Origin of the sequence: Microbacterium canaveralium, from assembly GCF_047238045.1 — a bacterium.
Lineage (GTDB): Bacteria > Actinomycetota > Actinomycetes > Actinomycetales > Microbacteriaceae > Microbacterium.
The window spans coordinates 452,460-510,130 of sequence record NZ_JBDFMA010000003.1; the positions used below are offsets into that span (position 1 = coordinate 452,460).

General features: G+C 70.5%; 47 protein-coding genes (2 of these 47 cut by a window edge). 36 read left to right on the top strand and 11 right to left on the bottom strand.

The annotated features are described in order from the left end of the window. The 4 genes from ABC271_RS03085 to ABC271_RS03100 all read left to right on the top strand — a co-directional run. Window positions 1-1,896, top strand: partial view of a primary-amine oxidase gene (locus ABC271_RS03085; protein ID WP_412923452.1) — the 3' portion only. It extends 159 nt beyond the left edge of the window; the window shows 1,896 of its 2,055 coding nt (coding positions 160-2,055); the start codon falls outside the window, past its left edge; the stop codon is at window positions 1,894-1,896. Further along, complete coding sequence (locus tag ABC271_RS03090; RefSeq protein ID WP_412923453.1) at window positions 1,896-2,408, top strand: hypothetical protein; 513 nt, start codon at window positions 1,896-1,898, stop codon at window positions 2,406-2,408. Before ABC271_RS03085 ends, ABC271_RS03090 begins: the two co-directional genes overlap by 1 nt. Before the next feature lie 301 nt (window positions 2,409-2,709). Further along, a complete protein-coding gene (locus ABC271_RS03095; protein WP_412926093.1) occupies window positions 2,710-4,128 on the top strand; it encodes a DUF4407 domain-containing protein in 1,419 nt (472 codons plus the stop codon). Between the two features lie 9 nt (window positions 4,129-4,137). Beyond that, a complete protein-coding gene (locus tag ABC271_RS03100; RefSeq protein ID WP_412923454.1) occupies window positions 4,138-5,481 on the top strand; it encodes a hypothetical protein in 1,344 nt (447 codons plus the stop codon). Here ABC271_RS03100 and ABC271_RS03105 read toward each other — a convergent pair. The 4 genes from ABC271_RS03105 to ABC271_RS03120 all read right to left on the bottom strand — a co-directional run bounded on the left by ABC271_RS03105 (window position 5,463) and on the right by ABC271_RS03120 (window position 9,664). Next, on the bottom strand, window positions 5,463-7,076 hold the full coding sequence (locus ABC271_RS03105) for a serine/threonine-protein kinase (protein ID WP_412923455.1): 1,614 nt from the start codon (window positions 7,074-7,076) through the stop codon (window positions 5,463-5,465). The two genes, ABC271_RS03100 and ABC271_RS03105, sit on opposite strands and share 19 nt — an antisense overlap. Beyond that, entirely contained in the window at window positions 7,073-7,942 is an 870-nt protein-coding gene (locus tag ABC271_RS03110; RefSeq protein ID WP_412923456.1) for a protein phosphatase 2C domain-containing protein, read from the bottom strand. The genes ABC271_RS03105 and ABC271_RS03110 overlap by 4 nt, the downstream gene beginning before the upstream one ends. Before the next feature lie 10 nt (window positions 7,943-7,952). Then, window positions 7,953-8,705, bottom strand: coding sequence for a vWA domain-containing protein (locus ABC271_RS03115; protein WP_412923457.1), 753 nt, complete (start codon window positions 8,703-8,705; stop codon window positions 7,953-7,955). A gap of 236 nt (window positions 8,706-8,941) precedes the next feature. After that, window positions 8,942-9,664 carry a GntR family transcriptional regulator gene (locus ABC271_RS03120; protein WP_412923458.1) on the bottom strand — a complete coding sequence of 241 codons (723 nt, stop codon included), beginning with the start codon at window positions 9,662-9,664 and terminating at the stop codon, window positions 8,942-8,944. Between the two features lie 142 nt (window positions 9,665-9,806). On the opposite strand from ABC271_RS03120, the gene ABC271_RS03125 reads away from it, so the two are divergent. From ABC271_RS03125 to ABC271_RS03210, 18 genes are all read left to right on the top strand, one after another. Next, window positions 9,807-10,754, top strand: a complete 948-nt coding sequence (locus ABC271_RS03125) for a PDR/VanB family oxidoreductase (RefSeq protein WP_412923459.1) — start codon at window positions 9,807-9,809, stop codon at window positions 10,752-10,754. Window positions 10,755-10,797: 43 nt separating this feature from the next. Next, window positions 10,798-12,135, top strand: coding sequence for a Rieske 2Fe-2S domain-containing protein (locus ABC271_RS03130; protein WP_412923460.1), 1,338 nt, complete (start codon window positions 10,798-10,800; stop codon window positions 12,133-12,135). Next, window positions 12,128-13,657: a glutamine synthetase family protein gene (locus tag ABC271_RS03135; protein WP_412923461.1), complete on the top strand. Its 1,530-nt coding sequence runs from the start codon at window positions 12,128-12,130 to the stop codon at window positions 13,655-13,657. The genes ABC271_RS03130 and ABC271_RS03135 overlap by 8 nt, the downstream gene beginning before the upstream one ends. Before the next feature lie 8 nt (window positions 13,658-13,665). Then, window positions 13,666-15,132, top strand: a complete 1,467-nt coding sequence (locus ABC271_RS03140; RefSeq protein ID WP_412923462.1) for an aldehyde dehydrogenase family protein — start codon at window positions 13,666-13,668, stop codon at window positions 15,130-15,132. 4 nt (window positions 15,133-15,136) lie between these two features. Next, the gene (locus tag ABC271_RS03145; RefSeq protein WP_412923463.1) at window positions 15,137-16,147 is read left to right on the top strand and encodes a phosphotriesterase family protein; all 1,011 of its coding nucleotides are present in this window, start codon (window positions 15,137-15,139) and stop codon (window positions 16,145-16,147) included. 3 nt (window positions 16,148-16,150) lie between these two features. Then, complete coding sequence (locus ABC271_RS03150; RefSeq protein WP_412923464.1) at window positions 16,151-17,185, top strand: phosphotriesterase family protein; 1,035 nt, start codon at window positions 16,151-16,153, stop codon at window positions 17,183-17,185. Beyond that, window positions 17,182-17,817, top strand: a complete 636-nt coding sequence (locus ABC271_RS03155) for a cysteine hydrolase family protein (protein WP_412923465.1) — start codon at window positions 17,182-17,184, stop codon at window positions 17,815-17,817. Before ABC271_RS03150 ends, ABC271_RS03155 begins: the two co-directional genes overlap by 4 nt. After that, entirely contained in the window at window positions 17,814-19,331 is a 1,518-nt protein-coding gene (locus ABC271_RS03160) for a GMC family oxidoreductase (protein WP_412923466.1), read from the top strand. Before ABC271_RS03155 ends, ABC271_RS03160 begins: the two co-directional genes overlap by 4 nt. After that, entirely contained in the window at window positions 19,328-20,743 is a 1,416-nt protein-coding gene (locus tag ABC271_RS03165) for an amidase (RefSeq protein ID WP_412923467.1), read from the top strand. The genes ABC271_RS03160 and ABC271_RS03165 overlap by 4 nt, the downstream gene beginning before the upstream one ends. A 27-nt stretch (window positions 20,744-20,770) precedes the next feature. Next, window positions 20,771-22,129 carry an amidohydrolase gene (locus tag ABC271_RS03170; RefSeq protein WP_412923468.1) on the top strand — a complete coding sequence of 453 codons (1,359 nt, stop codon included), beginning with the start codon at window positions 20,771-20,773 and terminating at the stop codon, window positions 22,127-22,129. Beyond that, entirely contained in the window at window positions 22,126-23,145 is a 1,020-nt protein-coding gene (locus ABC271_RS03175; protein ID WP_412923469.1) for a phosphotriesterase family protein, read from the top strand. The genes ABC271_RS03170 and ABC271_RS03175 overlap by 4 nt, the downstream gene beginning before the upstream one ends. Beyond that, complete coding sequence (locus ABC271_RS03180) at window positions 23,142-24,563, top strand: amidase (RefSeq protein WP_412923470.1); 1,422 nt, start codon at window positions 23,142-23,144, stop codon at window positions 24,561-24,563. Before ABC271_RS03175 ends, ABC271_RS03180 begins: the two co-directional genes overlap by 4 nt. 181 nt (window positions 24,564-24,744) lie before the next feature. Next, entirely contained in the window at window positions 24,745-25,821 is a 1,077-nt protein-coding gene (locus ABC271_RS03185) for an extracellular solute-binding protein (protein ID WP_412923471.1), read from the top strand. Between the two features lie 240 nt (window positions 25,822-26,061). After that, entirely contained in the window at window positions 26,062-26,904 is an 843-nt protein-coding gene (locus ABC271_RS03190; RefSeq protein WP_412923472.1) for an ABC transporter permease, read from the top strand. A 1-nt stretch (window position 26,905) separates the two neighbouring features. Further along, window positions 26,906-27,778 carry an ABC transporter permease gene (locus ABC271_RS03195; protein ID WP_412923473.1) on the top strand — a complete coding sequence of 291 codons (873 nt, stop codon included), beginning with the start codon at window positions 26,906-26,908 and terminating at the stop codon, window positions 27,776-27,778. After that, window positions 27,775-28,833, top strand: coding sequence for an ABC transporter ATP-binding protein (locus tag ABC271_RS03200; protein WP_412923474.1), 1,059 nt, complete (start codon window positions 27,775-27,777; stop codon window positions 28,831-28,833). Before ABC271_RS03195 ends, ABC271_RS03200 begins: the two co-directional genes overlap by 4 nt. 61 nt (window positions 28,834-28,894) lie before the next feature. After that, the gene (locus ABC271_RS03205) at window positions 28,895-29,665 is read left to right on the top strand and encodes an amidohydrolase family protein (RefSeq protein ID WP_022879890.1); all 771 of its coding nucleotides are present in this window, start codon (window positions 28,895-28,897) and stop codon (window positions 29,663-29,665) included. Further along, a complete protein-coding gene (locus ABC271_RS03210; protein WP_412923475.1) occupies window positions 29,662-30,093 on the top strand; it encodes a cytidine/deoxycytidylate deaminase family protein in 432 nt (143 codons plus the stop codon). The genes ABC271_RS03205 and ABC271_RS03210 overlap by 4 nt, the downstream gene beginning before the upstream one ends. Before the next feature lie 15 nt (window positions 30,094-30,108). Here the strand turns inward: ABC271_RS03210 and ABC271_RS03215 are convergent, their stop codons facing one another. Together ABC271_RS03215 and ABC271_RS03220 are read right to left on the bottom strand one after the other, a co-directional pair. Next, window positions 30,109-31,341 (bottom strand): MFS transporter, encoded by a 1,233-nt coding sequence (locus ABC271_RS03215; RefSeq protein WP_412923476.1) that lies wholly within the window; start codon window positions 31,339-31,341, stop codon window positions 30,109-30,111. Continuing rightward, the gene (locus ABC271_RS03220) at window positions 31,338-31,838 is read right to left on the bottom strand and encodes a RidA family protein (RefSeq protein ID WP_412923477.1); all 501 of its coding nucleotides are present in this window, start codon (window positions 31,836-31,838) and stop codon (window positions 31,338-31,340) included. The genes ABC271_RS03215 and ABC271_RS03220 overlap by 4 nt, the downstream gene beginning before the upstream one ends. 64 nt (window positions 31,839-31,902) lie before the next feature. On the opposite strand from ABC271_RS03220, the gene ABC271_RS03225 reads away from it, so the two are divergent. After that, complete coding sequence (locus ABC271_RS03225) at window positions 31,903-32,418, top strand: RidA family protein (protein ID WP_412923478.1); 516 nt, start codon at window positions 31,903-31,905, stop codon at window positions 32,416-32,418. Beyond that, entirely contained in the window at window positions 32,408-33,319 is a 912-nt protein-coding gene (locus tag ABC271_RS03230) for an amidohydrolase family protein (protein WP_412923479.1), read from the top strand. Before ABC271_RS03225 ends, ABC271_RS03230 begins: the two co-directional genes overlap by 11 nt. An 18-nt stretch (window positions 33,320-33,337) precedes the next feature. Here ABC271_RS03230 and ABC271_RS03235 read toward each other — a convergent pair whose 3' ends face one another. Beyond that, window positions 33,338-33,706 (bottom strand): cupin domain-containing protein, encoded by a 369-nt coding sequence (locus ABC271_RS03235; protein ID WP_412923480.1) that lies wholly within the window; start codon window positions 33,704-33,706, stop codon window positions 33,338-33,340. Between the two features lie 49 nt (window positions 33,707-33,755). Here ABC271_RS03235 and ABC271_RS03240 point away from each other — a divergent pair, with 49 nt between their 5' ends. After that, entirely contained in the window at window positions 33,756-34,781 is a 1,026-nt protein-coding gene (locus tag ABC271_RS03240) for a phosphotriesterase family protein (RefSeq protein WP_412923481.1), read from the top strand. Between the two features lie 26 nt (window positions 34,782-34,807). Here the strand turns inward: ABC271_RS03240 and ABC271_RS03245 are convergent, their stop codons facing one another. The 3 genes from ABC271_RS03245 to ABC271_RS03255 all read right to left on the bottom strand — a co-directional run bounded on the left by ABC271_RS03245 (window position 34,808) and on the right by ABC271_RS03255 (window position 38,012). After that, window positions 34,808-35,455, bottom strand: coding sequence for a cyclase family protein (locus ABC271_RS03245; RefSeq protein ID WP_412923482.1), 648 nt, complete (start codon window positions 35,453-35,455; stop codon window positions 34,808-34,810). Window positions 35,456-35,506: 51 nt separating this feature from the next. Then, on the bottom strand, window positions 35,507-37,021 hold the full coding sequence (locus tag ABC271_RS03250; protein ID WP_412923483.1) for a high affinity choline transporter 1: 1,515 nt from the start codon (window positions 37,019-37,021) through the stop codon (window positions 35,507-35,509). Between the two features lie 334 nt (window positions 37,022-37,355). Then, complete coding sequence (locus ABC271_RS03255) at window positions 37,356-38,012, bottom strand: TetR/AcrR family transcriptional regulator (RefSeq protein ID WP_412923484.1); 657 nt, start codon at window positions 38,010-38,012, stop codon at window positions 37,356-37,358. A gap of 85 nt (window positions 38,013-38,097) precedes the next feature. On the opposite strand from ABC271_RS03255, the gene ABC271_RS03260 reads away from it, so the two are divergent. The 10 genes from ABC271_RS03260 to ABC271_RS03305 all read left to right on the top strand — a co-directional run bounded on the left by ABC271_RS03260 (window position 38,098) and on the right by ABC271_RS03305 (window position 56,620). Next, window positions 38,098-38,937: an urea amidolyase associated protein UAAP1 gene (locus ABC271_RS03260; protein ID WP_412923485.1), complete on the top strand. Its 840-nt coding sequence runs from the start codon at window positions 38,098-38,100 to the stop codon at window positions 38,935-38,937. A gap of 12 nt (window positions 38,938-38,949) precedes the next feature. Further along, window positions 38,950-39,630, top strand: a complete 681-nt coding sequence (locus ABC271_RS03265) for an urea amidolyase associated protein UAAP2 (protein WP_412923486.1) — start codon at window positions 38,950-38,952, stop codon at window positions 39,628-39,630. Beyond that, window positions 39,627-43,229, top strand: coding sequence for an urea carboxylase (gene uca, locus ABC271_RS03270; RefSeq protein WP_412926094.1), 3,603 nt, complete (start codon window positions 39,627-39,629; stop codon window positions 43,227-43,229). The genes ABC271_RS03265 and uca overlap by 4 nt, the downstream gene beginning before the upstream one ends. After that, window positions 43,226-44,896 carry an allophanate hydrolase gene (locus ABC271_RS03275; protein WP_412923487.1) on the top strand — a complete coding sequence of 557 codons (1,671 nt, stop codon included), beginning with the start codon at window positions 43,226-43,228 and terminating at the stop codon, window positions 44,894-44,896. Before uca ends, ABC271_RS03275 begins: the two co-directional genes overlap by 4 nt. Continuing rightward, the gene (locus tag ABC271_RS03280; RefSeq protein WP_412923488.1) at window positions 44,893-45,729 is read left to right on the top strand and encodes an MBL fold metallo-hydrolase; all 837 of its coding nucleotides are present in this window, start codon (window positions 44,893-44,895) and stop codon (window positions 45,727-45,729) included. The genes ABC271_RS03275 and ABC271_RS03280 overlap by 4 nt, the downstream gene beginning before the upstream one ends. A 96-nt stretch (window positions 45,730-45,825) precedes the next feature. Continuing rightward, the gene (locus ABC271_RS03285; RefSeq protein ID WP_412923489.1) at window positions 45,826-46,581 is read left to right on the top strand and encodes a 5-oxoprolinase subunit PxpA; all 756 of its coding nucleotides are present in this window, start codon (window positions 45,826-45,828) and stop codon (window positions 46,579-46,581) included. Next, entirely contained in the window at window positions 46,575-48,164 is a 1,590-nt protein-coding gene (locus ABC271_RS03290) for a 5-oxoprolinase subunit B/C family protein (RefSeq protein WP_412923490.1), read from the top strand. The genes ABC271_RS03285 and ABC271_RS03290 overlap by 7 nt, the downstream gene beginning before the upstream one ends. 272 nt (window positions 48,165-48,436) lie before the next feature. Beyond that, window positions 48,437-51,931 (top strand): DNA-directed RNA polymerase subunit beta, encoded by a 3,495-nt coding sequence (gene rpoB / locus ABC271_RS03295; RefSeq protein WP_412923491.1) that lies wholly within the window; start codon window positions 48,437-48,439, stop codon window positions 51,929-51,931. A 41-nt stretch (window positions 51,932-51,972) separates the two neighbouring features. Further along, window positions 51,973-55,848, top strand: coding sequence for a DNA-directed RNA polymerase subunit beta' (rpoC, locus tag ABC271_RS03300; protein WP_412923492.1), 3,876 nt, complete (start codon window positions 51,973-51,975; stop codon window positions 55,846-55,848). A gap of 172 nt (window positions 55,849-56,020) precedes the next feature. Continuing rightward, on the top strand, window positions 56,021-56,620 hold the full coding sequence (locus ABC271_RS03305) for a hypothetical protein (RefSeq protein WP_412923493.1): 600 nt from the start codon (window positions 56,021-56,023) through the stop codon (window positions 56,618-56,620). A 7-nt stretch (window positions 56,621-56,627) separates the two neighbouring features. On the opposite strand, the gene ABC271_RS03310 is transcribed toward ABC271_RS03305, so the two are convergent. After that, window positions 56,628-57,221 (bottom strand): hypothetical protein, encoded by a 594-nt coding sequence (locus ABC271_RS03310; RefSeq protein WP_412923495.1) that lies wholly within the window; start codon window positions 57,219-57,221, stop codon window positions 56,628-56,630. A gap of 127 nt (window positions 57,222-57,348) precedes the next feature. Between ABC271_RS03310 and ABC271_RS03315 the strand changes: the two genes are divergently transcribed. Continuing rightward, window positions 57,349-57,671 carry the start of an ABC transporter gene (locus ABC271_RS03315; RefSeq protein ID WP_412923497.1) on the top strand. It continues 763 nt past the right edge of the window, so only the first 323 of its 1,086 coding nucleotides appear in the window; its start codon is at window positions 57,349-57,351; the stop codon falls past the right edge of the window.

Below are 57,671 nucleotides of genomic sequence, written 5' to 3' on the forward strand. Positions count from 1 at the left end.
CGTCCCGTGCGTCTGGTCGTGATGAACCCGGCGGCGCACGCCGCGTGGGAGGTCACCGGCTGGACCTCGGGCACCGATCGCGCCGAGGCGTCGCTGGCATCCTGGAGTCCGGTGGATGCCAAGCGCCCCGGCGTCTCGAGCGACGAGGCGCGCGCGATCGCCCGCGCCGCCCGCGAGCACCCGCTGCTGAAGGAGGCCCTCGCCAAGCGCGGGATCACCGACACGACGCACGTGTGGGTGGACCCCGAGTCGATCACCGGCTTCGAGCCGGAGGACCTCATGGACCGCCGTCTGTCGTGGGGCACCGTCTGGTACCGCGAGAGCGCCGACGACAACGGCTACGCGCGTCCGGTCGCCGGCCTCGTGCCGATCCTCGACCTCGAGACGCTCGACATCATCCGCATCGAGGACCACGGCGTCATCCCGATGGCCAGCGAGGGCGGCAACTACCGTTCGGGCACGTGGGGACCCGACCGCACCGTCGCGCCGCTGGAGATCACCCAGCCCGAGGGCCCCGGCTTCACCGTCGAGGGCCACAAGGTCACGTGGCAGAACTGGTCGTTCCGCATCGGCTTCACGCACCGCGAGGGGCTCGTGCTGCACGACATCGCGTACCGCGACGGCGATGTGGAGCGCCCCGTCCTCCGCCGTGCCGCCGTCAACGAGATGTACGTGCCGTACCTCGACTCCGACCCGACGGCGTACCGCAAGAACTTCTTCGACTGGGGCGAGTACGGCGCGGGCCCCCTGACGGCATCCCTCGAACTCGGATGCGACTGCCTCGGCGAGATCCACTACTTCGACGCCCACGTGCTCGACGGGCTCGGCGAGGCGCAGACGATCACGAACGGTGTCTGCCTGCACGAGGAGGACTCCTCCATCCTGTGGAAGCACGTCAACACCCGCACGGGTGAGGCGGACGTCCGCCGCTCGCGGCGCCTCGTGATCTCGTTCTTCGCCACCGTCGCCAACTACGACTACGGCTTCTACTGGTCGCTGTACCAGGACGGCTCGATCGAGCTGGAGATCAAGCTCACCGGCATCCTGTCGGTGTCGGGGATCGACGACGGGAAGATGCCGGCCTTCGGTCGCATGGTCAGCCCGAACGTCCAGGCACCCACGCACCAGCACTACTTCGCCGTGCGCATGGACACCGCGATCGACGGACCGAAGAACCGCCTCGTCGAGGTGCACGCCGAGGTCGAGGAGGACGAAGAGCTCAACCCGTGGGGGAACGCCGTCAAGATGGTCTCGGAGGTCATCGCGTCCGAGAAGGATGCCGGACGCATGGCGGATGCCTCCCGCGCGGTGCACTGGCGAGTGGAGAACACCGAGCGCACGAACCGCTTCGGTGAGAGTACCGCCTACCGCCTGTCCGCGATGCACACGACGCGCCTGTTCGCCAAGCCCGGCAGCATCGTCGCGCGCAAGGCGCCGTTCGTCTCGAAGCACCTGTGGGCCACGGCGTACGACCCGAACGAGCGCTTTATCACCGGCGACTACCCCAACCAGGCGCCGCTCGAGGCCGAGGGCATCACGGCGTGGCAGCAGGCCGACCGTCCGCTCGACGGCGCCGAACTGGTGCTGTGGCCGATCGTCGGCGTGCACCACTACCCGAAGCCCGAGGAATGGCCGATCATGCCGGTGCACCGCATCGGCCTGCGGTTCGAGCCGGACGGCTTCTTCACCCGCAACCCCTCGCTCGACCTGCCGCCGTCCTCGGGCGGCGACCACTGCCACGCGCCGACCGCGGGTTCCGGTGGGGCCGTGGCCGAGGGGCACGCGTTCCACGGGCACGACGTCGGCGGGCACGAGCACCACGGGCACGACCACGCCGCCGGGGGCCACGACCACTCGGCGCACGGGCACCACGGGCACGACCACCACGGGCACTGATGGGGGAGGTCCTGCACGTCGGCGCGCTGGTGACGACGGCGGCGGGCGCGTGCTGCGTCGCCGCCGACCGTCCGGCCGCGCGCGTGCGTGAACTGCTCATCGCGACGCTCATGCTGCTGGCGATGGCCGACATGGTCGTCGGCGGCGGGCGTGTGCCGGCGGTGTTCTGGGCGGCGGCGTTGCTGGCCGCGGCGCTGGTCGCGGTGGCTCCGGGTTCCGCGCGGCGCGGGGGCGACCGTCGTATGCGCGCCTTCGATGCGCTCGGCGCCGTGCTGATGGCGGCGCTTCTGCTCGCGGCGCACGTCCCGGCATCCGTCGGTACGTCTCACCACGGGTCGGGGGCGATGCCGCTCGTGGCGCTCACGCTCGTCGGGGTGGCGGCGTACGCCGTGGGCGGTGTGGTGCTGTTCGTCGCCGCGCACCGTGATCGACCGCTCGTCACGCGGCTGCCGCCGTTGGCGATGGGGGCGTCGGCGGTGCTGATGGCGGCGCCGCTGCTGCTGGGGGGATGAGGGCACCCGATCGACCCCGGGCACCGGGATCGGATAAACGACCGATCGTATTCAGGTACCCGGCGGTGATTCCGCCACCCTAGGATGAGGCATCCGGGGTGCGCGGGGGGCGCGCATCCGGGCTGGCGCCTGATTCTGGAATGGGGGGGATCTGGGCATGGTGACGGGAAATTTCTTCGTACCGCCATCGGGCTCGGGTGGTGGATCGGGCACGCCCGGTCGGAAGGCCACGAGCTCACGGCAAGGGGACGCGAGGGGTGTCCGGGGCAGGGCGATCTTGACGAACCCCGCGACGCGTCTGATGGCGATTCTCGGCGGTGCGGACCCTCGTGTTCTCGAACGGGCGCCATCGGAGGCCGGTCGTTTCGTGACCATGTTCCTCGTTCTGCTGGGCACCGCATTGCTGTCCGGGATCTCCATCTGCGTCGCCCTCATCACTGCGATGGAGGTGTGGTGGTGGGTGGCTGCGCCGCTCGCGCTGATCTGGATGGCGCTGATCTTCAACCTGGACCGTTTTCTGACATCGTCCATCAAGTCGACGAGGAACGTATCCGTTCTCGTCATCGCTGCTCTGCCACGCGTCGCCATGGCAGCCGTGATCGGCGTCATCGTCGCTGAACCGCTGGTTCTCCAACTCTTCAACGACGAGATCACTCGTGAGATGAACGCGATCAATCAGGTCGAGGAGACGACGCAGCTCCAGGCGCTGGAAACCGGCATTCTCGCAAAGGCCCGCGACGATACGCGACAGCGCTACCTCGATCTCGCGGAGCAGGAACGGACAGGTGTGATCGCCGGAACGGGGGATTCCGAGACGTACTCGGTGTCGGAGGCGAGGGCTCAGGTCGCTCGCCTCACCGATCAGCTCGCTCAGGCCAGCACCGACCTTCAGAGTGCGCGCGCGTTGTACCAGTGCGAGCTGAACGGTGGAAACGTCGCGGGTTGTTCGGGCACACCGGGCGACGGAACCAACGCCCGCTCAGCGCAGCAGCAGATCGATGAGGCCAACCAGCGTTGGTCCTCCCTCTCGCAGCAGCTTCAGAGCGCTGAGGCGGCACTCTCCGAAGCCGAGGCGGCCTCCGCCGGTGCGAACGAGTCGTCGGAAGCGGCGAACCGCCAGCAGGCGGCCACGCAGGTCGAGGCGGCACGCCTCGCCGAAGAGCAGGCGCTCGCCGCCTATGACGCCGAGCGCACGCGTATCCAGACGGACGTGGCCAACTCGACGGGCCTCATCGCCCGGATGAACGCGCTGGAGACACTCACTTTCGGAGACCGGATGGTCGATGCCCAGGGCAACGTCCTGAGGGAGACCGAGGGCAGCCCGATCATCGGCTGGGCGCATTTCGCTCTCGCGACCCTCTTCTTCATGTTCGAGATCCTGCCCGTGGTCTCGAAATCCGTGATGGCCTACGGGGACAAATCCCTCTACGAGCAGGTCGAAGCCATGGACAAGGCCTCGATGGTCGAACGGGAGAAGATCGAGCGCAACGACAGCCGGTGGGAGGCCCAGCAGCGTTCGGGTAATCGTCGCAAGCAGATCGAGCACATGCTCGAACTGGAAGCCGATCAGGCGCGGAAAGCGAATGTGCACGTCGCGCGAGAGATGGAGAAAGTCCTGGATCTTGCTCTCGCCACGTGGAGCTCTCACCTCCCTCACGCCGACCCGCGGCAGGACGGCCCTCCACCGCGGCCGACCACGCACGACGCCGCTCACCCCTAAGGCCACGACGTGACGTATCCGATCTCGGAAAGCTGGATCCACACGGCGATCATCGTCGCCTCCCCCTCGGGCGAGATCCCCACGACGTCGTGGGCCGTCCTGAACGCCGCCGCCGCGACCGTGCTCGCCTCGCCCGAATTCGACGAGGTCAGCTTCCATGTCCTGGTCCGATCGCCCGGCGACGCGGGGGGCCTTCCGACATCGGTGGACGATGTCCTGGGCAGGGTCCTCGACGAGACGGAGGCATCCGCGATCTCCCTGGTCTGGTGCGAACCGGCCGATACGGTGGACGGCTCGCTCGCCCCGCACCTCGAGCCCCTCAACGCGGTGCGGTTCACCGCTGCGGTCGTTGAACAGGTTCGCCAGCGCAGCGCCGCCCCCGACGTCGTTGCCCGGAGGGCCGTGATCGCGGCGCTCACGGCGGCGGAAGGACACCGCGGCACGCCACGACCGCTCATCGAGGCCTTCGGGCATGCTCAGGAGCCGGCCCCGGCGCCGGTGTCTCGCGATCCCGTGGCCGGGCGCGACCAGGCTTCTCCGCTTCCGTCGATGCCTGTCGAGGGCGGCTACGCCACTCGATCGACGGCCGGCGAGGGGTACCGCGATCCCGGGCGGAGCGCGGAACGCTTCTCGCGCGCCGATGACCGACTTCCCGGACGCGGGCCCGCGTTCGTCCAGGACGTTCGCACCGCGTTCGCGTCACAGCTGGACGACTGGCGCAGCGAAACCTCGAAGGTCAGACGGGCGGCGGAGCGCGTGGGGGTAGCCGAGTTCGATGAGCTTCGGCCGCTGCCGGGAGCTCGACGCCCTCTGCTCTACGTGGTCGTGGCGGCCTCCCCGCAGTGGGACAAGAGGTCGATGCGCACGCGCGATGCCGCACTGACTCTCATCACGCGCGGGCTCGGGCGGCAGTGGGTTGTCATCGCTGCGAACATGGGCGCAACGCTCTCGCGCGTGGCCGGGCCCACGGTACCGAATCTCCTTCCTCCCGCGTGGCGCAGGACCGATCGCAGCAACGACTTCGACCTCGGGCACGCCGCCGGAGAAGTGTCGGCCCAACTCTCGCGAGACGTCGCGTCGCTGCGGCTTCGCGGTCATGACGTGGGTTCCTTGCACGTCGTCGTGTTCGCCACCGAGCCGCCGTTCGTCGACTCTTCCGCCGACAGCGCGTACCGAGAATTGCTGGGCGCCGTGGACTCGGTGACCTGGCTCCTGGCTGGGGACTCCGGATGGATGGAGACCCCGTGGGAGCTGGAGCAACCGCCCTCCCGTGTGCTGCAGGCAGAGCAGGACGGCGCGAAGATCTTCCTCGCCGAAGTGCTGTCGCCGATCGATCAGGAAGGTGAGGACTGACTGCCGTTCTCCTCGGCGGGGCTCCGCTTCTGGTCGCCGAGCTCCTCGGCGATTTCTGCGAACGCGAGGGCCTGCGCGCTCATGATCGCGGAAAGGTGCTCTTCGAGGACCGCGACGAGGGAAGACCCGAGCGAAAGAGCATCGGGCAGGGGGAACGAGCGCGTCAGATCCGCCCGGAGATCGTCGAAGCCGGAGGCGCGCAGCAGCTCCGCGACGTCGAAGCCGAGTCTCTCCATCGAAGGAGCGGTGGATGCCAGCTCCGCGGCGCCGTTCGTGAGGTCGTCCATCGAGGTCGGCCACGCCGGCAGGGGAACACGGATGTCATCGCGAAGAACGGACGGGGCAGTGAAGGCGGGGAGGGCCGGGACGTACGGTGCAGGAAGTGCTCCCGTCTCCACGTGGAAGGGCGGCAGCTCGTAGCAGTCGACCGTGCCGAGGACGCGCGTGGCGCTGTCATATCTGGTTCGCACGTGAAGCACGACCTGGCCGGCGTGGGGGACGCGGACGGGTGCGCTGTCGCGATCTCCTGGCACGCTCGCCCACTCGCCGGAGGGGCCCGAGATCTGCACCTCGTAGGGGCTCCCCGACTGGATGTGCCAGGAGGCGATGATGTCGCTTCCCCGCAGGGCCGCAGGCTTGCTCAGGCCGGCGTGCGTGATAACGGGAGGGGCGATCACCGTGCGGACGGCATCCTCCGCGGCGTACCGCAGTTGTCCGGCGGTCGGCCTGTTCGCCGGATCGGGATCCAACGCCCGCTCGATCATGGCGGCGAGTTGACTCGTGACGACGGGTGGCGGTGGTGACGGGAGTGCTCCACGCTGCGTGGCCCCTTTCCCTCCGCGGATGAAGCGCACGAAAGCGAGCCCGAGCTTGTACACGTCGGTCTCGAAGTCCTGCAGCATCTTCACGTGTGGCCGCGAGTCATCGTTGCCCTGAGACATCTCGGGGGGAAGCCACCGGGGGAAGTGGCCTTGACGGGCCGCACGGGTGGGGTCCGACACGTGCCCGACCGCGTCGCAGTCCAACAGCAACACGCGCGCGGGCGAGAAAGTGAACACCTCGTTGTGCGGGTTGAGGTCTCCGAACACCACCCCGTGCCCGTGGAGCAGCTCGACGGCGCCCGCGAGCTTGGCGAGTACATGCAGCCGCAGCGCGTCGTCGTCGTAGTCGGGGTGGTCGTACCCGAGATTCTTCCTCGATTGCTCCGGTGCGCTCAGGTACTCGTACCCGCGCGGCTTGCGCGCGCCCGGGATGTTGTTGGTCGGGTGAATGTCCATGAAGAATTCGGGGGGAATCAAGGGCAGCAGGCATCCCACTTCTCGACCTTGGTCGACGACCATCGCGACCGGCCAGACGGCGATCTCGTCGATCTTCTGCCGATCGGCATCGCTCAACACCGCGCGAAAGGCCACCGCACGGTGCATCCCCTCCAGAACGGCAGGAACGTGCACCGGGTCGATGTCCGGCTTGGGCCGCTTGAGAACCATGGGCCGCGTGTCACCGGGTACGGGTGTTCCCGCGACCTCGTGAACGACTCCGAACCCTCCGTCGCCGATTTCGTTCTCGATGCGGAGGGACGACAGCTCGACGTTCATATGGCGTCCCTCGACGCCGCGACACCGTCCGGGTCGGCGGTCGCGGCAGACCACACGCCCACCACGGTTCGGTCGTCCTGGAAGCTTTGGCGCGCGAACTCCACCTGCCCGCCGAAGGTGTAGATACCGGGCGCGTCCGCCCACCATGACGCCAGAGCCTGCCGCACCTCGTGCGAGTTGCGGAGGGGCACGCCGACCCCGTCCGTCATGACGAAGATGCTGTCTGCGCCGCCGGGCAGCGTGGCGAACTGCACGACTGCTCGTGCGGAGGGCAGCGCGTCGATCGGTGCGGCGAAGGCGTCGCCCGCAACCGCCGAGGCTGTCGCCTCGGACCAGGCTCCACCGGACAACACCCACACGGGAGAGTCGCCGACCCACGCGATATGGCCCGGGCCGATGACGCCATCCACGATGGAGACCTCCACGAGCGTGAGAGTCGTTCCGCCGAGGGGGAACCCCGATTCTCCGATCACCGTGTGTTCGAGGAGGTGGGCGTTCGCCCGTTGCACGAGCTCGCCGAGGGTTGTGTCCTCCAAACTCCAGGCATCGGCGGCCACCCTCACGGCGGCCGCACTGGCTTCTCGGGAACGCGACCGGGATCCGACCCCGTCCGCGACGGCGATCAGGAGACTCGACCGCTCTGCCCGCCAGGCGCACGAGAAGGCATCCTGCCGTTCTGTGCCCCGGTTTCGGTGCAGGAGGCCGCGCACCGAGGCGGCGCGGATCGCCGCGCCGTCGATGTCATGTTCCGCGAGTTCGATCTCGGGGCTGGCGGAGGGTCCGAGCGGCACTCCCAGGCGCACCTCGCTGGCGAGTCGCCCGGGGATGCCGATCGGGTACGGGATGTCGCGAAGACGTTTCACCACGGCCCGGCTCCTAGAACGTCGCGTCGACTGTTCCGTGCGCGATGTCGGATGCGGGTGCCGGACGCGCGGCCTGGAGGTTCGGCTGGCTGGATGCGGCCGCGGCACTGGCGCGGATGACCGTCTGATTGATCAGGTGCTTCACCTGCGCGATCACCGACTTGATATCAGCATTCTTAAAAAGGAAGTACTCTCCCCGCTTCTCGCCGAAGTCGGGGTACGCGATGCTCTTGAGCACCTCGACGTCCGCATCTCGGAAGCCGTAGGCCACGACGTACGGCCACGCCTTGTTCGCCTCTGCGCCCTGAAGCCTGAGGAACGTGTCTCGGAATCGACCCCTGTCGTTGTGGTCGGGCTGCCCGTCCGTGAGGAAGAACACGCAGGGACGGTGGTAGCTCCCGTTCTTCGCCTTGATGGCCGCCGTATCCGCGCGAACGGCACGGTCATATGTCTCCCACGCCGAGCTGAAGTTCGTGCCGCCGAGAATGGTGAGCGGTTCGACCGACTCGATGTTGGACAATCGCGAGAGCGGAATCGTCACCCGCGCGGTCGAGCCGAAGCTGATCACGCCCAGCAAGGCCGTGTCGTCCGTGGCCGCATCGGCTCGGAGCTCGGCGACGATCTCCTGCACCGCCGAATGCAAAGTTCCCAGGTCCGCACTCATCGACCCGGATTGGTCGAGGATGATGTAAAACGGCATCACCTCCTGACCCTCGGCGATGTCGACGTCGCGGGCGTCATCGACGCCCTCTGCGTACTCGTTCATACATTCCCCCCAGATGTTGATATTGCACGTACGGTCACGGTATCCGGAGCCGTCGCAGCCACACAACGACGGTGTTCGGCGGTGTCTGAGACGGCTGGCGAGCCGGTGCGCGACTGATCCATCACCCGGGTCTACCGATCCCGGGGATGGGTGGGCTGAGCAGCCGCATTCGTGGCCCCGGGGCCACCGCTGACGCCCCGTGCCACAGAACGTGCACCGACCCGCGGAGCCCCGCGTCAGCCCGTGAACACCGTCGCGGAGCGCCGCTCGTACCACCGCGCGAGCTGCTCGCCGGCCTTGAGGACGTGCTCGCGCATCTCTCGGCGGGCGGCCTCGGCGTCGCCGCTCTCGATCGCCTCGATGATGCGGACGTGCTCCTGGAAGTTCTCTTCGCGGTGGCGGTCGTCGCCCACGAGGAGCTGGGCCGACACGTTGCGGGGGAAGGTCTCGTTGATCTCCTCGATGGCGCGGGCGAGGCGGGCGTTGGCCGAGACCTGCGCGATCGTGTTGTGGAAGACATCGTTCTCGCGGCGGCTGGCGAGCGCCGGGTCACCCTGGCCCCGCTCGCGCTCGACGGAGCGGTCGTACATGTCCTGGTTCGCCTCGCGCAGGCGCGCGACGTCGCCGCGCGAGATGCGTTCGACGGCGCGGGCGGCGGCGAGGGCCTCGAGCTCGGCGCGCACCTCGTACGCTTCGCGCACCTCCCACGGCGCGGGCACGCGTACCACGGCGCCTCGGTTGGGCAGCACCTCGATGAGCCCACCCGTCTGCAGCTGACGCAGCGCTTCGCGCACGGGGGTGCGGCTGACGCCGAAGTCGCTCGCGAGCTCCGCCTGGCGCAGCTGCGCTCCGATCGGAATGTCGCCCGACATGATCCGTTCCCGGATCTTGGCGGCGATCTCATCGACGAGGGCGTGCCCCCCGGCCGCCGAGATCTCGGTGTCCCCCCCTGCGGCCATGCTGCCCCTCTCGGTCGGTCGTGGTCGCGCTCCCGCGACTGCCGAACCTAGCAGAAGGGCTCCCGGATGCCACGCAATCCACGCGGGTCTGGCTCCCAGGTCATGCATTCGGGATCCAATTTGTTTCTGTTAGGATCCAAACATGACGACCCGAGAGGATGCCACCGAGCTCCGCGCCCGCGTGCGCTCTCTGACGCTCGAGACCGCCGACGTCATGTCGGTCGAGCTCGAGGGGGTCGACGGGCCGCTCCCCGAATGGACACCCGGCGCCCATATCGACCTCGCCCTCCCCGGCGCACCGGTGCGGCAGTACTCGCTGTGCGGCGAGCCCGGGTCGGCGCGCTACCGCGTCGCCGTCCTGCACGAGGAGCAGAGCCGCGGCGGCTCCCGCGCCGTGCACGAGCGGCTGCGCCCGGGCGACGTCGTGTCGCTCCGCGGTCCGCGCAACCATTTCGGCCTCGAACCCGCCGACGAGTACCTCTTCCTCGCGGGCGGCATCGGCATCACGCCGGTTCTGCCCATGGTGCGCGCCGCGGCCGCGGCGGGCGTGCCGTGGCGCGTGCTGTACCTCGGCGCCTCCCGCACCCGCATGGCGTTCCTCGACGATCTCGCCGCCCTCCCGGGGGGAGCGGTCGACGTCGTCGCGCGCGACGAGGGCGTCCGAGCCGACCTCGAGGCCGAGCTCGCGGCCCACCCGAACGCGGCCGTGTACGCGTGCGGTCCGGCACGCATGCTCGAGGAGGTCACGCGCCTGGTGCCCGAGGCATCCGGTCGTCTTCACCTGGAGTATTTCACCGCCCCGGCCGTGGAGTACGAGCCCGGCGGACCGTTCGCCGTGCGTCTCGCGCTCACGGGCGTCGAGCTGACCGTCGAACCCGAGCAGAGCGTGCTCGAGGTCATCCGCGAAGCCGGCGTCGACGTGCTCTCCGACTGCGAAGAGGGCATCTGCGGCAGCTGCGAGACGGGCGTGCTCGAAGGCGAGGTCGAGCACCGCGACTTCGTCCTCACCTCACAGGAACGTGCCGCGAACGACTGCATGATGGTCTGCGTTTCGCGGTCCGCGTGCCCCCTCCTCGTGCTCCAGGCCTGAGAGCCCCGGACACAACCCACACCGACCACGAAGGGCGACGGCGATGCTGAAGCAGGAAGACAACGAGAAGATCACCCGCTCCGGACCGGGCACGCCGCTCGGAAACCTTCTGCGCTCGTACTGGCAGCCGGCCGCCCTCGTCTCCGAGATGCCGGGCGAGCGGCCGGTCAAGGCCGTCCGCATCATGAGCGAGGACCTCGTGCTGTTCAAGAAGCGCGAGGGCTGGGGCCTCATCAGCCGCTACTGCGCCCACCGCGGCGTCGACCTGTCGTACGGCCGTCTCGAGGAGGACGGCATCCGCTGCCTGTACCACGGGTGGCTCTACGACGGCGAAGGGAAGTGCGTCGAACAGCCCGCCGAGCCCGAACACAGCCAGTTCCTCGGCAAGATCCGCATCGCCAACTACCCGTGCGTGGAGAAGAACGGCATCATCTTCACCTACATGGGCGCGGGCGACCCGCCGCCGTTCCCCGACTACGACTGCTTCATCGCGCCGGAGGAGTACACCTTCGCCTTCAAGGGCCTGTGGGACTGCAACTGGCTGCAGGGCCTGGAGGGCGGCATCGACCCGAGCCACGTGTCGTTCCTCCACCGCTTCATCCAGGAGGACCCGCGCGAGATGTACGGGCAGCAGTTCGCCGAGGAGGTCGAGGGCACCGGCAAGAAGCTCTCGATGCTCGTGGGAGAGAGCTACCGCCCCGACATCGAGGTCGAGAGCGCCGACCACGGCCTGCGCGTGTTCGCGCTGCGGCAGCTCACTGAGGACATCAAGCACGTCCGGGTGACGAACCTGATGTTCCCGAACGCGTTCGTCGTCCCGTTCGGCAACACCAAGGTGTTCACGCAGTGGCACGTGCCGATCGACGACGAGCACCACTACTGGTACATGATCTGGTACGACTTCGCCGAGGTGACCGACAAGGACACGCTGCTGCAGCAGCGCCTCGAGGGCGTGACGCTGCCGGACTACCGGCCGATCCGCAATCGCGACAACAACTGGGGCTTCGACCCGCAGGAGCAGAAAGAGCTCACGTACACGGGTATGGGGCTCGACATCAACGTCCACGACCAGTGGGCCGTGGAGAGCATGGGCCCGATCCAGGACCGCACGGTCGAGCGCCTCGGGGTCTCGGACCGCGCCGTCACCGCGAACCGGCGCCTGCTGCTGCGGGCCATCGACGCGTTCGCGGCGGGCGGGCAGACGCCCTCGCACCCCGTGAGCGCGGAGGAGGCCGCGAAGCTCACCGGGCCCCTCGCGATGGACACGATCTCGGCCAACGACGCGTGGCAGGAGCGCTGGGTCCAGCGCGAGCAGGAGCGCCGCGCCGCCTCGCCGTGGGCGGCCGCGAGCGCCAGCGCCGAGGAGACCGTCGATGCGTGAGCGCAACGTCGACGAACGCCCCGTCTCCGAGAGCGGCGGCGGGATCTCCGCGCGACCGATGCTCGCCGCCGACCGCGAGGGTTTCGTCCACCGCCACGGGCTGTGGAGCGAAGCGAAGTACGCCGCCGCCGGGCAGATGCGCCGCGTCGTGGACGAGCTCGGGATCGACATGGTCCGGTTCTCGTTCGTCGACCAGCACGGCATCCTGCGCGGGAAGACGATCGCCCGCGGAGGGCTCGCCGCGGCCCTGCGCTCGGGTGTCACCGCGCCGAGCTCGCTCCTGCTCAAGGACACGTCGGGACAGTCCGTCTTCTCGGTGTTCAGCGCCGAGACGGGTGTCGGTGTCGCCGGGTTCAGCGGCGCGGGCGACATCGTGCTCGTGCCCGACCCGACGACGTTCCGCGTGCTGCCGTGGGCGCCGGGGACGGCCTGGATCCTGTGCGACCTGCATTTTCCCGACGGCAGCCCCGTGCCGTTCTGCACGCGCACGATCCTCCGCAACGAGCTGACCACGCTCGCCTCGCGCGGCTACGACCTGACCGTGGGCGCCGAGCTGGAGTTCCACGTCTTCCGGGCCGAGGAAACGGCGCTGGGCACCGAGCACGTCGGAGCCCCGGGTCGCCCGGGTGCCGCGTCGCTCGCCGCTCCGACCACGCGCGGCTCGCAGCTGCTGCTCGAGGAAGGGCTCGACCGCATGCAGCCCCTCGTCGATGCGCTGTACCGCGGGCTGACGCTGCTCGACCTTCCGCTGCGCTCGATCGAGCTGGAGTTCGGTCCCAGCCAGTTCGAGATCACGATGGAGGCCGGCTCCGCCGCCGAGATCGCGGATGCCATCGTCCTGTGCCGCACCGCGGTCCGGCGCATCGCCGCGGGGCTCGGCTATCACGCCACGTTCATGTCGCGCCCGCAGGGAGCCGAGGGTGCGTCCACCGGCTGGCACCTGCACCAGTCGCTCACCGAGCGGGCGACCGGTCGTGGCGCGTTCGTGCCCGACGCCCCCGGAACGACGCTGTCGCTCCTGGGCTCGGCCTACCTCGGTGGCCTGCTCGCGCACGCCGGAGCCGCGGCGGTCTTCACGACGCCGACGGTCAACGGCTACAAGCGCTACCAGCCGAACTCCCTCGCGCCCGACCGCATCGCGTGGGGCATCGACAACAAGGGGGCGATGGTGCGCGCCGTCGGCGGCGTCGGCGACCCCGCGACGCGCCTCGAGAACCGTTCCGGCGAGCCGGCGGCCAACCCGTACCTCTACATCGCTTCGCAGCTGATCAGCGGCGTGGACGGCATCGACCGGGGTCTGATCCCGCCGGCGCCGACCGCCGACCCGTACCGCACGGATGCGCCCTCGCTCCCGGCATCCCTGGGTGCCGCCGTCGACGCGTTCGAGGCCGACTCGGTGTTCCGGGCCGCGCTCGGCGACGTCGTCGTCGAGTGGTACGCGACCATCAAGAGGGCAGAATTCGCCCGCTACCTTCGCCACGTCTCCGACTGGGAGCAGCGCGAGTACTTCGAGATCTTCTGAGGACCACCATGAGCCTTCGCACCACCGTCACCGCCCTCCCGGACTACGAGCCGTTCCTCCTCGGGGGCGAGTGGATGCCGCGGGGCGAACGCCCCGCACGCGCGGTGATCGACCCCGCCACCGGCGAGGTGCTCACGACGGTGGCCGACGCCACGACCGCCGACGTCGACGCGGCGGTGGCGACCGCCGTCGCCGCCCACGCCGACCGGCGGTGGCGCGGGCTCGCGCCGCTGGATCGCGCCCGCATCCTCAACCGGGTCGCCGACCTCATCGAGGAGCGGCTCGAGGAGCTCGCGGTGCTCGAGACCCGCGACAACGGCAAACCGATCGAACGCTCGCGCGCGGACACGGCCATGGCGGCGCGGACGTTCCGCCACTTCGCCGGTGCGCCCTCGCGTCTGGGCGGCACGGTCGTCTCCGTCGACGGCGGGGGACACCACGTCTACACGGTGCAGGAACCGGTCGGCCCGGTCGCGATCATCCTCCCGTGGAACTTCCCGATCATGACCGCGGCCTTCAAGCTCGCCCCGGCGCTCGCCGCGGGCTGCCCGGTGGTCGCCAAGCCCGCGGAGGACACCCCTCTCACGCTGCTGCGGCTCGGCGGCATCCTTCTCGAGGCCGGCGTTCCCGCCGGCACCGTGAGCATCCTCACCGGCGACGGCTCGGTCGGGGCGGCCCTGACCGCGCACCCGGGCATCGCGAAGATCACTTTCACCGGCTCCACCGAGGTCGGACGCCTGGTCGCGCACGCCGCCGCCGACGACTTCACGCGCGTCACGCTGGAGCTGGGCGGCAAGAGCCCGAACATCGTGTTCGAGGACGCCGACCTGGATGCCGCGGTCCTCACAGCGATGCGGGCGTCGTTCGGCCACTCGGGGCAGATGTGCACCGCGGGAAGCCGCCTGCTCGTGCAGCGTTCGATCCTCGCCGAGATGACCGAGCGGATGACGGCGGCGGTGGCCCGCGTGCCCGTGGGTGACGGCCTGGACGGCGGCATCACGGTGGGCCCCCTGGTGTCGGAGGAGCAGCGTGAGCGCGTGCTCGGCTACATCCGCGCCGGTGTCGACGAGGGCGCGACCCTCCTCGCGGGCGGCGGCGTGCGCGAGCCCGGGTTCTATGTCGAACCCACCCTCTTCGCCGGCGTGACCAACGACATGCGGATCGCGCGCGAGGAGATCTTCGGTCCTGTCGTCGGCATCATCCCCTTCGACGACGAGGCGGATGCCATCCGCATTGCCAACGACACCGCGTACGGTCTCGCCGCCGGCGTGTGGACGCGCGACCTCGGGCGGGCGCACCGGATGGCGGCGGCGCTGGATGCCGGCACGGTGTGGGTGAACACCTACAACCTCTTCGATCCCGCTCTGTCGTTCGGGGGCACGGGGGAGTCCGGGCTCGGTCGCGACCTCGGCGAGGAGGGCCTGCGCGGCTTCCTCGAGTCCAAGAGCGTCGTCATCGCGATCCCGGAGGCGTAACCGCATGCTCACCGTGCACGGCGTCTCGGGGCCGATCGCCCCCGGGCAGCTCGGGGTCACGCTGCCGCACGAGCACGTCTACATCAACATGACGCGCACGACCCCACAGGACGGCTACCTCGCGGTCGAGGACGAGATGCTCGCCGAGCTCGCGCTGTTCCGCGCCGCGGGCGGTTCGACGATCATCGACCTGACAAATGGCGAGCTGAGCGACTATGCGGCACCCTTCGGCGAGAGCGACGACATGACGGAGCTGCAGCAGAACCGGCGGACCGGGTCGCGCTCGATCGCCAACGTGCGAGCCACCCGCCGGGCTGCCGAGACAAGCGGCGTGCAGGTCATCCTCGGGACCGGCCACTACTACGACACCTACCTCGACAAGGAATGGTTCGACCGCACCCCGACCAACACGCTCGCCGACTTCCTCGTCGCCGACCTCCTCGACGAGATCCCCGGCACCGGTGTACGCGCCGGGGTGATCGGCGAGATCGCGTCCGACCTGTCGCACATCACGGCGGCAGAGGAACGGTCGTTCCGCGCAGCCGCCCGTGCCGGACGCGAGACGGGTGCGCTCATCTCGACCCATGCGGCGTCGTTTCCCACGGGCCTGGCGCAGCTCGACATCCTCACCGAGGAGGGCGTCGACCCGTCTCGCGTCGTGATCGGCCACGCCGACACCGTGAAGAGCGTCGAGTACTCGCTCGAGCTGCTGCGCCGCGGAGCCTTCGTCGAGTTCGACTGCCTCATGACGTGCCGCGTCGGCGGTTCGCTCATCCGCCACCAGATCGACCGGCGCATCGATTACCTGCGCCGCCTCGTCGACGCCGGGTATGCCCACAAGGTCCTGCTGTCGCACGACGTCTGCCAGCGCTCGCACCTGCGCGCGTACGGTGGCCCGGGATACACCTTCCTCTTCGAGGAGTTCCGCCAGATCGCGGTCGAGTCCGGGATCGCCCCCGAGATCCTCGACGCCATCCACCGCGACAACCCGCGTCGCGCCGTCTTCGGAGAGTGACCGATGCCGATCCACACCGTTCTCGGACCCATCGACGCCGCCGACCTCGGCCGGACGTCGATGCACGAACACCTGCTCAGCGACCTGCGCATCTGGGCGAAGACGCCGACGGAGCTCCCGCCGGAGGGCGTGGAGATGGGCCCCGAGCTCATGGCCTACCTCCGGTGGAACTTCCTCTCGATCCCCGAGAACATCGTCCTCCACGATCCCGTCGTCGCCGCCGAGGAGCTGGCGCACGTCGTGACCGCCGGCGGGTCGGGGGTGCTGGAGCTCACCCTCGACGGCATGGGTCGACGCCTGCGCGAACTGCCCGAGATCTCGCGTCGCTCCGGAGTCCACGTCATGGTGGGCGCCGGGTATTACGTCGAGCCGACGATGCCCGACGACGTCCGGACCGCCGACGTCGACACCCTCACCGACGTTCTGGTGACGCAGCTGCGCGAGGGCATCGACGACACCGGCATCCGTCCCGCCCTCCTCGGCGAGATCGGCACGAGCTATCCGGTGACGGATGCCGAGTGGCGTTCGCTCCGCGCGGCCGCCCGGGCCGGCAGCGAGACCGGCGCCGCCGTCTACACCCACCAGTCCTTCCGCGGCATGGCCGGGACGAAGGTGCTCGAGGTGCTCGTCGACGAGGGCATGTCGCCCGACCGCGTGATCATCGGCCACCTCGACGAATACTGGGACAAGGCGTACCACCGCGACGTCGCCCAGGCCGGTGCCGTGCTCGCCTACGACACCTTCGGTTCCGACTTCTACTACGGCAGCACGGACCTGCGGAACCCGACCGACGCGGAGCGACTCGAGATGGTCGAGTGGCTGCTGTCCGAGGGGTACGGCGGCCAGCTCGTCATCGCGCAGGACGTGTGGGCGCAGGCCAATCTCCGCCGCAACGGCGGCCGCGGCTACGACCACCTCTTCGCCCGCATCGGCCCCGCCATCGCCAAGATCGCGGGTGACCCCGCGGTCGCCGACCAGATCCTCATCCACACTCCCCGGCGGTTGCTGGACCGCCCCACGCTCTCGGAGGACTCATGACCGACACCGCACTCGAAACCGGCATCGGCCCCGCTCACCTGGTCGGCCGCACCGTCCTGATCGTCGTCGACATCCAGGGCGGCGCCGGCACCACCCCGCCCGAAGAGGGCGGCATCCCGGTGCTCATGGGCGGCCGCGCCGAGCGCCGCGTCCGCGTCCGTTCGCTCGTGGACCGCGCCCGCGAGGCGGATGTGCCCGTGGTGTGGATCCAGGAGGTGCACAAGCGTTCCCTCGTCGACATCGGGCGCGAACTCGACGGCGCGGAGGGGCCGCACTGCATCGAGGGCGACCCCGACACGGAGATCGCCGCCTGGCTCGACCCGCAGCCCGAGGAGTTCGTCATCCGCAAGCGCCGGTACTCGGCTTTCTTCGGCACCGAGCTCGAGATCGTGCTGAAGGCGTACAAGGCCGAGACGGTCGTGCTCGTGGGCGGCCTCACCGATGTCTGCATTCACTACACCGCGGTGGACGCGCACCAGCACGACTACCGCGTGCGCGTGGTCACCGACGCCGTCGCCGGGTCGACGCAGCGGGCGCACGACAACGCGCTCGAGGCCGTGCAGTACCTCCAGCGGGATGCCCTCGTCACCGCGGCCGACGTCGAGGCCTCGTTCGAGCGGGTGCCCGCGTGACGAGCGCCCTCCCGCGGGAGGCGGCGTACGTCGTCGTCGGCGGCGGGACGGCGGGAAGCGTCGTGGCGGCACGCCTCGCCGAGGCGGGCCACGAGGTGCTCGTCCTGGAGGCCGGACCGGACTTCGGGCCGGAGGGCGATCCGGCGTGGCCGGCGGACCTGCTCGACGCGACGCGGCTCGGCCGCTCGCACGACTGGGGGTACGACTCCGGCGACACGTACCCATGGCGCGTCGGCTTCGAGCGCGCCCGCGCGATCGGCGGCTCGAGCGACGTCAACGGGTGCACGCAGACCTGGGGCCACCGCCGCGACTACGACGCGTGGGCCGAGGCCGGCCTCGCGGGATGGGCGGCGGACGACCTGCGCCCGCTCTTCGAGGAGGGCATGCGCCGCCTGCGCGTGCACCGTTTCACCGCGGACGAACTCACCCCGTGGCAGCACGCCTGGTACGACGCGGCGCCGGCGGTCGGGATGCCGCGCGTCGAGACGCTCAACGACCTCGACGAGGCCGCCGGTTTCGCGCCCGAAGACATGAACATCCAGGACGGTGTCCGCATCAATGCGGCGTTCGGCTATCTCGACCCGGTCCGGGTCCTTCCGAACCTGACGATCGTCGGCGAAGTGCTCGTCGACCGGGTGATCGTCGAGCACGGCCGCGCGACCGGCGTCGTGGTGCACCACCGCGGCGAGGTGGTCGAGGTGCGCGCGGGAGCCGTCGTCCTCGCCGGCGGCGCGTACAACTCGCCGACCGTGCTCCTGCGTTCGGGCATCGGACCGTCCGCGCAGCTCGCCCCCCTCGGCATCCCGCTCGTCGCGCACCTCCCCGGCGTCGGCGAAAACCTCCACGACCAGCCGTTCCTCCTGATGAGCTGGGAGGGGTCGGACCGCATGCGCGTGGAGATGGATGCCGCCCGCGCGGGCGGCTGGGCCCCCGACGAGCAGGCGATGGGCAAGGCCGCCTCGAGCGTCGAGACCGAGGCGTTCGACCTGCACTTCCTCCCGTACAGCCCCACCCACCGCGGCGACGAGAAACGGTGGAGCATCGGCACTTCGGCGCTCCTGCCGCGGTCGCGCGGATTCGTGCGCCTGCGCAGCACCGATCCCGAGGCGAAGCCGATCATCGATCACCGGTTCCTCACCGACCCCGAGGGGCTCGACGTCGCGATGCTGATGGACGGCGCGGAGATCCTGCGCGACCTCGCGGCCACGCCCGCACTCGCGCCCCTCGTGGGACGGGAGATCCACCCCGGCCCCGACACCTTCACGCGGGAGGCGCTCGCGGCCCACCTCTACGCGAACCCCGACAACTACTGGCATCCGGTCGGCACGTGCCGGATGGGCGTGGAGGGCGACCCGCTCGCGGTCGTCGACGCGCGCGGCCGGGTCCACGGCGTGGAGGGACTCCGCGTCGCCGACTGCGCGATCATGCCGCGCGTGCCGCGCGCGACCACCGCCATGCCCGCCATCGTGGTGGGCGAGAACATCGCCCGGATGCTGATCGAGGACGCCGCATGAGCCTGTCGCACCTGACCCGCCGCTCCGCATCCTCCCTCGCGGAGGCGATCAGACGGCGGGAGGTGTCGTCGGAGGAGGTCGTGCGTGCGCATCTCGAGCGGATCGACGAGATCAACCCCGCGGTCAACGCGGTGGTGTCCTATCGGCCCGAGGAGGCCATCGACCGCGCTCGCGAGCTCGACGCGCTCAGCGCCCGCGGCCTCTCGACGGGTCCCCTGCACGGGTTGCCGTTCGCGGTGAAGGACCTGATGGATGTCGCGGGCCTCCCGACCACGTCGGGCTCGCGCATCCACGTCGGCACTGTCGCGAAGTCGGACAGCGTCATCTCGGGTCGTATCCGCGACGCGGGGGCCGTGTTCGTCGGGAAGACGAACACCCCCGAGTTCGGGGTCGGTTCGCACACGTTCAACGACGTGTTCGGTATCACCCGCAATCCGTACGACCTCGCTCGCTCCGCCGGCGGCAGCAGCGGTGGTGCGGCCGCGGCCGTCACCAGCGGCATGCTGCCGATGGCCGACGGGTCCGACCTCGGTGGCAGCATCCGCAACCCCGCGTCGTTCGGCAACCTCGTCGGGCTCCGGCCCACCGCGGGCCGCGTCGCCTCGGCCCGCCCCGGTAACGCGTGGGACCCCGGGTCGGTGCTGGGGCCGCTCGCGCGCAACGTCCGCGACGCCGCCCTGCTGATGTCGGTGATCTCGGCGCCGGAGCGTCGAGCGCCGCTGTCCATCGACGAGGATCCCGCGCTGTTCCTGTCGCTGCAGCCGCGACCGTTCGCCGGCGCGCGCGTGGCCTACAGTGCCGACCTCGGCGGGCTTCCGCTCGATCCGCAGGTGCGCGCGGCGACCGAGGCGGCCGCACGGCTCGCCGCCGACCTCGGCGCCGAGGTGATCCCGGTCGACCTCGACCTGTCCGAGGCCGACCTCGTGTTCGAGACGTTCCGCTCGCTGGAGTTCCTCGACGCCCACGGTGAGGAAGCGGCGGAGCACCCCGACCTGGTCAAGCAGACGCTGAAGGACGACATCGCGTGGGCCGGGGGATTCACCGCCGAGACGCTCGTCCGCGCCGCCGGTGCCCGCACCCGACTGTTCCGCCGGTTCCAGGCGCTGTTCGAGGACGTCGACCTGCTGCTCGCCCCGTGCGTCCAGGTGCTGCCCTTCCCCGTCGAGTGGGAGTACCCGACCGAGATCGACGGCGTCGGGATGGACCGCTACTACTCGTGGCAGCGGTCCTGCAGCCGCATCACCGCCACGGCGATGCCGGCGCTGTCGCTGCCCTTCTCGTTCTCGACCGAGGGGCTGCCGATCGGCGTGCAGTTCGTCGGTCCCTACCGCGCCGACCGCACCCTGCTGGAGTTCGGTCTGACCTGGGAGGGTGCCGTCGCCGACACGATGGCCCGCCGCCCGCCTCTCTGACCCGACGTCCCCGCTGAGGAGCCCCGCATGACCCCGTCCCCCCGGAACGACGCCACCACGCTGGTGATCGCGCCCGTACGCACGATGGACCCCGACCGCCCGCACGCGGAAGCGTTCGCGGTGCGGGCGGGGCGGATCGTCGCGGTCGGAGGCGTCGACGAGGTCAGCGCCGTCCTCCCCGCCGACCACGAAGTCGAGGAGCTCGACGGCGTCGTGCTCCCGGGCCTCATCGACGCTCACCTGCACATGCAGCGCGGCGGCCTCAAGGGAAGCGAACACGTCGACCCGGACGTCGACGTCGACGGGTACATCGACGCGATGGCGCGCACGTTCGACGACGAGGACTGGACCGGTGCCGAGCCTCCCACGCTCGATCAGCGGGTCGCGGGGCTCGACCTCGTCCAGCCGCTGTTCCACGCCCTCGGTTTCACCGGCATCGTCGACCCCGCCGTCACCCCGGACGAGATGCGCGGTTACCAGGAGGCGCACCGCCGCGGGCGGCTCACGATGCGCACCGTCGCGATGCCCTACCTCGAGATCGGGTCGCCGGGCACCCCCGACGTCGACGCGGTCATCGCCCACCTCTCGGGCACCGGGGTCTCCACGGGCTTCGGCGACGACGTCCTGCGCCTCGGGCCGATCAAGGTGTACGCCGACGGTGAGGCACTGAAGGGGCAGGCGCTGCTCGACGAGCCGTGGGATGCCAGCGGATACCGCGGCGAGCAGCGGATCCCGGATGCCGAGTACGCCCGTCTCGTCGCGTTCTGCGCCGCGAACGGCTGGGGCGTCGGCACGCACGCCGTCGGGGGCGCGGCGATCGGACTCGTCGCCCGGGAGTATGCCCGCGCCGGCGCCGCCGTACGGCAGAACCGGTACCAGGTGATCCACGGGTATCTCGAGCCGAGCGTCGAGACCATGCGTCTGGCCGGCGGCGTGGGGACCGTGGCATCCCTTCAGCCCTCGATCATCTGGCACAACGGCGCCGGTTTGCGGGAGAAGCTGGGGGAGCGCGCCGAGCATGCGAACCCGATGCGCTCCTGGATCGACGCGGGCGCGGTGCTCGCCCTCGGGTCGGACGGGCCGTACTTCGCGTTCGATCCCCGCCACCTGATGTGGCAGGCGGTCACGCGGTTCGTCGCGAACTCTTCCGAGCCGCTCGACCGGTCGGAGGCCATCACGCTCGAGGAGGCGCTCGCCGGGTACACGACCGGTGCCGCGTACGCGAGTCTCGCCGAGACCGAGCGGGGGATGATCCGCCCGGGCATGCTCGCGGACTGGGCGCTGTGGTCGGCGGACCCGGTGGATGCCGGTGTCGACGCGCTGCGCGGACTCCACGTCCGCCGGACGGTGGTGGGCGGCCGCACCGTGTACCGGGGCCACTCGTGATCGAGACGGTCCTCGGCCCCGTGCCCGCGGAGGGGTGGGGGGCGACCTCGACGAACGAACACCTCCTCACCGACTCGCGGGGCCTCGCGCGCCCGCTCCCGGACGGCACGTTCCTCGATGGCCCGCCTCGTCTGGAGGTCTGGGGCGACCTCCGGTGGAACTGGATGTCGATGCCCAACAACCTCACGCTCGACGACCCCGTCACGGCCGCCGAGGAACTGGCATCCGCCGCCGCCGTCGGCCTGGGTGCCGTGGTGGAGGCGACATCGTGGGGCATGGGCCCGTGTCACGCCGAGCTGCCCGAGATCTCGCGCCGCAGCGGGGTGCAGATCGTGGCCGCGTACGGCTCCTACATCGACAAGACGCTTCCGGCGTGGTGGCGGGAGCTGAGCGAGAGCGAGATGTTCGCGCTGTTCCGCACGGCGCTGACGGATGCCGTGCCCGGGGCGGCGTATCGCGCCGGGCTGCTGGGGCTTCTCGGTACCAGCGCCGAGATCACGGGGCCCGAGGCCCGGGCGCTGCGCGCGGCGGGCCGAGCCGCGGCCGAGGCCGGGGCGTCGGTGAGCATTCGTCTGGATGCGGCTGCCCGCCGCGGCCCGGAGGTCGCCGGCATCCTCACCGGGATGGGACTGGCGCCCGAGCGGATCCTCTTCTGCAACATCGACAAGGTGCTCGACCTCGCCTACGTGTCCGACATCGTCGACACCGGCGCCGTGGTGGAGTTCGCCTTCGGGAGCGACCATTCCTTCGGCGGCGGGATCCGCGATCACACCGACCGCGAGCGCCTCGACTTCCTCGGCGCCCTCGTCGCCGTGCGCCCCGACGCCGCGATCACACTCAGCACCTCGGTCTGGACCAAGGGACAGCTGACCCGCTACGGCGGCATGGGCTACGGTCACGTGCTCACGCGCATCGCCCCCCTCCTCGCGAGCGTCGGCGTCGATGACGCCCGTCTCGCCGACATGCTCGTCGCGCGCCCCGTCGCGCTCCTGGACAGGACGGAGACTCCTTCATGACCCCCACCGACCAGCCCCTGCACCGACGGAGCGCGCGCGAGCTCGCCGCCGGCATCCGGACCCGCGAGTTCTCGGCCGAGGAGGTGATGCGTGCGCACCTCGCACGGATCGAGGAGCACAACGACGCGGTCGCGGCGATCGTCACGATGATCCCCGAGTCCGAGGCCATCGAGGCGGCGCGCGAGGCGGACCGGGCCGTCGCCCGCGGTGACGAGGTGGGGCTCCTCCACGGCCTGCCGACCGCGGTGAAGGACCTGCTCGACGTCGAGGGGCTGCCCACCCGCCATGGCTCGCGGATCCACGCCGATGCGGCACCCGCGCGTGCGGACGCCATGGTCGTGGGACGGATGCGTCGCGCGGGAGCGCTCATCATCGGCAAGACGAACACCCCCGAGGCGGGGCTCGGCACGCTGACCTTCAGCGCCATCGCCGACACGTGCCGCAACCCCTACGACCTCTCGCGCCACGCCGGAGGGTCGAGCGGCGGAGCCGCGGCCGCGGTCGCGACGGGCATGCTGCCGTTCGCCGACGGCTCCGACAGCGGCGGCAGCCTGCGCTACCCGGCGGCGTTCTGCAACGTCGTGGGCCTGCGCCCGACTCCCGGCCGCGTCGCGAGCGGACGGCTCGACAATGGCTGGACCGCGCACGGCGTCCTGGGCCCGATGGCGCGAACGAGCGACGACGTCGCGTACGCTCTCGCGGCCATGGCGGGTCCCGACCCGATGGCACCGCTCTCGATCGCGGAGGACCCCGCTGTCTTCGCGTCGCTGACGCCGCGGAGTCCGGCATCGGTCCGGATCGGCTGGAATAGCGACGCGGGCGGCGTGCCGATCTCGCCCGAGGTCGCGGCCGTGCACACGGCGACGAGGGCCGCGCTCGTGGCCGCGGGGTACGACATCGTCGACCTCGACCTCGACCTGGCGGATGCCGAGGCCGCGTGGGAGACGGTGGAGATGTACAACTTCTTCGCCTCCTATCGCGGAGAGGCGGCCGCCCATCCCGACCTCATGCGCCCCGACCTGCTGCGCAACGTCCGGCAGGGGGAACGCATCACGGCCGCCGAGCTGGCCGACGCCCTGCGCACGCGCACCGAGGTCTTCCGCCGGACCGAGCGGCTGTTCGCCGACGTCGACGTGCTCATCGCCCCGGCGACGCCCGTGGTGGCGCCGCCGGCCGAGGTCGAGTGGGTCGAGCGCGTGGGCGACACCGTCTACGATCGCTACTTCCGGTGGCAGATGCTCGCGAACCGCTTCACCGTGACCGCGCACCCCGTGGTCGTCACGCCCGCGGGTTTCCACGGGCACCTGCCGGTCGGAATGCAGGTCGTCGGTCGCCACCGCGGCGAGGCGGATCTGCTCGCGATCAGCGCGGGGCTCGAGGCCGTCCTCGGCCTGACGGCCCGCACACCCGGGGAGTGAGCCACGTTTTACAACGTGGAAACATTCTCGGCACAAAATGAGGGATCCAATCCTGCAAAATTGGATCCAGTTACACCCGAGATATATCCATGATCCTCCACCCGGCCGCCGCGTCCCGAACGCAACCCGAATGCGTCGAGTCCGGCCCACCCTTTCGCACAGCACGAGGAGTAGTCCAGTCATGAAGATCCCGAACCGTTCCCGACGGCTCGCCGTCACCCTCGCGGGACTCGCCACGGTGAGCGTCCTGGCCGCCGGTTGCGCCGGCGCAACCGGCTCCGAGCCCGCCGCGTCGGATGGCTCCGCCGCCCTCAGTGGCCAGGTCGTCTGGGCCGACTACGGTGGGCCGACCAACGAGAGCCGCCAGGTCGCCTACTTCGACAGCTTCATCGACGAGACCGGCGTCGACGTCGTCTCGACGAGCATCGAAGACGCCGTCTACAAGAGCGAGCTCAAGGGTGAGGACGGTGACTACGACATCTTCCAGGCCGGCATCTCCGACATCCTGCCCAACCTCGGCAACCTCGCCGAGGTCCCCGCGGACGCTCAGGGGAGCCTGCTGCCCGAGAACGTGCGGCCGTACTACATCGGCGGCTTCGTCTTCGGTGTCGCCCAGGGGTGGCTGACCTCGACGTACCCCGACGGTGGGCCGCAGGACTGGGCGGACTTCTTCGACACCACGAAGTTCCCCGGCAAGCGCGCATGGCCCGGTGACCCGGGTTCGTACGACTCGTCGTACGAGATCGCGTTGATCGCCGACGGTGTCAAGCCGGCCGACCTCTACCCGCTCGACCTGCCGCGCGCCGAGAAGAAGCTCGACACGATTCGCGACAGCCTGGTCTTCTACCAGTCCTACCCCGAGACCCAGCAGCTGCTGAGCAGCGGCAGCGTGGCCATCGCGGTCACCGTCACGGGACAGTTCCGTGCCCTGCAGAACGCGGGCCAGGATGTGACCGTGCAGTGGAACCAGGCGTTCGCTGTGCCTTCGGGCTTCGTTTCGCCGAAGTCCTCGAAGAACCCGGATGCCGTCGCGGCTCTCGCTTCGTGGATGAACGACCCGGCCCGTCAGGCCGTCTTCACCGAACGCACCGGCTACGGTCCCGTGAACCCCGCGGTGTTCGATGAGCTGTCCGACGACGTGAAGTCGCAGGTCGTGAACGCCCCCTCGCACACCAACCTGCTCGCCTACGGCGAGGAGTGGCGTGCCGAGAACGCGGACCTGCTGCTCAACTCCTACACGGCGTGGCTCGCGGGCTGAGTTCCCGAGTCCTCATCCAGGGCGTCTCCCCTCTCGGGGAGGCGCCCTGCGTCGTTTCCGGGTCCGTTGTTACTCGCCCGAAACACAGCGCGTTTACAATCGGATCCACAAGAGCTAACTTTGGATCCAAGTCGACGGTCTTCGCGTCGACGGGGATCCTGTGGGGGAAACTCCCCCGCAATCTCGACCGAGGAGCATGAGCCCGTGAGTAGTGCGACCTTAGCCACGAGGATGCCGCGGGTGCGGCCCGCCGGCGGACTGCGCGGCGGGATCAGCCGGGCCGAGGTCCGCTGGCTCGTCTGGCCCCCGCTGGCCTTCTTCGCCATCGCCCTCGGCGTTCCGATGATCGCCCTGATCGCGATGTCGCTCGAGGGCGGCGGAGCCGCCTACCCCGGCGCCTTCGCGGTGCCGGCGTTCCTCGGCTCCCTCGGGCGCACCGTCGTGATCGCGGTGGTCACCATGGTGCTGACCATGATCCTCGGCGCCGCTTACGCGCTCGCGATCGTGACGTCGCCGACGTGGCTGCGCGTGGGCCTCCTGGCGGCCCTCATGCTCTCGCTCTGGACCTCGGTGATGGTGCGCTCGTTCGGCTGGGTCCTGCTGGAACTCCCCAAGGGCGCGATCCACTGGTTCCTCGGGATCATCGGTCTCGGCGACCAGCCGGTCGAGATCTACCAGACGGTGGCCGGGATGTACCCCGCCATGATCGCCGTCATGCTCCCCTTCGCGGTCCTTCCCGTCATGAGCGCGCTGCAGTCGATCGACAAGGAGCAGCTCAACGCGGCGACGATCTTCGGCGCGGGTCCGCTCCTGACCTTTCGAACGGTGACCTGGCCGCACATCGTGCCCTCGATCATCAGCGGTGGCGTCCTGGTCTTCGTCATGTCGCTCGGCTTCTACGTCACGCCGCTGCTGCTTGGCGGCCCCGCCAACATGACGGTCTCGGGCGTCATCAACGCGCAGATGAGCAAGGCCGACCGTCCCGATCTGGCGGCGGCCATGAGCATCCTGCTGGTCGGAGGAACGATGCTCATCTACCTCGTCGCGGACCGCCTGTTCAAGGTGAGCGAGAAGTGGGGCTGACATGACGACCACCGTTGCCCGGAGCCTCGGCGCGTGGCGGATCCCCGTGATCTTCGTCGCCCTGCTCGCCAGCTTGCTCCTGATCGTGCCGTTCCTCATCCTGGTGTCCACCTCGTGGACGCAGGGCGGCTTCATCCTCTTCCCGCCCGACGGGTTCTCGCTGCAGTGGTACGCGAAGGTCCTCGGCGACCGCCGGTGGATGAACGCCTTCACGTTCTCGCTGTGGGAGAGCGCAGCGGCCACCCTCATCGCGACCGTTCTCGGTGCGGTGGGAGCCATCGGCCTCACCCGTGTGCGCCGTCGTGCCGCCCAGCGATGGATCCGCACTCTCTTCATCGTCCCGATCGCGCTCCCGCCGATCGCCTACGCGGTGGGCCTCTACGGTGCCGGATCCGAGCTGTCATTCCTGCGCGGCTCGATCCTCACGCTCGTCCTCGGACACGCCCTGCTGGCGTTGCCGTACGTGTTCGTCATCGTCTCCGGTGGCGTCGCGCGCATCGACCCGGCGTTACGGCCCGCGGCGTGGACCCTCGGGGCGCGCTGGCCCCTCGTGCTGTGGAAGATCGAGCTGCCGGCGTTGCTGCCCTACATCCTGTCGGGCGCCCTCTTCGCCTTCGTCGTCGTGTTCGACGAGGTCGTGCTGGCCGTCTTCCTGTTGCCCCCCGGCGTGCAGACGCTTCCGCTGAAGATGCTGAACGCCGCCTCGGAGGCGTTCTCACCGGAGCTCACGGCGGCGTCCACGCTCGTCTCCGTCCTCGCGATCGTGCTCCTCGCGGTCGTCCCCCTCGTCATCGGACGCGCATCGCGCCGGTCCGGAGCGCGCCGTGGGCGCGCCCGCACCGCGGCGATCCGCCCGGAAGGAGTCATCGAATGACCGTCGCCCTCTCCGTCACCGACGTCGAGGTCACCCTCGGCGCCAACCACGTGCTCAAAGGCGTCTCGCTCGACGTCCAGCCGGGCGAGTTCGTCACGCTCCTCGGCGCCAGCGGCAGTGGCAAGTCGACGCTGCTGAACGTCATCGCCGGCCTCCAGGCCGTCGATGCCGGTCACGTCGCGTTCGACGGACAGAACGTCGAACGCCTCGCGCCGCAGAAGCGGAACGTCGGCGTCGTCTTCCAGTCCTACGCGCTATTCCCGCACCTGAGCATCGGCGACAACGTCGCGTTCCCGCTGCTGGCCGCCCGACGCCCCGCCAAGGAGCGGCGCGCCGTCGCCGACGAGATGCTCGCACTCGTGCAGCTCCCCGGCATGGCCGACCGCTCGCCCGCCTCGCTCTCCGGCGGACAGCGCCAGCGCGTGGCCCTCGCGCGCGCGCTCGCCGCGAACCCCGGCATCCTGCTTCTGGACGAGCCGATGGCCGCCCTCGACAAGCAGCTGCGCGAGCAGATGCAGGTGGAGATCACGCGCATCCAGCGCAAGGTCGGGATCACCACCGTCTCGGTCACGCACGACCAGACCGAGGCGCTGACGATGTCCGACCGTGTCGCGATCATGCACGAGGGGCGCCTGGTGCAGGTCGCCACGCCCGAAGACCTCTACCGGCGCCCCGTGAACGCCTACGTCGCGAGCTTCCTGGGCGAGGCCAACCTCCTGCCGGTGTCGGACGGCGCGCTCGTCGACGACACGACGGGCCTGATCGTGGATGCCACGGCGGTCCTGCGCCCCGAAGACATGAGCGTCGTCGCGCCCGGCGAGAGCACTCCCGCCTGGTCTGTCGAGGGGACGGTGCGGCTCGTGAGCTTCCAGGGTTCGCGCTACCGCCTGGAGCTCGCGACACCGTACGGCCGCAAGGTCGTCGCCTCGCTCTCGCCCGCGACCGATCTGTCGGGTCTCGCGGCGGGGTCGCGCGTGCGCCTCGCGTGCCGCACCCCTGAGCGGGTCCACCTGATCGAGGCGGTCGCGACGGCAGCCATCCCGGTCCCGGTCTGAACCCGGATCCCGTTTCTTCCCGAGCCGCCGCGGCTCGCCCTTCCCCCTGCGAGGAGTGCCCATGATCATCGACGCCTACAACACGACGCAAGACGTCCGCGGCCGATCCGACTACCTCACCGGCGCCCGACCCGGTGAGGAACCGCCGGCGTACGTGCCCTTCGACCCGCAGCGCATCCTCTCGCGCATGGACGCCGCCGGCGTCGACATGGCGATGGTGTGCTCGCTCGCCCAGCGCATCGAGAACGACTTCATCATCGGGCTGCAGGACGCCCACCCCGACCGCTTCATCGGTTTCGGTCAGGTGATGCCGCAAGCGGACGACGCCGTCGAGGAGATCCAGCGACTGGCGGATGCCGGCATCCGGGGTCTGAAACTGCACCCCAGCATGCACGGCTATCACGTCGCCGACCACGGTCTGCTCGACCCGGTGTTCCGCGCGTGCGCCGCGAACGGCATGGCCGTGATCATCAACGCGCTCGACGACGCCTTCTGTGCGCCGTTCTCGATCGAGGAGATCGCGAAGGACCACCCCGACGTGCCGACGATCATCGCCCACATGGGTGCGGTCTGGAACGTCCCGGAGGCGATCATCGTCGCCGAGCGCCGCGAGAACGTCTACCTCGAGACCTCGGCGACCCTCATGGCCGACGTCAAGCGCGCGTACGCGCGGCTCGGACCGGAGAAGATCCTCATGGGCTCGGAATGGCCGGGCTCGGACTTCGACCTCGAGCGCATGAAGATCGCGAAGGCGATCCCGGATGCCGCCGACCGCGCGCTCGTCGAGGGCGGGAACTACGCCCGCATCATGCGCATTGCGGTGCCGGTGTGACCCATCGGCCGCCGCTCGGGCGTCCCGCGGAGATGTCCGATGCGGATGCCGAGCTGCTCAACGCTGCGCGGGCTCAGCTCGACGCCGTCTACCGCGAGGGGCGGCACGAGGTGGTCGCCGCGTTCCGGCTCGCCGACGGCCGGATCGTCACGGGCGTGCACGTCGACGGGTCTGCCCGGCGCTCGTCGGTGTGCGCCGAGGGGGTCGCTGCGGGGAACGTCATCGCGGCCGGCGGGACGGTGGTGGCCGGGGTGAGCGTGCTGCGCCGCCCGGGCGGCAGCGAGCACGTGATCGAACCGTGCGGCGTGTGCGCCGAACTGCTCACCGACTACTGGCCGGACGCACGCGTGTGGATCACCCGCGGCGACGACACGGTTGCGGTGGCGATGAGGGATCTGCTCCCCGCCAAGCGCTCCCGCCTCTGGTGACGGGCGCCGCCGCGGTCAGGCGGCGGGGTCCCGAGGCTCGGTGGCATCCGGTCGGAGGCGAGGCGAGTCGTCGCGCGTGAAGATCGTCAGCACGGCGAGGGCGACCAGCTGCAGGCCCGCGACGAGCAGGAACGCCCACATCGATGAGGCCACGGCGATCACGGCGCCGCCGATCACGGCGCCGCCGCCGTAGCCGATACTGGTGAAGCTCGAGAAGAGGCCGACGCCGAGGGCCCGGTTCTCGGGGTGCAGGGCTCGCGTGGCGAGCATCGTGAGCGACGGATACAGCGGGGAGAACCCGACGCCGATGAGCGCCGCGCCCGCCGCAGCCACCCAGAAGTCCGCCGCCAGGGCGAGTGTCACCAGACCCGCCGTGAGCGCGACGAGCGAGATCGCCGTGGCCCGGAGCGGGCCGATCCGATCGGGGAGGTTCGCCAGGAACAGCCGCGCGACGATGACCGAGACGGCGAACACGGCGAAGACCGACGCGGCGCCGAGGAGGCCGGTCGCCGGCACCCCGGCGCCGGAGAGGTGGACGATGAGGAATCCGAGCATGAGGCCCTCGCCGCACCACGCCGCCGCCGCGACGACGCCGGGGGTCCACACGGCCTGGAAGGCCCGCCACAGCGCACGCAGACCGCGCGGGCGTGGCGACGCGTCCGGGGACGGGGCGGCCGGCGTCACCCGGGGGAGGAGAAGGATCAGCGCTCCCGTCGTCAGCTCGAGAGCGGCGCACAGCAGGAACACCGCGCGCGGGTCGGCCAGCGCGTCGACGGCCGTCCCGACCAGCGGACCCAGGGCGAGACCGATCCACACGCTGAGCCCGTAGATGCTCAGCGCCTTGCCCCGCTGCCCGGGGGGAGCGACCGTCACCAGCCAGGCCATCAGAAGGGTGACGGCCGCGGAGCTGCCGAATCCGAACAGGATGCGGCTCACGCTCGCACCCCACAGCGTCGGCACCGTGGCGAGCATCACGAGCGCCCCGGTGGCCACGACGCTGCCGATCACCGCGATGAGCCGATAACCGAGCCGGTCGCCGAGCACCCCCGCCACCGGCATCGACAGCATCGAGGCGACCGCGGCGAGCGAGATGATCGCGCCGGCGAGCCCGGTGCCGCCCCCGAGCACGTCACCGACATAGACCGGGATGAGGGGAGTGCTCGCGGAGTTGGTGATGCCGCTCAGCGCCGAGGCGGTGAAGATCACCCAGAACGGCACGGTGCGGGTGATGTCCCGCGTGCCGTTCATGCGGTGGGGGCGTTCGGGGCGCACTCCAGGCTGAGCCACAATTCGAAGCAGTTGTTCCGCGACAGGCTCGTTGCGCCGATCGACGCGCGGCCGACGCTACCGGCATCCTCGCCGAAGACGTCGAGGAAGAGGTCGGTCGCCCCGTTGGAGACGAGGTGCAGGTCTTCGAAGCCGGGCGGGCACACGACGAAGCACAGGGCGCGCGACAGGCTCACCACGTTGTCGAGCGACCCGAGGGCGTAGCGGATCATTCCGAGCGTGTGGACCGCGGTGAGGCGTGCGGCCGCATACCCCTCCTCGACCGTGACGTCGACTCCTACGACGCCGGGGTGGAGGCGGTCGCCCGCGCGGTTCTCGGGTGTGAGACCCGCCAGTTCGATGAGCGTGCCGATCCGGTGGAAGGGCTTCATCCGGCCGTACCGGATGCCGAACGGCGGATCGCTGTAGTCGGGGATCTCGAGGCCGAGTTCGCGGACGCGTGCTTCCGGGGATGTCATGGCGCACCTCTCTTCGGTTGTATCCTATCTCACATAAAATGGATCCATTACGACGGGAGCTGTCATGGCGTGGTCCGCTGAGCAACGTGTCAAGGAACTGGGGCTGGTCATCCCGGACTACTCCGACCCGCCCTACGGCGAGCGCTACGCCACGATGAAGGCGTTCCACCACCTCGGTCGGACGCTCACGATCAGTGGCATCACTCCCGAGGACCGTCAGGGCAACAAGGTCTTCCCCGGCCGCGTCGGCGAGACGGTCACGCTCGAGCAGGGCTATGAGGCGGCGCGGTATGCGGCGATCAACGTGCTCGGTCTCATCCGCTTCGCCGTGGGATCTCTCGACGAGGTCTCGGCGTTCATCCGGACGCTGACGTTCGTGTGCGTCGCGCCGGACTTCACCGACGTCAACCTCGTCACCAACGGCGCCGCTGACCTGTTCGTCGAGGTCTTCGGCGACCGCATCGGGCGCTCCACGTCCGCCGGCATCGGCGTCACCACCCTGTCCGGCAACAACGTGTTCGAGATGGTCACGGTCGTCGAGACCCGGCATCCGGCGCCGGAGGTCGACGATGAGGATTGACACCCACCTGCACCTGTACGCCGATGCGGCGCAGGGCCTGCACGACCTCACCGCCTACCCGATCGTCGAGTACGGCGAGAAGGATGACGTGGAGTTCGCCGGTATCGCGGGCACGGTCGCGGACGCCCTGGCGACGCTCGAGGCCGAGGGGTTCGACTACGCCGCCGTGCTCGGCAGCTTCGAGCTCCCTGACCTTCCCCATCCCCCTGGGGGAGCGGACTACTGGCCCGCCGTGCCGCCGCACGCCGACCTGCGCGATGAGCTCGTCGCCTACAACCGGTGGCTCTGCGACGTGGGGGCGCAGCACCCGCGGCTGCTGCCGTTCCTCGCCGCCAACCCCGCCGTCATGACCTCCGCGGAGGTGTATGCGCACTTCGCCGAGATGTTCGGCGACCACGGTGCGCGCGGCCTGAAGCTGCACCCGATCGCGATCCGCACGTTCCCCGACGACCCGGGTCTCGCTGGGGCGTACGACGCGTTGGAGGAGGCCGGTGCGCCGGTCGTGTTCCACGGCGGGCCCGACGTCCGCGGCTTCGGCTGGGCGGACCCGAAGCGCATCGCCGCGGTGGCGGGGGAGCGGCCGGGGCTCGCCGTCATCATGGCGCACCTGGGCGGGGCGGCGTGGCGCGACGTCGCGGCGCTCGCCGAGGCGCAGCCGACGCTGCGGTTCGACCTCTCCGAGATCGTCCACTGGATCGGCGCGCCGCTGGCGCCGACCGCCGCCCAGGTGGTCGCGCTCGTGCGCGCCGTGGGCGTGGAGCGCGTCGTCCTCGGCTCGGACTTCCCCTGGTACACCCCGGGGGCGACGGCCGCCGTGGTCGAGGAGCTGCCGGGATTGTCGGAGGCCGAACGCGCCGCGATCATCGGCGAGAACGCCGCCCGGCTCCTTCGCCTGGGCTGAGCGGCGTTCGGACGCGGCTCAGGCGGCGGGCTTGTAGACCACGTAGAGCTTGCGGACCGGCTCGATCACGGTCCAGACACCGGTCCAGCCGATCGGGAAGTAGGCCGCGCTCCCCGCCGTGAGCTCGACGGGCTCCTCGCCGTCGCGCTGGACGGTCATCCGTCCGGCGAGGATGTGGACGATCTCGCCGCGCGTGAGGAACTCCCATCGCGATGTGCCCGGGTCGCTCTCCCACACGCCGGAGATGACCGTGCGGTCGTCGTTCACAAACTGCACCTTGCCGCGGACGATGATCTCGCCCGACAGCGGTTCGGCGTTCGGTGGGGCGAGGGGCTTCGCCTCGAGTTCGGTGGCATCCAGCTCAGCGGGTCTCATCACGAAAGTCATGTTTGGATCCTAAATGCGCAAGAATGGATCCGCAATGAAAGGAGCCGGTGTGATCGAGACCGTCCTGGGAGCCCTCCCCGCCGCGGCGCTCGGGCCGACGTCGATGCACGATCACGTCCTCGCCGACTCGGCCCGCCTGCAGCGCCCGGGCGAGCAGCCTCCGCCGCCCGGGCCGCCCACCGTGCGCCCCGAGACGCGCGACTATCTGAGCCGCAACATGCTCGCGTTCGCCGACAATCTGCGGCTCGACGACCCGGATGCCGCGGTCGACGAGCTACGGATCGCTGCCGACGCGGGCCAGCAGGCGCTGGTCGAGTCGACATCGTGGGGCCTCGGACCCGACCACGCGCGGCTGCCCGAGATCGCGCGGCGCTCGGGCATGACGATCGTCGTGGCCTACGGCACGTACATCCGATCCACGCTCCCGCCCGAGATCTCGGCGCTCGACGAGGATGGCCTGCACGCCCTGTTCGCCGCGGCGCTCGACGACGCGGTCCCGGGCACGGACTACCGCGCGGGGCTGCTCGGCATCCTGGGCACGACCGCGGGTCTTCCGGGCGTCGAACGTGGCATGCTGCGCGCGGCGGCCGACGCGGCGGCGCACGGCGGCGCGAGTGTCACCGTGCGGCTCGACCCCGATGCGCGCGACGGGCTCGCGGTGCTCGACGAACTCGCCCGCGCGGGGCTGCCCGCGGACCGCGTCGTCTTCACCAACGCCGACGAATTCCTGGATGCCGCGTACTGGCGCGACCTGTCGGACGCGGGCGCGACGCTCGAGATGTGCTTCGGCACCGAGGACGTGCACGTCGGACGCGTGTTCAACCCCACCGACGCGGAGCGCCTGCGCTTCTTCGTCGACGCCGTGACCGCCCGCCCGGCGGCGCGGTACGTGCTCGGGCAGTCGGTATGGACGAAGGCGCAGCTGACGCGTCACGGGGGCTACGGGTATGGGCGTCTCCTCGGCGTGATCGTTCCGGAGCTGCGGGCGCGACTTGGGGTGCCCCGGGTCGCGGAGATGCTCGTCGACCAACCGCGTCGTCTGCTCGACCGCGGAGCGGGGCGTCCCGACGCCTGACGGCATCCGAACGCCCCGCGCGGAGATCAGACGACGTTCGCCGTCTCGGCCGGCAGCAGCAGCGCGGGAGCCGGTGCGGCCTCGCGTCCCTCAAAGGGCACCGGCTGGCACACGAGGTAGTAGTCGCCGGCCTCGGTCTCGGCGAGGTTCGCGTTCTCGAGGATCACGACGCCGGCGTTGCAGAGGATCACGTGCGTGGGCCACTCGACGGTGTGGTCCGGAGCCTCCATCGTCATGTAGTCGTTCGCGGCGAAGACGACGCCGTGGTCGACGAGCCACTGTGCACCGGAGGGGCCGAGCCCCACCCACGTGGGGCTCTTCTCGTTGCGGGTGAGGGCGTCGGTGGAGTTGCGGGTCTTAAACAGCACGCGCGTCGCGCCTTCCGCTCCGGCGGCGATCAGGTCGTCGGCCGTGATCTCCTTCTCGACGTGGCGCAGGTCGAGCACCCGCGCCGGGCCGACGGTGTGGGTGAGGGGCAGGGAGTCCACGGTGGTCCCGCCGGGCACGAAGTGGCTCGGGGCGTCGACGTGGGTGCCGGTGTGGGCTCCGATGAGCCAGCGCGACACTTCGCTGGGGTTGGTGTCGGAGATATCCTCCACCATCTCGTACGTCGGTCGGCGGCCCCAGTGCAGCATCTCGGGGTGGACGGGAATGCTCAGATCGATGATGGTCACGCGCAGCACCTTAGCGTCTGGGATCCGATAAATGCATCTTTGGATCCAACATTAGGCCGGTACCTCGACGCTCTCCTTCTCCGACGCCTCGCGCTCTGCCGTCAGGTCGGCGAGCACGGCCGCCTCGCGGTCGAGCTCGGGCGTCCGACGCGGGACCACGAAGGCGAGCGCGACGTACGTGCCGAACCCGACGACGGCCGAGACGAGCGTCGCCCATCCGTCGAAATCCGCGCCGATGAGGTCGTTGGGAATGTAAAGGATGTCGTTCGGCACGCCGTAGAGCGTCGGCGTGAGGGCGAGGAGCACCATTCGCACGACGAACCCGACGGCCATCGCGCCCAGGGCGGCCACGGCACCGGGACGCTTCCAGAACACCCCGATGACGAACGGCGCCGCGAGGCACGCGAGCATCAGGTCGAAGGCGAGGGTGAGCAGGATGCCGGTCTGGCTCACGCGGATCGCGAGGAAGGCGCCCGCGACGACGAACGGGACCATCGCCAGACGCGTCCAGCGCAGCAGCGGGTCGGGACCCGTGCCGGTGTGGCGGCGGACGGTGAAGACGTTGCGGACCGCGATCGCCGACGTCGCGAGCATCGCGCCCGAGGCCGTCGAGAAGGACGCCGCGACGATGCCCGAGAGCACGAGGATCGCGATGATCGGCGGGGCGTAGTCGCCGAGGAGCTGGTACAGCACCGGGCCGTTCTCGACCGAGAGTCCGAGCGTCGACGAGACGCTGAGGGCGACGATCGCGAAGACCGAGCCAATCGCGGCGGTGAGCCCGGCGGCGATGAAGCACGAGCGCTGCGCGACGGACGGGCTCTTCGCACCGAAGATGCGCTGCATGAAGTCGATCGCCACGATGTCGCCGATGGCGAGAGAGATGAGCGTCGCCCAGTTGATCGGCGCGCCGGCGGCGGGGTCGCTGAGCTGCTGGAGGTCGAACGGTCCCATACCCTCGGGGATCACGATGCCGTACGACACCGCGACCCACACCAGCAGGACGATGGCGGCGATGACGGTGATCGTCGTCTGGATCGCCGCGGTGTAGGCATCCGAGAACAAGCCGCCGGCGACGGTGTACGCGAGGACGAGGACGACGGCGAGCACGACGCCCCAGGCGTAGGGGATGTTCGCGAAGCGCTCGAGCAGGAATCCGCACGCGACGAGGTTGCCCGCGAGCAGGAACGTGAACGACACGATCATGAGCACGGATGCCAGCAACTCCACCGGGCGTCCGTAGCGCAGGCGGAAGAAGTCGCCAAGGGTGAACAGCTTCATGGCGTTCATGCGCTTGGCGAGGAACAGGCCGGTCAACAGCAGGCAGACGGCCAGGCCGATGGCGAGCGACGCCCCGGACCAGAAGCCGAACTGCGACGTGAGGTCGGTGTTGCCGACCGTCGCGTTGGCGTCGACGGCGGCAGCGGTGAGGCTGACGGCGACGAGCGGCACGCCGAGGCGCCGCCCGGCGACGAGGTAGTTCGCACTGTCGCCGTCGACCTTGCGCGCGACGACGATGCCGACGACGAGGATGAGGACGACGCTGAGCGCGACTCCGAAGATGATCATGGTGGGCTCCCGGCGATGAGGGGCGGTTCGGGTTTCTGTTGCTTGACAGAAAGAATCCGCGCACCGCGGTCCCCCGTGGTTTCGCCCGTGTAAAAGGCGCGTGAAATCGCCCGCGGCGCCCCGCCTCCGGCATCCCGGTCGGCCGCTCCGCGGCGTCCTGAACCCGCGTGGCCGTTCCGCGTGGTTCTGAATCCGCGAGACTTCATCGCGCCGACAACTCCCGTGCAGCCTGCAAGGGAGATGTCAGCGCGATGAAGTCTCGCGGGCAATCAGGGCCGCAACCGGAGCAGGGCCGGAACCGGAGCAGAACCCGGACCCGGAACGGGATGCCGGGTCAGCCCAACGCCGCGAGCACCGCGGGGCCCAGCGCGGCCGCGCGCTCGCGCGTGGCGGCATCCAGGTCGAGGACGCGTAGCGCGGCGGCGGCGATGGTCGTGGCATCCAGGGGTGCCGTCTGCCCGCCCTTGCGCTGCAGGATCACGCTCTCGACCAGCGCCAGCACGAGCGCCGCGCCCGCCGACGCCCGAGGAGCGTCGAGACCGCACGCGGCCACCAGCGTGCGGTAGGTCGTTTCGAGCTCGCTCCGGCGCTCGCGGAACGGCTGGAACGCCGCGTCCGACACCTCCGGCAGCAGGTACAGCCCGCCGGTGTTGTGCGGCGCCTCGGCGAGGAGCGTGACGTCCGAGACGCACAGGGCCCAGAGGCGCGCGGCGGGCTCCTCGTCGCGCGCGAGCAGGTGAGCGGCGACGTCGAGCGAGGGCTGCACGGTGTCGAGGAGGAGCGCGAGCAGGATGTCCTGCTTGCGCGCGAAATGGTGGTAGAGCGTCGCCTGCCGGATGCCGGCGGCTTCGGCGATCGCGTGCGTGCTGGCCGAGGCGTACCCGCGGGTGCCGAAGAGGGCGGCCGCGGCGGCGAGAACGTCCGCTCGCGTGCCGAGTCCGGTGGGGGAGGAGCCGGACGCCCGGGGTCGTCCCGTTCTCGTCGGCGCCATGCCCCCACCGTACCCGGGGTGGTGTGTAACGCCGTCGAAACGCACGCCTGTTCTAATACCTGTCAGCCGACAGAAAGGGATGCCCATGGAAGGTCGTGTCGACGCACTCGGAGACGTGCAGCGGGCCCGGGACGACGCGCGGGCGCGTGCCGCCCGGTCGGAATGGATGCCGTATCTGCCGCCCTCCATGGCGCCCTTCGCGCCCGACGGGGTTGCCGCGGAAGACCTGCGCTGGGCCGAGACGGTGGCCCCCGGCGGGTACACGCACCTGCGCGTGGCCCGGGGCACGCGCCTGCGGTTCACCGACCCGACGGGTGACGCGTGCGCCACCGTGCTCCTGTTCAACGCCGTCGAGCCCGGCGAGCGGCTCAATGTCGCTGACACGCAGAAGATCCCGTGGCAGGCGTACCTCGGCGAGGGGCACCCGCTGCTCTCCGGCGACGGCCGTGTCCTCGCCACGATCGCCGCCGACACATCGGGCCGCCACGATGCCTTCTGCGGCACGACGAGCGACGCGTTCGCGATCGAGCGCTACGGAGACGCCGCGCCCGAGGGCCCGTCGCCCTCGGGCCACGGCCTGCTGCGTCTCGCCGCGAGCAAGCACGGCCTGACCGTGCGCGACCTGCCCCCGTCCGTGTCGTTCTTCCAGGGTGTGCGCGCGAACCCCGAGGGCGACCTCGAGTGGCTCGGCTCCGCCGGTCCGGGGGCTTTCGTCGAACTGGTCGCGGAGCTGCCGTTGATCGTGCTGGTGGCCAACGTCCCGCACCCCCTCGACCCGCGCGAGGACTACGTCGTCGGGCCGCTCCAGGTCACCGCGTGGGCGTCTCGACCGACGGGCGAGGGAGATGCCGTGTTCTCCCTCACCCCGGAGCGCGAAGGCGCGTACCGCAACACCATCACCTACGCCGCCCTGGCCGGGCTCTGAGGAGGAGACGCGATGATCACCACCGTTCCCGAACGTCCCGTCCACGCCGACGGTGTGCCCCTCGACTGGTCCGAGCCCTTTGTCGCCGGCGAGATCGTGCTCGACGAGCGGGTCGCGCCCCGCGCGCCGTGGTCGGGCATCGTCCGTGCCGGCGACGTCCTGACGATCGTCGACGTGGGCGGCAACCAGTCCGCCGACTTCCTCGTCTACGCGGCCGACGACACCGATGAGCGCTACAGCGCCGCCGACACGATCGCGTGGCAGCGCAACGTCTACGTCCGCACCGGCACGGTGCTGCGCAGCAACCTCGGTCGCCCACTCATGACGGTGGTCGGCAACGAGGTCGACCGGCAGGACACGATCGGCGGCGCCTGCTCCAAGGAGTCGAACACCCTCCGCTACGGCCACCACACCCTGTACCAGCACGGATGCCGCGAGAACTTCCTCGCCGAGGCGGCGCGCTACGGTCTCGGCGCCCGCGACCTCGTCTCGAACCTCAACTGGTTCATGAACGTGCCGGTCGAGGAGGACGGGTCGCTCGGCATCGTCGACGGCATGTCCGCGCCGGGCAAGCGCGTGGCCCTCCGTGCCGAACGCGACGTACTCGTGATCGTTTCGAACTGCCCACAGATGAACAACCCGTGCAACGACTTCAGCTGCACGCCGCTGCGCATGGTGGTGACGCGCCCGTGAGCTCGTTCGACACGCTCCTGGTCGCCAACCGCGGCGAGATCGCCCGCCGCATCCTTCGCTCGGCGCGCGAGCGGGGCCTGCGCACGGTCGCGGTGTTCTCCGACGCCGACCGCGCCGCCCCGCACGTCCGCGAGGCCGACGAGGCCGTGCGACTCGGACCCGCCCCCGCCGCGGAGTCGTACTTGCGCATCGACGCGATCCTCGAAGCCGCCCGCGCGACGGGCGCCGGCGCGGTCCACCCGGGCTACGGCTTCCTCGCCGAGAACGCGGACGCGGCGCGCGCTGTCGAGGCGGCGGGGCTCGCGTGGGTCGGTCCCACGCCCGAGCAGCTCGAGGCCTTCGGTCTGAAGCACCGCGCGCGGGCACTCGCCGAGGCCGCGGGCGTGCCGCTTCTCCCCGGCACCGGCGTGCTCGAGTCCGTCGACGAGGCCGAGTCCGCGGCATCCGTCATCGGATACCCCGTGATGCTCAAGGCGACCGGTGGCGGCGGCGGAATCGGGATGCGCGTGTGCGCGGATGCCACCGAGCTCCGCGCCGCGTACGACGCGGTGGTCCGCCAGGCCGAGGCGAGCTTCGGGACGCCCGGGGTGTTCCTGGAGAAGTTCGTGCGGCCCGCCCGCCACGTCGAGGTGCAGCTCTTCGGCGACGGCGCGGGGCGCGTCGCGGTCCTCGGCGACCGCGACTGCTCGCTGCAGCGCCGCAACCAGAAGGTCGTCGAGGAGGCTCCTGCGCCGGGGCTCCCCGACGCGGTCCGCGCGGAACTCCACCGCACCGCGGCCGCACTGGCATCCGGCATCCGGTACCGCTCCGCCGGGACCGCCGAGTTCGTCTACGACCCCGTCGCCGAGCGCGCCTACTTCCTCGAGGTCAACGCGCGCCTGCAGGTCGAGCACCCGGTCACCGAGGCGGTGTTCGGCGTCGACCTGGTCGGCCTCATGCTCGACCTCGCCGGTGGCGGCCCCGCCGCGCTCCCGGACGAGCTGTTCGCCGAGGCCCGCGAACCCCGCGGGCACGCCGTCGAGGCGCGCATCTACGCCGAAGACCCCGATCGCGGCAACACGCCCTCCACCGGACTCGTCACCGCCGTGCGCCTGCCCGAGGGCGACGGCATCCGGGTCGACTCCTGGGTCGAGGCCGGCAGCGAGGTGTCACCGTTCTACGATCCGCTGCTGGGCAAGGTCATCGCCCACGGCACCGACCGCGACGCGGCCCTCGACCGGCTCTCCGCCGCGCTCGCCGACACGCGCATCGACGGCATCGTCACCGGCGCCGGGATGATCCGCGAGATCGTGAACGACCCGCGGGTCCGCGCCGTCGCGCACGACACCGGGACCCTCGACGACGCGCGCGACCCCGACCCGCGCATCGACGTCGTGGATGCCGGCATGCTCACGACCGTGCAGGACCTCCCCGGACGCGTCGGGTACTGGCAGGTCGGCGTCCCGCCGTCCGGGCCGATGGATGCCGTGTCCTTCCGCGAGGCGAACCTCGCGGTGGGCAACCCGGAGGGCGCCCCGGGCCTGGAGATCACGCTCACCGGTCCGACGCTGCGGTTCAGCGTGGCGTCGGTCGTCGCCGTGACGGGAGCCCCGGTCGAGGTCGAGCTCGACGGCGAGGCGGTGCCGCAGTGGGAGCCGATCGAGGTTCCCCCGGGCGGCGTGCTGCGGATCGGCACAGCCGAGGGCCCGGGCATGCGCGTGTTCCTCGCCGTCCGCGGCGGCATCGACGTGCCCGCGTACCTCGGGAGCGCGTCGACCTTCACGCTCGGCGGCTTCGGCGGGCACGGCGGCCGCGCGCTCGTCACCGGCGACGTCCTGCGTCCGGGCGACGCCGCGGAGGCGGCCCCCGCTCCGACGCCGTCGGACCGCCGCCCCCACCTCGACTCGACGTGGGTGCTGGCCGTGACCGAGGGGCCGCACGGTGCCCCGGAGTTCTTCACGCGTGCCGACATCGACGCCCTGTACGCCGCGGAGTACCGCGTGCAGGTCAACTCCGCGCGCACCGGCGTGCGGCTCACCGGCCCGAAGCCGACGTGGGCGCGCACCGACGGGGGCGAGGCGGGCCTGCACCCCTCGAACATCCACGACACGCCCTATGCGGTCGGTGCGCTCGACTTCACCGGCGACACCCCCGTGCTCCTCGGCCCCGACGGGCCGAGCCTCGGCGGGTTCGTGTGCCCGGTGGTCGTGGCATCCGGTGATCTGTGGAAGCTCGGGCAGCTGCGTCCGGGCGACGTCGTGCGGTTCGCGCCCGTGCGCGAGGCCGACGCGGCGACGCTCGACCCGGCGGTCGCCGCCCCCGCGCTCGTCGGCACAGGTGACGGCGACGACGGCGTGATCGCGGTGCGTGACGCCGAGGTCGAGGGGGAGCGCGTTCTCCGCCCGCGGACGACGTATCGCCGCGACGGCGACGACAACGTCCTCGTCGAGTTCGGCGACCAGGTGCTCGACCTGGGCCTGCGGATGCGTGTGCACGCGCTGCAGACGCGGCTCGCGGAGGAAGCCCCGAGAGGCATCCTCGACGTCACTCCCGGCATCCGGTCTCTTCAGGTGCACACGGATGCCTCGGTGCTGCGCGCGTCGCAGCTCGTCGGGCTTCTCCGCGAGCTCGACGACGATCTGCCGCCCACGTCCGAGCTCGTCGTGCCCTCGCGCGAGGTGCGCCTGCCGCTGTCGTGGGACGACCCCGCGACGCGACTCGCGATCGAGCGGTACATGGCGGGCGTCCGCGACGACGCGCCCTGGACGCCGTGGAACATCGAGTTCATCCGCCGCATCAACGGCCTCGACAGCGTCGACGACGTCTACCGCACGGTGTTCGACGCGCAGTACCTCGTGATGGGGCTCGGCGACGTGTACCTCGGCGCACCCGTCGCGACGCCGCTGGACCCGCGCCACCGCCTCGTGACGACGAAGTACAACCCGGCGCGGACGTGGACGGCCGAGAACTCGGTCGGCATCGGCGGCGCCTACCTGTGCATCTACGGCATGGAGGGCCCCGGCGGGTACCAGTTCGTCGGGCGGACGGTGCAGATCTGGAACCGTTTCCGCCGCGGCGGGCTGTTCGCCGAGAACCCGTGGGCGCTGCGCTTCTTCGACCGCATCCGCTGGTACCCGGTCTCGGCCGAGGAGCTGCTCGACCTTCGGGCGGACGTGGATGCCGGGCGGGGGGACTTCGAGACCGTCGAGGGCGAGTTCGCCCTGGCGGAGTACGAGCGGTTCCTCGCCGACGAGGCACCGGGGATCGAGGCGTTCCGTGAGCGCCAGCGCCGCGCCTTCGACGAGGAGCGCGAGCGGTGGCGGGCCAGCGGCGAGTTCGACCGGGTCGACGAGGCGGCCGCGGCGGCCCCGGCGGCCGGCCGCGAGCTGCCGCCCGGCACGGTCGGAGTGACCGCGCCGTTCGCGGCCGCGGTGTGGAGAGTGGATGCTACCGAGGGAGCATCGGTGCAGAAGGAGCAGAAGATGATCGTGCTGGAGGCGATGAAGATGGAGACCCCGATCGGGTCGCCGGTGACGGGGACCGTCGCCGAGGTGTTCGTGCGACCGGGCGAGACGGTCGCCGCCGGTCAGCTGCTGGCCGCCGTGGCGGTGGCCCCGTGAGCGCCGTCGAGCGGGTCCGCGCCGCCTACGCCCGGATGCGCGAGGTCGACCGCCCCGAGGTCTGGATCACCGTGCGCGGCGAGGACGACGCCCTCGCCGACGCCGCCGAGGTCGACCTCGGCGTGGCGGCGGGGGAGCGACTCCCGCTGGCCGGGGTGGTCGTCGCCGTCAAGGACAACATCGACGTCGAGGGGATGCCGACCACCGCCGGGAGCCGCGCGTACGCCTACCGCCCCGAGCGCGACGCCACCTCCGTCGCACGACTGCGTGCCGCGGGGGCCGTGGTGATCGGCAAGACGAATCTCGACCAGTTCGCCACCGGTCTCGTGGGCACCCGCAGCCCCTTCGGGGCCGTGCGCAACGCGTGGGATCCGACGCGGATCTCGGGCGGGTCCAGCTCGGGCTCGGCGGTCGCCGTCGCGCTGGGGATCGTCGACCTCGCGCTCGGGACCGACACGGCCGGCTCCGGCCGCGTGCCCGCGGCGCTCAACGGGATCGTGGGCGTGAAGCCCACCGTGGGTCTGGTGCCCGCCACGGGCGTCGTGCCCGCGTGCCGCACCCTCGACTGCGTGACCGTGTTCGCCCGCGACCTGGGGTCCGCCCGCGCCGCCGCCGAGCTGATGGCCGGCCCGGACGGGATCGACCCGCTCGGCCGCGAGGATCGGCCCGCGCCGCCGCTCGACGCGCGCCCGCGGGTCGCCGTGCCGACCGCCGAGCACCTCGAGGGCCTCGCCGACGGCTGGGCGGAGGCGTTCGCGGGCGTCGTCGCCGCGCTCGCCGCGTCGGGCGTCGAGATCGTCGAGGTCGACATCGCCCCGCTCCTGGAGGCCGCATCCCTCCTCTACGGCGGAGCGTTCGTCGCCGAGCGGACGGCAGCCGTGGGCGATTTCATCGCCGCGCACCCCGAGCTCGTCGGCACCGACCTCGACCCGACGGTGGCGTCGATCGTCCTCGGCGGCGCCGACGCCCGCGCGGCGGACTACTTCCGCGACCGCGAGCGCCTCGACCGCCTCGGAGCGGAGGGACTGCGCCGACTCGAAGGCACGGTCGCCCTGCTCACGCCCACGACCACGTGGCATCCGACCCTCGACGAGGTCGCGGCCGACCCGCTCGGAGCCAACAGCCGCATGGGTCGGTACACGAACTTCGCCAACCTGCTCGACCGCAGCGCTCTCGCCGTCCCGGCCGGGGTCGTCGGGGGCCGAGCGTTCGGGGTCATGCTGACGGGTGCGCCCTTCGCCGACCGGACGCTCGCGCAGCTCGCGGAGCGCATTCAGGCACCCGCCGTCGACCTCCTCGTCGTGGGCGCGCACCTGCGCGGGCAGCCGCTCAACCACCAGCTCGTCGCCGCGGGCGGCACGTTCGTGGCGGAGGTCGAGACCTCCGCGGACTATCGGCTCTTCGCGCTCGACACCGTTCCACCCAAGCCCGGCCTGGCCCGTACGACCGAGGGCGGCGCGGCGATCGCGGGAGAGGTGTGGCGTCTGCCGGCCGCGGGCTTCGGACGATTCGTCGCCGACCTACCTGCTCCCATGGGGATCGGGTCGGCGGTCCTCGCCGACGGGTCGAACGTCGCGGGCTTCCTGTGCGAGGCCGTCGCGCTCGAGGGCGCGACCGACATCACCGGCTACGGCGGGTGGCGCGCCTACCGGGCGGCCGTGTCGTGAGCGCGACCTCGACGGTCGTCGACCACGCGACGCTGCCGCCGCTGCGGCTGAGCGGTCGTCCGCGGCGCCTGGTGCCGATGGTGGTCGGCTTCGAGGCGATCCCGGAGGCGGTGTCGCTGCACGGCGGCAGCACCTTCCGGCACCTCATGGAGCCGGTGACCGCGGTGGCCGTCGTGTTCGACGAGGGGTGGGTGATCGTCGACGGCGGGTTCGATCCGGCCCGCATCCGCGACCGCGCCACCCGCACGGCATCCTTCGACTACGAGAACTACACGCCGATCGTCCCGCCCGGCGACCCGCTGGTGGACCAGATCGCCGAGGCCGGGCTCGACCTCGCCGACCTGGCCGCGGCGCTGCTCACCCACGCGCACTTCGACCACACCGGGGCCGCGCGCCTGCTCGCCGCCGACCAGCCCCTGCTCCTGCAGCGACGGGAGTGGCAGCACGTCCGCGAGACCACCGACCCGCGGGGGAACTTCCTGTTCCGCGCCGACCTCGACAGGGACGGCCTCACCCTCGGCCTGCTCCACGGCGATACGCCGCTCGCGGAGGGTCTCACCGCGATCGACACCTCCGGCCACACGCCCGGGCACCAGTCGTTCGTCGTGGAGCTGCCCGAGCGCACCGTGGTCCTCGCCGGCGACGCCGCCGACCTGCTCGACAACGTCGAGCGCGAGGTCCGGTGCGGTTCGACGGTCGGGACCGACGGCCCCGCCGCCGCCGACCGCGCGATCTCCCGCCTCGCGGCCCTGCATCGCCGCCCGTCCTCCGAGGTCTGGCCCGCCCACGACCCCGACTTCCCGGTCTGGTCCGCCCTGGTCCGCTCCCGCTGACCCCTCTTTCGTGGGCGTGAGTCGCCAAGATTTGTCGCCTCGGACGGCTCCGAAGCGACAAATCCTGGCGACTCACGCGCGCGCAGCGTGGGTAGCGTGAGAGACGTGGACCTCAACGCCGACCTGGGAGAGACCGTCGACGGGATGCCGACTGCCGACGACGAGGCGATGTTCGCGCTCGTCAGCAGCGCCTCCGTGGCGTGCGGGGGGCATGCGGGCGACGACGCCTCGATGCGGGCCTCGGTCGAACGTGCGGCGCGGTACGGTGTCGCGATCGGTGCCCACCCGTCGTACGACGATCGCGCGAACTTCGGACGCCTCCGCCGCGACCCCTCCCCGGCCGACCTGCGCGCCAGCGTCGCCCGGCAGCTCGACGCGCTCGCGGCCGCCGGGGTCGACCTCCGCTACGTCAAGCCGCACGGGGCGCTCTACCACGCGGTGTCGGCCGACGCCGGGCAGGCCGCCGCGGTCGTCGCCGCGATCGCCGACCACTCCGCCCGCCTCGGCCGGCCCCTCCCGGTGCTCGGTCTCCCCGGCGCGATCGTCGAGGCCGCGGCATCCGCGGGGCTGCCGTTCGTGCACGAGGCGTTCCTCGACCGTGGCTACACCGCGAACGGCGGACTCGTCCCGCGGGATCGGCCGGACGCCCTTGTCGACGACCCGGCACGCGTGGCCGAACGCGCCCTGCGGCTCGTCGCCGACGGAACCGTGGACACCGTCGACGGCACCCGCATCGCGGTGGACGCCGCCTCCCTGTGCCTGCACGGCGACAGCCCCGCGGCGGTGGCGATGGCGCGGGCCGTGCGCGCCGCGCTGGACGGCGCCGGCGTCGAGGTGCGCGCCCCGTGGTGACGCCGCGGCTGCGGCCGATGGGGGAGCGGGCGCTGCTGGCCGAGGTCGACGACCTCGCCCAGGTCGTGGGGCTCCACGCCGCGCTCGCCGCGGACCCACCGGTGGGCGTCGACGACCTCGTCCCCGCCGCCCGCACCGTGCTCGTCGCCTTCGACCCGGCTCGCATCACCCCGGCCGCGGTGCGCGCGTGGGTGCGCTCCGCCGCCGATGCGGCCCCGGATGCCGTGACGCCCGGGCCCCTCGTGGAGATTCCGACGCGGTACGACGGCGCCGATCTGGAGGACACGGCCGCCGTGCTCGGCATCCCCGTCGCGGAGCTCGTCGATCGACATACCGCCGCACGCTGGCGCGTGGCGTTCACGGGCTTCGCTCCCGGCTTCGCGTACCTCGTGAGCGACGACTGGCCCTGGGACGTCCCTCGGCTTCGGCAGCCGCGGACCCGCGTCCCCGCCGGGTCTGTCGGGCTCGCGGGCGAGTTCACCGGGGCGTATCCGCGCGAGACCCCCGGCGGCTGGCGCCTCATCGGGACGACCGGCGCCCCGCTCTTCGTCCCGGATGCCACCGACCCGGTGCTCCTCACCCCCGGCGCCCGCGTACGGTTCGTGCCGCAGCGCTCCCGGATACCGGCGGCTCCGGGAGGAGATTCGGCCGGCGGAGGATCGAATGCCGCTGCCGAGTCCTCCCGTTCCGAACTCTCCTCCCGTCCGCGCACGTCACCCCCGCCCGGCGTCGCCGCGCTCGAGGTCCTCGCCCCCGGCGCCCTCGCGATGGTGCAGGATCTCGGACGCCCCGGTCGCGCGGCCCTCGGCATCGCCCGGGCCGGCGCGCTCGACCGCGCGGCCCTGCGCATCGCCAACCGCCTCGTCGGCAACGCCGAGACGGCCGCGGGAGTCGAGATCGTGCTCGGCGGCTTCCGCGCCCGCGCCGTCACCGACACCTGGGTTGCGGTGACCGGGACGCTCGCCGAGGTCCGCGTCGACGGACGAGCGGTGGATGCCTACGCCCCCGTGCTCCTCCCCGCCGGTGCCGAGCTGAGTATCGGGGTGGCCCGCGCCGGGGCGCGGCTCGTGCTGGGGATCCGCGGCGGGGTCGCGGCATCCGTCTCGCTGGGGTCGCGGTCGACCGACGTCCTGGCCTCGCTGGGACCGGCACCGCTGCGGGCGGGGGACGTGCTCGGTGTGGCGGAGGCGCCGGATCCGGTTCCCGTCGTCGACGTCTTCCCGTGGTCGGTGCCGGGGTCGGTGGTCGAGGTCTCGCTCGCCCCCGGGCCGCGCGCCGACTGGTTCACGCCGGCCGCTCAGCGGGCGTTGCGCGAGACGGCGTGGACCGTCTCCAGCGACGCCGATCGGGTCGGCATCCGCCTCGATGGCCCCGTGCTCGAGCGGGTGCGGCACGACGAACTGCCGAGCGAGGGCATGCGCCCCGGCGCGCTGCAGGTGCCGCCGCACGGTCGCCCCGTCATCCTGCTCGCCGACGGGCCCGTGACCGGCGGGTACCCCGTGATCGCGGTGGTGACGGATGCCACGCTCGACCGTCTCGCCCAGGCTCGGCCCGGTGATCTCGTGCGATTCCGGGGCGTCTGAGGGGCCTGACGCGGGGAATTCCGCGGATGTGCTCGCGGTTATACCGCAGGTACGCAAAGTCGTCAAGAATCCGACTGGACACGGCGCGTCCTCCCGCGTATGCTTGGACTTTGCGCTCCTCGATTCCCCCTGCCCTCATATGGTGGTCGGCTGAGCCTGCCCGTCCCCGCTTGACCGCGGTGTGCGACCTGCAGGTTATCGGGGCAGGAACGCACTCCACCTGACGACAAGGAATCACGAGCCCCTCGCCCGGGCTTCTGGAGGTTATTCCCTTGGCTGCTGCGAGCAACGCATCCACCACCACCCCGAAGAGCGGACGCGGAGCATCCCGCCTCTCGTTCGCGAAGATCTCCGACAAGCTGACCGTTCCCGATCTGCTCGCACTGCAGACCGAGTCGTTCGACTGGCTGGTCGGTAACGAAGCCTGGAAGGCCCGGGTCGCCGAGGCTCAGGCCGTCGGTCGCACCGACGTGCCCGAGATCAGCGGACTCGAGGAGATCTTCGAGGAGATCTCGCCGATCGAAGACCTGAGCGAGACGATGCAGCTCTCGTTCACGAACCCGTACCTCGAGCCCGAGAAGTACTCGATCGAGGAGTGCAAGGAGCGCGGCAAGACCTACGCCGCGCCGCTGTACGTCGAGGCCGAGTTCATGAACCACCAGACCGGTGAGATCAAGACCCAGACGGTCTTCATGGGCGACTTCCCGCTCCAGACCGACAAGGGCACGTTCATCATCAACGGCACCGAGCGTGTCGTCGTGTCGCAGCTCGTTCGCTCGCCGGGTGTCTACTTCGACAAGACGCCCGACAAGACCTCCGACAAGGACATCGTCTCGGCGCGCGTCATCCCCTCGCGCGGTGCGTGGCTCGAGTTCGAGATCGACAAGCGCGACCAGGTCGGCGTGCGCATCGACCGCAAGCGCAAGCAGTCGGTCACCGTCTTCCTCAAGGCACTGGGCCTCACGAGCGAGGACATCCTCGCCGAGTTCGCCGGCTTCGACTCGATCGAGGAGACGCTGTCGAAGGACACGATCCTCACCAAGGAAGATGCGCTCCGCGACATCTACCGCAAGCTCCGTCCGGGCGAGCAGGTCGCCGCCGAGGCCGCCCGCGCGCTGCTGGACAACTTCTACTTCAACCCGAAGCGTTACGACCTCGCCAAGGTGGGTCGCTACAAGATCAACCAGAAGCTCGGTCTCGACAAGCCGCTGTCCGACTCGGTGCTGACCGTCGACGACATCGTCGCCACGATCAAGTACCTCGTGCGTCTGCACCGCGGCGACACCGCGTTCGACGGCGTCCGCCACGGCCAGCCCGCCGAGATCCGTCTCGACGTGGATGACATCGACAACTTCGGCAACCGTCGCATCCGCGCGGTCGGCGAGCTCATCCAGAACCAGGTCCGCACCGGTCTGTCGCGCATGGAGCGCGTCGTCCGCGAGCGCATGACCACGCAGGACATCGAGGCGATCACGCCGCAGACCCTGATCAACGTGCGCCCCGTCGTGGCCGCGATCAAGGAGTTCTTCGGCACGTCGCAGCTGTCGCAGTTCATGGACCAGAACAACCCGCTCGCGGGTCTGACCCACAAGCGCCGCCTGTCGGCGCTGGGCCCCGGCGGTCTGTCCCGTGAGCGTGCCGGCGTCGAGGTCCGTGACGTCCACCCGTCGCACTACGGCCGCATGTGCCCGATCGAGACCCCGGAAGGCCCGAACATCGGCCTGATCGGTTCGCTCGCCTCGTTCGCGCGCATCAACGCGTTCGGCTTCATCGAGACGCCGTACCGCCGCGTCGTCGACGGTCGCGTGACCGACCAGATCGACTACCTCACCGCGAGCGAAGAGAGCGACCACATCGTCGCTCAGGCCGGTGTGGCTCTCAAGGCCGACGGTCACTTCGTCGAGGACCGCATCCTCGCCCGTCGCGGCCAGGGTGGCGAGGTCGACCTGTTCCCGGTCGACGAGATCGGCTACATGGACGTCTCGCCGCGCCAGATGGTGTCGGTGGCGACCTCGCTCATCCCGTTCCTCGAGCACGACGACGCCAACCGCGCCCTCATGGGTGCGAACATGCAGCGCCAGGCCGTTCCGCTCGTGCGCAGCGAGTCGCCCGTCGTGGGTACCGGTATGGAGGGCTTCGCCGCGATCGACGCCGGTGACGTCGTCACCGCCGACAAGCCGGGCGTCGTCCTGGAGGTCTCGGCCGACGTCGTGACGATCCAGCTCGACGAGGGCGGCACGCAGGACTACTTCCTGCGGAAGTTCGACCGCTCCAACCAGGGCACGTCGTACAACCAGCGCGTTGTCGTCTCCGCCGGCGAGCGCATCGAGGCCGGCGAGGTCATCGCCGACGGTCCTGCGACCGAGAACGGCGAGCTCGCCCTCGGCAAGAACCTCCTCGTGGCGTTCATGACGTGGGAGGGCCACAACTTCGAGGACGCGATCATCCTCAGCCAGGACCTCGTGAAGGACGACACGCTGTCGTCGATCCACATCGAGGAGTACGAGGTCGACGCGCGCGACACCAAGCTCGGCAAGGAGGAGATCACCCGTGACCTCCCCAACGTCAGCCCCGACCTGCTGAAGGACCTCGACGAGCGCGGCATCGTCCGCATCGGCGCCGAGGTCCGTCCCGGTGACATCCTCGTCGGCAAGGTCACGCCCAAGGGCGAGACCGAGCTCTCCGCCGAGGAGCGCCTGCTCCGCGCGATCTTCAACGAGAAGAGCCGCGAAGTCCGTGACACCTCGCTGAAGGTGCCCCACGGCGAGCAGGGCACGATCATCGCCGTCAAGGAGTTCAACGCCGAGGACGGCGACGACGAGCTCGGCTCGGGCGTCAACCGTCGCGTCGTGGTCTACATCGCCCAGAAGCGCAAGATCACCGAGGGCGACAAGCTCGCCGGTCGCCACGGCAACAAGGGTGTCATCGCCAAGATCCTTCCGATCGAGGACATGCCCTTCCTCGCCGACGGCACCCCCGTCGACGTCGTGCTCAACCCGCTCGGCATCCCGGGTCGAATGAACTTCGGCCAGGTCCTCGAGCTCCACCTCGGCTGGATCGCCCAGCAGGGTTGGAAGGTCGAGGGGACGCCGGAGTGGGCGGCTCACCTGCCCGAGGTGGCCCGCGAGGCCGCTCCCGGCACCAAGGTCGCGACCCCCGTGTTCGACGGCGCCTTCGAGGATGAGATCGCGGGTCTGCTCGACTCGACGATCCCCAACCGCGACGGCGAGCGGCTGATCGACTCCACCGGAAAGACCATCCTGTTCGACGGTCGTCACGGAGAGCCCTTCCCCGCGCCCATCTCGGTCGGCTACATGTACATCCTGAAGCTGCACCACCTCGTCGACGACAAGATCCACGCTCGCTCGACGGGCCCCTACTCGATGATCACCCAGCAGCCGCTCGGCGGTAAGGCCCAGTTCGGTGGCCAGCGCTTCGGTGAGATGGAGGTGTGGGCGCTCGAGGCCTACGGCGCCGCGTACGCGCTGCAGGAGCTCCTCACGATCAAGTCCGACGACATCCTCGGCCGCGTCAAGGTGTACGAGGCGATCGTCAAGGGTGAGAACATCCAGGAGCCCGGCATCCCCGAGTCCTTCAAGGTGCTCATGAAGGAGATGCAGTCGCTCTGCCTGAACGTCGAGGTCCTCTCGGCCGACGGCACGGCGGTCAACCTCCGTGACACCGACGACGACGCCTTCCGCGCCGCCGAAGAGCTCGGCATCAACATCTCCAGCCGCTTCGAGTCCTCGTCCATCGACGAGATCTGACCCGGCCAGGCAACGAACAGAATTCCGACACAGGAGAACCAGTGCTCGAATCAACCACTTTCGATCAGCTTCGTATTGGCCTGGCCACCGCCGACGACATCCGTCGTTGGTCGTTCGGTGAGGTCAAGAAGCCCGAAACCATCAACTACCGCACCCTGAAGCCCGAGAAGGACGGTCTGTTCGGCGAGCAGATCTTCGGCCCTTCCCGCGACTGGGAGTGCGCGTGCGGCAAGTACAAGCGCGTCCGCTTCAAGGGCATCGTCTGCGAGCGCTGCGGCGTCGAGGTCACCAAGTCCTCGGTGCGCCGTGAGCGCATGGGCCACATCGAGCTCGCCGCTCCCGTGACCCACATCTGGTACTTCAAGGGCGTTCCCTCGCGTCTGGGCTACCTGCTCGACATGGCGCCGAAGGACCTCGAGAAGGTCATCTACTTCGCCGCCTACATGGTGATCTCGGTCGACGAGGATGCTCGTCACCGCGACCTCGCGACGCAGGAGAACAACATCCGTCTCGAGCTCAAGACGCTCGGCGACCGCCGCGACTCTCGCATCGCCGCTCGCCTCGCCAAGCTGGAGGAGGAGCTCGCGGCCCTCGAGGCCGAAGGCGCCAAGGCCGACCAGAAGAAGAAGGTCAAGGACGCCGCCGAGAAGGACATGACCTCGATCCGCAAGAACGCGGACGAGCAGATCGCCAAGCTCGAGCGCGTGTGGGAAGACTTCCGCACGCTCGAGGTCGGCGCCCTGAAGCCCGAGGACGACGTGTTCCACGAGCTCCAGGACCGCTTCGGTCAGTACTTCGAGGCCCACATGGGCGCCGAGTCGATCAAGCGTCGTCTGGAGATCTTCGACCTGCAGGCCGAGGCCGACAGCCTCCACCTGCAGATCTCGGAGGGCAAGGGCCAGCGCAAGATCCGCGCGATCAAGCGTCTGAAGGTCGTCAACTCGTTCCTGCAGACCGGCATGTCGCCGGCCTCGATGGTGCTCGACGTCGTTCCGGTGATCCCGCCGGAGCTGCGCCCGATGGTCCAGCTCGACGGTGGCCGTTTCGCCACCTCCGACCTGAACGACCTCTACCGTCGCGTGATCAACCGCAACAACCGCCTCCGTCGCCTGATCGACCTCGGTGCCCCCGAGATCATCGTGAACAACGAGAAGCGCATGCTGCAGGAGGCCGTCGACGCGCTGTTCGACAACGGTCGCCGCGGTCGCCCCGTCACCGGTACCGGCAACCGCGCCCTGAAGTCCCTGAGCGACATGCTCAAGGGAAAGCAGGGTCGCTTCCGCCAGAACCTGCTCGGCAAGCGCGTGGACTACTCGGGTCGTTCCGTCATCATCGTCGGACCCCAGCTGAAGCTGCACCAGTGCGGTCTGCCCAAGCAGATGGCGCTCGAGCTGTTCAAGCCGTTCGTGATCAAGCGTCTGATCGACCTCGGTCACTCGCAGAACATCAAGGCCGCCAAGCGCGCCGTCGAGCGCTACCGTCCCGAGGTCTGGGACGTGCTGGAAGAGATCATCCGCGAGCGTCCCGTGCTGCTGAACCGTGCACCCACCCTGCACCGTCTCGGCATCCAGGCGTTCGAGCCCCAGCTCGTCGAGGGCAAGGCGATCCAGCTGCACCCGCTCGTCTGCGCGGCGTTCAACGCCGACTTCGACGGTGACCAGATGGCCGTCCACCTGCCGCTCTCGGTCGAGGCGCAGGCCGAGGCCCGCGTGCTCATGCTCGCGTCGAACAACATCCTGAAGCCCTCGGACGGTCGTCCGGTGACCCTGCCCTCGCAGGACATGATCATCGGCCTCCACCACCTCACCACCCTCAAGGAGGGTGCGAAGGGCGAGGGCCGTGCGTTCGGTTCGGTCGGCGAGGCGATCCTGGCGAAGGACGAGGGAACCCTCGACCTGCAGGCCAAGGCGCGCATCCGCATCCCGGGTCTGACCTTCCTCGAGGGTCAGGCGCCCGAGGGCTACGAGCGTCACGGTCTCGTGGATGCCTCGCTCGGTCAGGCGATCTTCAACGACACGCTGCCCAAGGGCTACCCGTTCGTCCGCGAGCAGGCCGACAAGGGCAAGCTGTCGCAGATCGTCAACAAGCTGGCCGAGGAGTACCCGAAGGTCGAGGTCGCGGCATCGCTCGACCGCATCAAGGACGCCGGCTTCTACTGGGCCACGCGTTCGGGTGTGACGGTCGCGCTGAGCGACATCCTCACCCCGCCGAACAAGGCGGAGATCGTCGCGGGCTACGAGAAGCAGGCCGCGAAGGTCCAGGCGCAGTACGAGAAGGGTCTGACCACCGACGCCGAGCGTCGTCAGGAGCTCATCAAGATCTGGACCGAGGCGACCGACGACGTCCAGAAGGCGATGCGCGACAACTTCCCGGCCGACAACACCATCAACCGCATGGTCTCGTCGGGTGCCCGTGGTAACTGGCTGCAGATCCGCAACATCGCGGGTATGCGAGGGCTCGTGAACAACCCCAAGGGTGAGATCATCCCGCGTCCGATCATCTCCTCGTACCGCGAGGGTCTGTCCGTCGCCGAGTACTTCATCGCCACGCACGGTGCCCGTAAGGGTCTGGCCGACACGGCCCTCCGTACGGCCGACTCGGGGTACCTGACGCGTCGTCTCGTCGACGTCTCGCAGGACGTCATCATCCGCGAAGAGGACTGCGGCACGTCGAAGGGCCTCGAGCTCCCGATCGCCGCGCTCGACGCGAACGGCACCCTGGTCAAGGATGCCAACGTCGAGAACTCGGTCTTCGCTCGCACGCTCGCCACGGCGGTCGTCGACGCGCAGGGCACGGTTCTGGCCGAGGCCGGCGACGACGTGGGCGACGTGCTCATCAACAAGCTGGTCGAGGGGGGCGTGGAGTCGATCAAGGTCCGCTCCGTGCTGACCTGCGACTCGGCCGTCGGTGTCTGCGCGAAGTGCTACGGCCGTTCGCTCGCGACCGGAAAGATCGTCGACATCGGCGAGGCCGTCGGCATCATCGCGGCCCAGTCGATCGGTGAGCCCGGTACCCAGCTGACGATGCGTACCTTCCACACCGGTGGTTCGGCGTCGGCCGACGACATCACGCAGGGTCTTCCCCGCGTGCAGGAGCTGTTCGAGGCGCGTACCCCCAAGGGTGCCTCGCCGATCGCCGAGGCCGACGGCCGCATCACGATCGACGAGACCGAGAAGGCCAAGAAGGTCATCCTCACGCCCGACAACGGCGACGAGCCGGTCGTCTACCCGGTCCTGAAGCGTGCGACCCTCCTCGTCGAGGACGGCCAGCACGTCAAGGTCGGCGAGCCCCTCCAGGTCGGAACGCTCGACCCCAAGGAGGTCATGCGCGTGCAGGGTGCCCGCGAGGTGCAGAAGTACCTCGTCAACGGCGTCCAGGGCGTGTACCGCTCGCAGGGTGTGCCGATCCACGACAAGCACATCGAGGTCATCGTGCGCCAGATGCTGCGCAAGGTCACCGTCGTCGACCACGGCGACACCGATCTGCTGCCCGGTGAGCTGGTGGACTTCAAGCGCTACCAGACCATCAACCGCGAGACGGTCGGCGAGGGCAAGCGCCCCGCGTCGGGTCGTCCCGAGCTGATGGGTATCACCAAGGCGTCGCTGGCGACCGAGTCGTGGCTGTCGGCCGCGTCCTTCCAGGAGACCACCCGCGTCCTGACGCAGGCGGCCATGGAGGGCAAGAGCGACCCGCTGGTCGGCCTCAAGGAGAACGTCATCATCGGAAAGCTCATCCCCGCCGGAACGGGTCTTGCGAAGTACCGCAACGTCACCGTCGAGGCGACGGAAGAGGCCAAGAGCGAGCGGTACCCCAACCGCATCTTCGCCTCGGACGGCGCGTACAGCGACGCCGACCTGAGCTACGTCGATTTCGACAGCTTCTCCACGGACGACTTCACGCCCGGCACCTACAACTGAGTGAGACGGATGCCGCACCCCGGTGCGGCATCCGGATCCCGAAGGCCCTCGGCTCACGCCGGGGGCCTTCGTTGTGCCCGACGCGTTTCGGGCGCGTGACATGTCGCGGGCGCGGCGTGTCGCCATTCGGGCGCGCGGGGGTGGGTCGCCTACCGTTGTGGGGGAGGAACGGATGGCTCGAGTCGCGGGGCGCAGTGTCTGGATCGCGTGGCCGGTCGGCGTGCTGTGCGCCGCGGTCGTCGCGGCTCTGGCCGTCCTCGCCGCCCCGGGGCTGCCCGGGGCCGTGACGTTCGTCGGCGAGACGCTGAGGGCGGGGTCGACCACCCCACCCTGGACCGATGCACCGCGCGTGCCCGGGCCGGCGACGACGTGCCGCGATCTCTACACCCAGCCGATGTGGTCGGAGCTCGTGTGGTCGCCGGAGGCTCTGCTGACGCAGCGGCACACCGGACCGCTCTCGACGCCCGAGGCGGTCGCTGCGGCCGCTCCCACCCCGGTGATCACGTGTCACTGGCGCGGAGAGTCCGGGCGGTGGCTCGAGACGAGCGTCGCGACCGTCTCCGCCGCCGGTGCCGCGGCGGTGTCGGGCGCCTTGAGCGGCCAGGGTTTCGCGTGCGAACCCGACGGTGACGGCGTGCACTGCGAACGCACGGTGGACGACGTCACCGAGGTGCACGACCTGCGCGGCGACCGGTGGGTGTCGTCGACCTTCTCGGGATGGATGCCGGACGGGTACGCCGCGGTCGTGGCATCCCGCGCCTTCGGGGAGTGAGCGGGCGTCAGCCGAAGATCGCGGCGATGATGCTCGCGGTGTAGCCCGTCGGTGCGAGGTTGGAGTACTGGGTGTCGATGAGGACGTCGTTGCGCCAGAAGAGTGTGCGACCGTCGTTCACCGGGTACGTGGGGTTGATCCACGTCTTTTCGCAGCGGGTGCCCTCGTCGGGGGTGTAGCAACTGAATCCCTGAGTGTTGACCAGGTCGTTCAGCATGTCGAGCGCGGGTCCGCGGTCCATGCGAGTGATGCGGGTCACCAGGCCCGTCGTGTCGGCGGCGGGATCGCGCCAGATGCACACGAGCGAGCCGTCGGACTGCACACCCGAGGGGCCCAGGGCCGGATCGTTCAGCGGAGTGGAGCCCAGCTGCGACTGCACGTCGGGGGTCAGGATCGCACGGCAATCGGTCGGGATCGCCGCGGGCGCGACTGTGGGGGTGAGGGTCGGAATGGGCGTTCCGCCGGGCGTCGCGGAGTCGGCGGGCGAGGCGGCGGTGGGCGCGGGCTCGGCACTCTGCTCGGGAGCGCATGCGCTGAGCGCGAAGACGGCGGCGGTCGCGAGCACCGCGGCGAGAGCCGCTGCTGTCGGTCGACCGGTCATGCCGCCCACCCTAGGCGGACCCGCCGACAACGTCGAGACCGACACACGACGGCACGCCTCCCCGACGCGGGGCGCCGCGCGGGTTAGCCTTGCGCCGCACCATATCTGCGCGCGTGAGGAGATCCCGATGAGCGACCCCCAGTCGTACGGCGACCCCGTCGATGAGCCCAAGGAAGAGGCGCACGACGTCGTCGGACGTGCCCACGAGGGTCTCGCCGACGCCGAGGCGGCCCGACGCGACGCGGTCGACCCGGAGGTGGCCGCTGCCGCGTGGAACGAGCGCGAGTCCGGTGGCGACTCCCCGTCGCCTGCCGCGACGACCACCGTGCACGACGCGTCGCCGGTCGAGCCGAAGAGCGAGACCCCCGTCTCCGCTCCGGGCACGCACCGCTCGGTCGACCTCGACGATGAGGACGCGCGGTGGGCGGCCTACGCGGCGTCCGCCGAGCC

Coding starts and splice junctions, on each gene's coding strand:
- ABC271_RS03090 (WP_412923453.1), top strand. CDS start 1,896: ATGGGGGAGGTCCTGCACGTCGGCGCGCTGGTGACGACGGCGGCGGGC.
- ABC271_RS03095 (WP_412926093.1), top strand. CDS start 2,710: ATGGCGATTCTCGGCGGTGCGGACCCTCGTGTTCTCGAACGGGCGCCA.
- ABC271_RS03105 (WP_412923455.1), bottom strand. CDS start 7,076: ATGAACGTCGAGCTGTCGTCCCTCCGCATCGAGAACGAAATCGGCGAC.
- ABC271_RS03115 (WP_412923457.1), bottom strand. CDS start 8,705: ATGAACGAGTACGCAGAGGGCGTCGATGACGCCCGCGACGTCGACATC.
- ABC271_RS03120 (WP_412923458.1), bottom strand. CDS start 9,664: ATGGCCGCAGGGGGGGACACCGAGATCTCGGCGGCCGGGGGGCACGCC.
- ABC271_RS03125 (WP_412923459.1), top strand. CDS start 9,807: ATGACGACCCGAGAGGATGCCACCGAGCTCCGCGCCCGCGTGCGCTCT.
- ABC271_RS03130 (WP_412923460.1), top strand. CDS start 10,798: ATGCTGAAGCAGGAAGACAACGAGAAGATCACCCGCTCCGGACCGGGC.
- ABC271_RS03135 (WP_412923461.1), top strand. CDS start 12,128: ATGCGTGAGCGCAACGTCGACGAACGCCCCGTCTCCGAGAGCGGCGGC.
- ABC271_RS03140 (WP_412923462.1), top strand. CDS start 13,666: ATGAGCCTTCGCACCACCGTCACCGCCCTCCCGGACTACGAGCCGTTC.
- ABC271_RS03145 (WP_412923463.1), top strand. CDS start 15,137: ATGCTCACCGTGCACGGCGTCTCGGGGCCGATCGCCCCCGGGCAGCTC.
- ABC271_RS03150 (WP_412923464.1), top strand. CDS start 16,151: ATGCCGATCCACACCGTTCTCGGACCCATCGACGCCGCCGACCTCGGC.
- ABC271_RS03155 (WP_412923465.1), top strand. CDS start 17,182: ATGACCGACACCGCACTCGAAACCGGCATCGGCCCCGCTCACCTGGTC.
- ABC271_RS03165 (WP_412923467.1), top strand. CDS start 19,328: ATGAGCCTGTCGCACCTGACCCGCCGCTCCGCATCCTCCCTCGCGGAG.
- ABC271_RS03170 (WP_412923468.1), top strand. CDS start 20,771: ATGACCCCGTCCCCCCGGAACGACGCCACCACGCTGGTGATCGCGCCC.
- ABC271_RS03180 (WP_412923470.1), top strand. CDS start 23,142: ATGACCCCCACCGACCAGCCCCTGCACCGACGGAGCGCGCGCGAGCTC.
- ABC271_RS03185 (WP_412923471.1), top strand. CDS start 24,745: ATGAAGATCCCGAACCGTTCCCGACGGCTCGCCGTCACCCTCGCGGGA.
- ABC271_RS03195 (WP_412923473.1), top strand. CDS start 26,906: ATGACGACCACCGTTGCCCGGAGCCTCGGCGCGTGGCGGATCCCCGTG.
- ABC271_RS03200 (WP_412923474.1), top strand. CDS start 27,775: ATGACCGTCGCCCTCTCCGTCACCGACGTCGAGGTCACCCTCGGCGCC.
- ABC271_RS03205 (WP_022879890.1), top strand. CDS start 28,895: ATGATCATCGACGCCTACAACACGACGCAAGACGTCCGCGGCCGATCC.
- ABC271_RS03215 (WP_412923476.1), bottom strand. CDS start 31,341: ATGAACGGCACGCGGGACATCACCCGCACCGTGCCGTTCTGGGTGATC.
- ABC271_RS03220 (WP_412923477.1), bottom strand. CDS start 31,838: ATGACATCCCCGGAAGCACGCGTCCGCGAACTCGGCCTCGAGATCCCC.
- ABC271_RS03225 (WP_412923478.1), top strand. CDS start 31,903: ATGGCGTGGTCCGCTGAGCAACGTGTCAAGGAACTGGGGCTGGTCATC.
- ABC271_RS03230 (WP_412923479.1), top strand. CDS start 32,408: ATGAGGATTGACACCCACCTGCACCTGTACGCCGATGCGGCGCAGGGC.
- ABC271_RS03235 (WP_412923480.1), bottom strand. CDS start 33,706: ATGACTTTCGTGATGAGACCCGCTGAGCTGGATGCCACCGAACTCGAG.
- ABC271_RS03250 (WP_412923483.1), bottom strand. CDS start 37,021: ATGATCATCTTCGGAGTCGCGCTCAGCGTCGTCCTCATCCTCGTCGTC.
- ABC271_RS03255 (WP_412923484.1), bottom strand. CDS start 38,012: ATGGCGCCGACGAGAACGGGACGACCCCGGGCGTCCGGCTCCTCCCCC.
- ABC271_RS03260 (WP_412923485.1), top strand. CDS start 38,098: ATGGAAGGTCGTGTCGACGCACTCGGAGACGTGCAGCGGGCCCGGGAC.
- ABC271_RS03265 (WP_412923486.1), top strand. CDS start 38,950: ATGATCACCACCGTTCCCGAACGTCCCGTCCACGCCGACGGTGTGCCC.
- ABC271_RS03305 (WP_412923493.1), top strand. CDS start 56,021: ATGGCTCGAGTCGCGGGGCGCAGTGTCTGGATCGCGTGGCCGGTCGGC.
- ABC271_RS03310 (WP_412923495.1), bottom strand. CDS start 57,221: ATGACCGGTCGACCGACAGCAGCGGCTCTCGCCGCGGTGCTCGCGACC.